The sequence below is a fragment of the Cellulophaga baltica 18 genome (assembly GCF_000468615.2).
GTDB lineage: Bacteria > Bacteroidota > Bacteroidia > Flavobacteriales > Flavobacteriaceae > Cellulophaga > Cellulophaga baltica.
This window is the reverse complement of record NZ_CP009976.1, coordinates 922,743-980,413: the sequence shown is the minus strand read 5'-3', so window position 1 is coordinate 980,413 and position 57,671 is coordinate 922,743. Positions and strand designations below refer to the sequence as shown.

The 57,671-nt window shown below is 35.3% G+C and carries 55 protein-coding genes and 1 riboswitch (2 of these 56 cut by a window edge); of the genes, 19 read left to right on the top strand and 36 right to left on the bottom strand.

What is annotated here, in order from left to right; genetic code table 11:
• Positions 1–261: the beginning of a DNA polymerase IV gene (dinB, locus tag M666_RS04050; RefSeq protein ID WP_029447653.1), read on the bottom strand. Its footprint begins 840 nt before the window's first position; only the first 261 of its 1,101 coding nucleotides appear in the window; the start codon lies at positions 259–261; its stop codon lies off the left edge, out of view.
• Between the two features lie 28 nt (positions 262–289).
• Here dinB and M666_RS04045 point away from each other — a divergent pair, with 28 nt between their 5' ends.
• Together M666_RS04045 and M666_RS04040 are read left to right on the top strand one after the other, a co-directional pair.
• Complete coding sequence (locus M666_RS04045) at positions 290–955, top strand: NAD(P)H-binding protein (protein WP_029447654.1); 666 nt, start codon at positions 290–292, stop codon at positions 953–955.
• 1 nt (position 956) lies between these two features.
• Positions 957–1,433 (top strand): CYTH domain-containing protein, encoded by a 477-nt coding sequence (locus tag M666_RS04040; RefSeq protein ID WP_029447655.1) that lies wholly within the window; start codon positions 957–959, stop codon positions 1,431–1,433.
• Between the two features lie 311 nt (positions 1,434–1,744).
• Here M666_RS04040 and M666_RS19910 read toward each other — a convergent pair whose 3' ends face one another.
• The 19 genes from M666_RS19910 to M666_RS03945 all read right to left on the bottom strand — a co-directional run bounded on the left by M666_RS19910 (position 1,745) and on the right by M666_RS03945 (position 22,700).
• Entirely contained in the window at positions 1,745–2,038 is a 294-nt protein-coding gene (locus M666_RS19910) for a TetR/AcrR family transcriptional regulator (protein WP_052206640.1), read from the bottom strand.
• Between the two features lie 18 nt (positions 2,039–2,056).
• A complete protein-coding gene (locus tag M666_RS04030) occupies positions 2,057–3,472 on the bottom strand; it encodes an efflux transporter outer membrane subunit (protein ID WP_029447656.1) in 1,416 nt (471 codons plus the stop codon).
• A 5-nt stretch (positions 3,473–3,477) separates the two neighbouring features.
• Complete coding sequence (locus M666_RS04025; RefSeq protein ID WP_029447657.1) at positions 3,478–6,615, bottom strand: efflux RND transporter permease subunit; 3,138 nt, start codon at positions 6,613–6,615, stop codon at positions 3,478–3,480.
• 22 nt (positions 6,616–6,637) lie between these two features.
• Complete coding sequence (locus M666_RS04020; RefSeq protein ID WP_029447658.1) at positions 6,638–7,771, bottom strand: efflux RND transporter periplasmic adaptor subunit; 1,134 nt, start codon at positions 7,769–7,771, stop codon at positions 6,638–6,640.
• Positions 7,772–7,778: 7 nt separating this feature from the next.
• A complete protein-coding gene (locus M666_RS04015; protein ID WP_024482574.1) occupies positions 7,779–8,303 on the bottom strand; it encodes a GbsR/MarR family transcriptional regulator in 525 nt (174 codons plus the stop codon).
• 136 nt (positions 8,304–8,439) lie between these two features.
• The gene (locus M666_RS04010) at positions 8,440–8,835 is read right to left on the bottom strand and encodes a hypothetical protein (protein WP_029447659.1); all 396 of its coding nucleotides are present in this window, start codon (positions 8,833–8,835) and stop codon (positions 8,440–8,442) included.
• A gap of 50 nt (positions 8,836–8,885) precedes the next feature.
• Complete coding sequence (pheS, locus tag M666_RS04005; protein ID WP_025616450.1) at positions 8,886–9,905, bottom strand: phenylalanine--tRNA ligase subunit alpha; 1,020 nt, start codon at positions 9,903–9,905, stop codon at positions 8,886–8,888.
• Positions 9,906–10,154: 249 nt separating this feature from the next.
• Entirely contained in the window at positions 10,155–10,781 is a 627-nt protein-coding gene (locus M666_RS04000; RefSeq protein ID WP_029447660.1) for a carbonic anhydrase, read from the bottom strand.
• Positions 10,782–10,877: 96 nt separating this feature from the next.
• Positions 10,878–11,504, bottom strand: coding sequence for a carbonic anhydrase family protein (locus M666_RS03995; RefSeq protein WP_024482578.1), 627 nt, complete (start codon positions 11,502–11,504; stop codon positions 10,878–10,880).
• 38 nt (positions 11,505–11,542) lie between these two features.
• Entirely contained in the window at positions 11,543–13,135 is a 1,593-nt protein-coding gene (locus M666_RS03990) for a SulP family inorganic anion transporter (RefSeq protein WP_024482579.1), read from the bottom strand.
• A 70-nt stretch (positions 13,136–13,205) separates the two neighbouring features.
• Complete coding sequence (locus tag M666_RS03985; protein WP_024482580.1) at positions 13,206–13,523, bottom strand: hypothetical protein; 318 nt, start codon at positions 13,521–13,523, stop codon at positions 13,206–13,208.
• A gap of 50 nt (positions 13,524–13,573) precedes the next feature.
• Entirely contained in the window at positions 13,574–14,332 is a 759-nt protein-coding gene (locus tag M666_RS03980) for an SH3 domain-containing protein (protein ID WP_029447661.1), read from the bottom strand.
• Between the two features lie 12 nt (positions 14,333–14,344).
• Entirely contained in the window at positions 14,345–16,126 is a 1,782-nt protein-coding gene (locus M666_RS03975) for an aerotolerance protein BatD (protein ID WP_029447662.1), read from the bottom strand.
• Complete coding sequence (locus M666_RS03970) at positions 16,126–16,986, bottom strand: TPR repeat aerotolerance protein BatC (RefSeq protein ID WP_029447663.1); 861 nt, start codon at positions 16,984–16,986, stop codon at positions 16,126–16,128. Before M666_RS03970 ends, M666_RS03975 begins: the two co-directional genes overlap by 1 nt.
• Position 16,987: 1 nt before the next feature.
• Entirely contained in the window at positions 16,988–18,034 is a 1,047-nt protein-coding gene (locus M666_RS03965) for a VWA domain-containing protein (protein WP_029447664.1), read from the bottom strand.
• Between the two features lie 31 nt (positions 18,035–18,065).
• Entirely contained in the window at positions 18,066–19,064 is a 999-nt protein-coding gene (locus tag M666_RS03960) for a vWA domain-containing protein (RefSeq protein WP_029447665.1), read from the bottom strand.
• 3 nt (positions 19,065–19,067) lie between these two features.
• On the bottom strand, positions 19,068–20,723 hold the full coding sequence (locus M666_RS03955) for a hypothetical protein (protein WP_029447666.1): 1,656 nt from the start codon (positions 20,721–20,723) through the stop codon (positions 19,068–19,070).
• A gap of 2 nt (positions 20,724–20,725) precedes the next feature.
• Entirely contained in the window at positions 20,726–21,592 is an 867-nt protein-coding gene (locus M666_RS03950) for a DUF58 domain-containing protein (protein ID WP_024482587.1), read from the bottom strand.
• A gap of 106 nt (positions 21,593–21,698) precedes the next feature.
• Positions 21,699–22,700 carry an AAA family ATPase gene (locus M666_RS03945; RefSeq protein ID WP_024482588.1) on the bottom strand — a complete coding sequence of 334 codons (1,002 nt, stop codon included), beginning with the start codon at positions 22,698–22,700 and terminating at the stop codon, positions 21,699–21,701.
• A 148-nt stretch (positions 22,701–22,848) separates the two neighbouring features.
• Between M666_RS03945 and M666_RS03940 the strand changes: the two genes are divergently transcribed.
• The 7 genes from M666_RS03940 to M666_RS03910 all read left to right on the top strand — a co-directional run bounded on the left by M666_RS03940 (position 22,849) and on the right by M666_RS03910 (position 29,768).
• Positions 22,849–23,721 carry an aldo/keto reductase gene (locus tag M666_RS03940; protein ID WP_029447667.1) on the top strand — a complete coding sequence of 291 codons (873 nt, stop codon included), beginning with the start codon at positions 22,849–22,851 and terminating at the stop codon, positions 23,719–23,721.
• Between the two features lie 19 nt (positions 23,722–23,740).
• On the top strand, positions 23,741–24,496 hold the full coding sequence (locus M666_RS03935) for an SDR family NAD(P)-dependent oxidoreductase (RefSeq protein WP_029447668.1): 756 nt from the start codon (positions 23,741–23,743) through the stop codon (positions 24,494–24,496).
• Entirely contained in the window at positions 24,493–25,629 is a 1,137-nt protein-coding gene (locus tag M666_RS03930; RefSeq protein WP_029447669.1) for an ATP-binding protein, read from the top strand. The genes M666_RS03935 and M666_RS03930 overlap by 4 nt, the downstream gene beginning before the upstream one ends.
• 69 nt (positions 25,630–25,698) lie before the next feature.
• The gene (locus tag M666_RS03925) at positions 25,699–26,832 is read left to right on the top strand and encodes an SPFH domain-containing protein (RefSeq protein WP_029447670.1); all 1,134 of its coding nucleotides are present in this window, start codon (positions 25,699–25,701) and stop codon (positions 26,830–26,832) included.
• A 64-nt stretch (positions 26,833–26,896) separates the two neighbouring features.
• Complete coding sequence (locus M666_RS03920; RefSeq protein ID WP_024482593.1) at positions 26,897–27,982, top strand: TFIIB-type zinc ribbon-containing protein; 1,086 nt, start codon at positions 26,897–26,899, stop codon at positions 27,980–27,982.
• A complete protein-coding gene (locus tag M666_RS03915; RefSeq protein WP_029447671.1) occupies positions 27,979–28,704 on the top strand; it encodes a metallophosphoesterase family protein in 726 nt (241 codons plus the stop codon). The genes M666_RS03920 and M666_RS03915 overlap by 4 nt, the downstream gene beginning before the upstream one ends.
• Positions 28,705–28,772: 68 nt before the next feature.
• Positions 28,773–29,768 (top strand): acyl-ACP desaturase, encoded by a 996-nt coding sequence (locus M666_RS03910; protein WP_024482595.1) that lies wholly within the window; start codon positions 28,773–28,775, stop codon positions 29,766–29,768.
• A gap of 58 nt (positions 29,769–29,826) precedes the next feature.
• Here M666_RS03910 and M666_RS03905 read toward each other — a convergent pair whose 3' ends face one another.
• The 6 genes from M666_RS03905 to M666_RS03880 form a co-directional block, all read right to left on the bottom strand.
• On the bottom strand, positions 29,827–30,429 hold the full coding sequence (locus tag M666_RS03905) for a helix-hairpin-helix domain-containing protein (RefSeq protein WP_029447672.1): 603 nt from the start codon (positions 30,427–30,429) through the stop codon (positions 29,827–29,829).
• A 31-nt stretch (positions 30,430–30,460) separates the two neighbouring features.
• Complete coding sequence (locus tag M666_RS03900; RefSeq protein WP_029447673.1) at positions 30,461–31,366, bottom strand: OmpA family protein; 906 nt, start codon at positions 31,364–31,366, stop codon at positions 30,461–30,463.
• A gap of 387 nt (positions 31,367–31,753) precedes the next feature.
• Positions 31,754–33,307: an L-piperidine-6-carboxylate dehydrogenase gene (amaB, locus tag M666_RS03895; RefSeq protein ID WP_029447674.1), complete on the bottom strand. Its 1,554-nt coding sequence runs from the start codon at positions 33,305–33,307 to the stop codon at positions 31,754–31,756.
• A gap of 67 nt (positions 33,308–33,374) precedes the next feature.
• Positions 33,375–33,737 carry a DUF1304 domain-containing protein gene (locus M666_RS03890; protein WP_029447675.1) on the bottom strand — a complete coding sequence of 121 codons (363 nt, stop codon included), beginning with the start codon at positions 33,735–33,737 and terminating at the stop codon, positions 33,375–33,377.
• Between the two features lie 3 nt (positions 33,738–33,740).
• Positions 33,741–34,280, bottom strand: coding sequence for a 3-hydroxyanthranilate 3,4-dioxygenase (locus M666_RS03885; protein WP_029447676.1), 540 nt, complete (start codon positions 34,278–34,280; stop codon positions 33,741–33,743).
• A gap of 134 nt (positions 34,281–34,414) precedes the next feature.
• Positions 34,415–34,891 (bottom strand): CAP domain-containing protein, encoded by a 477-nt coding sequence (locus M666_RS03880; protein ID WP_024482601.1) that lies wholly within the window; start codon positions 34,889–34,891, stop codon positions 34,415–34,417.
• A gap of 314 nt (positions 34,892–35,205) precedes the next feature.
• Between M666_RS03880 and M666_RS03875 the strand changes: the two genes are divergently transcribed.
• Positions 35,206–40,725, top strand: a complete 5,520-nt coding sequence (locus tag M666_RS03875) for an alpha-2-macroglobulin family protein (protein ID WP_029447677.1) — start codon at positions 35,206–35,208, stop codon at positions 40,723–40,725.
• A 201-nt stretch (positions 40,726–40,926) separates the two neighbouring features.
• On the opposite strand, the gene M666_RS03870 is transcribed toward M666_RS03875, so the two are convergent.
• Together M666_RS03870 and M666_RS03865 are read right to left on the bottom strand one after the other, a co-directional pair.
• The gene (locus M666_RS03870) at positions 40,927–41,355 is read right to left on the bottom strand and encodes a hypothetical protein (protein ID WP_226989947.1); all 429 of its coding nucleotides are present in this window, start codon (positions 41,353–41,355) and stop codon (positions 40,927–40,929) included.
• A 166-nt stretch (positions 41,356–41,521) separates the two neighbouring features.
• Positions 41,522–42,019, bottom strand: coding sequence for a CvpA family protein (locus M666_RS03865; protein ID WP_025616465.1), 498 nt, complete (start codon positions 42,017–42,019; stop codon positions 41,522–41,524).
• Between the two features lie 141 nt (positions 42,020–42,160).
• Between M666_RS03865 and M666_RS03860 the strand changes: the two genes are divergently transcribed.
• Genes M666_RS03860 through pbpC form a run of 3 tightly spaced genes read left to right on the top strand, consistent with a single transcriptional unit; the run spans position 42,161 to position 45,181 of the window.
• Positions 42,161–42,517, top strand: coding sequence for a hypothetical protein (locus M666_RS03860; protein ID WP_024482605.1), 357 nt, complete (start codon positions 42,161–42,163; stop codon positions 42,515–42,517).
• 7 nt (positions 42,518–42,524) lie between these two features.
• Positions 42,525–42,836: an antibiotic biosynthesis monooxygenase family protein gene (locus tag M666_RS03855; RefSeq protein ID WP_024482606.1), complete on the top strand. Its 312-nt coding sequence runs from the start codon at positions 42,525–42,527 to the stop codon at positions 42,834–42,836.
• Positions 42,833–45,181, top strand: a complete 2,349-nt coding sequence (pbpC, locus tag M666_RS03850; protein ID WP_029447678.1) for a penicillin-binding protein 1C — start codon at positions 42,833–42,835, stop codon at positions 45,179–45,181. The genes M666_RS03855 and pbpC overlap by 4 nt, the downstream gene beginning before the upstream one ends.
• Before the next feature lie 9 nt (positions 45,182–45,190).
• On the opposite strand, the gene M666_RS03845 is transcribed toward pbpC, so the two are convergent.
• The gene (locus tag M666_RS03845) at positions 45,191–46,192 is read right to left on the bottom strand and encodes an NAD(P)H-dependent glycerol-3-phosphate dehydrogenase (protein WP_029447679.1); all 1,002 of its coding nucleotides are present in this window, start codon (positions 46,190–46,192) and stop codon (positions 45,191–45,193) included.
• 171 nt (positions 46,193–46,363) lie between these two features.
• On the opposite strand from M666_RS03845, the gene M666_RS03840 reads away from it, so the two are divergent.
• Positions 46,364–47,284 carry a hypothetical protein gene (locus M666_RS03840; protein ID WP_029447680.1) on the top strand — a complete coding sequence of 307 codons (921 nt, stop codon included), beginning with the start codon at positions 46,364–46,366 and terminating at the stop codon, positions 47,282–47,284.
• A 202-nt stretch (positions 47,285–47,486) separates the two neighbouring features.
• Complete coding sequence (locus M666_RS03835) at positions 47,487–49,115, top strand: SulP family inorganic anion transporter (protein ID WP_034660618.1); 1,629 nt, start codon at positions 47,487–47,489, stop codon at positions 49,113–49,115.
• A 7-nt stretch (positions 49,116–49,122) separates the two neighbouring features.
• On the opposite strand, the gene thiD is transcribed toward M666_RS03835, so the two are convergent.
• From thiD to M666_RS03815, 4 genes are all read right to left on the bottom strand, one after another.
• Positions 49,123–49,935 carry a bifunctional hydroxymethylpyrimidine kinase/phosphomethylpyrimidine kinase gene (gene thiD / locus M666_RS03830; protein WP_034660566.1) on the bottom strand — a complete coding sequence of 271 codons (813 nt, stop codon included), beginning with the start codon at positions 49,933–49,935 and terminating at the stop codon, positions 49,123–49,125.
• 57 nt (positions 49,936–49,992) lie between these two features.
• A riboswitch (TPP riboswitch) is annotated at positions 49,993–50,085 on the bottom strand.
• A 17-nt stretch (positions 50,086–50,102) separates the two neighbouring features.
• Positions 50,103–50,582, bottom strand: coding sequence for a c-type cytochrome (locus M666_RS03825; RefSeq protein WP_029447683.1), 480 nt, complete (start codon positions 50,580–50,582; stop codon positions 50,103–50,105).
• Between the two features lie 50 nt (positions 50,583–50,632).
• Entirely contained in the window at positions 50,633–51,592 is a 960-nt protein-coding gene (locus tag M666_RS03820) for a YheT family hydrolase (protein WP_029447684.1), read from the bottom strand.
• A 6-nt stretch (positions 51,593–51,598) separates the two neighbouring features.
• Positions 51,599–52,573 (bottom strand): NAD(P)H-dependent flavin oxidoreductase, encoded by a 975-nt coding sequence (locus M666_RS03815; RefSeq protein WP_029447685.1) that lies wholly within the window; start codon positions 52,571–52,573, stop codon positions 51,599–51,601.
• Positions 52,574–52,690: 117 nt separating this feature from the next.
• On the opposite strand from M666_RS03815, the gene M666_RS03810 reads away from it, so the two are divergent.
• Positions 52,691–53,167 carry an acyl-CoA thioesterase gene (locus tag M666_RS03810; protein ID WP_025616471.1) on the top strand — a complete coding sequence of 159 codons (477 nt, stop codon included), beginning with the start codon at positions 52,691–52,693 and terminating at the stop codon, positions 53,165–53,167.
• Here the strand turns inward: M666_RS03810 and M666_RS03805 are convergent.
• Together M666_RS03805 and M666_RS03800 are read right to left on the bottom strand one after the other, a co-directional pair.
• Positions 53,151–54,044, bottom strand: a complete 894-nt coding sequence (locus M666_RS03805) for a DMT family transporter (protein ID WP_024482616.1) — start codon at positions 54,042–54,044, stop codon at positions 53,151–53,153. The genes M666_RS03810 and M666_RS03805 overlap by 17 nt on opposite strands.
• Positions 54,041–54,394 carry an arsenate reductase family protein gene (locus M666_RS03800; protein WP_029447686.1) on the bottom strand — a complete coding sequence of 118 codons (354 nt, stop codon included), beginning with the start codon at positions 54,392–54,394 and terminating at the stop codon, positions 54,041–54,043. Before M666_RS03800 ends, M666_RS03805 begins: the two co-directional genes overlap by 4 nt.
• A gap of 96 nt (positions 54,395–54,490) precedes the next feature.
• Here M666_RS03800 and M666_RS03795 point away from each other — a divergent pair, with 96 nt between their 5' ends.
• Positions 54,491–54,949, top strand: a complete 459-nt coding sequence (locus M666_RS03795; RefSeq protein WP_029447687.1) for a DinB family protein — start codon at positions 54,491–54,493, stop codon at positions 54,947–54,949.
• Between the two features lies 1 nt (position 54,950).
• Here M666_RS03795 and M666_RS03790 read toward each other — a convergent pair whose 3' ends face one another.
• Positions 54,951–55,700, bottom strand: coding sequence for a PdaC/RsiV family protein (locus M666_RS03790; RefSeq protein ID WP_029447688.1), 750 nt, complete (start codon positions 55,698–55,700; stop codon positions 54,951–54,953).
• Between the two features lie 81 nt (positions 55,701–55,781).
• On the opposite strand from M666_RS03790, the gene M666_RS03785 reads away from it, so the two are divergent.
• Positions 55,782–56,936: a cystathionine gamma-synthase gene (locus M666_RS03785; RefSeq protein WP_034660569.1), complete on the top strand. Its 1,155-nt coding sequence runs from the start codon at positions 55,782–55,784 to the stop codon at positions 56,934–56,936.
• Between the two features lie 128 nt (positions 56,937–57,064).
• Positions 57,065–57,671 carry the beginning of an NADP-specific glutamate dehydrogenase gene (gene gdhA / locus M666_RS03780; RefSeq protein ID WP_029447690.1) on the top strand. The gene runs 737 nt beyond the window's last position, so 607 of the gene's 1,344 nt are visible here — the first part of the coding sequence; the start codon lies at positions 57,065–57,067; its stop codon lies off the right edge, out of view.

The window sequence follows — 57,671 nt, the reverse complement described above, 5'->3', positions numbered from 1 at the left end:
TATCTCTTTGTAGCGTTCAAACCTAGGTTTTACAAAGGTTAGTTGCGGACAGTTGCGTTTTGCCATTACACCGCTCATTGCACTGCGTACGCCGTATTTTCTTGCCTCATAATTTGCTGCAGAAACAACCCCTCTAATTTCACTACCGCCAACGGCTAATGGCTTCCCTTTTAAATCAGGATTATCCAGTTCTTCTACAGACGCATAAAAGGCATCCATATCTACATGAATAATTTTTCTAATAGGTAAATCAATTGGCATACTGCAAAATTAAACTATATTTAGGTTGATGAAAAGAAAAGATAAGACCGCAATTATACTTGGTGCTACGGGGCTAACAGGAGGACTCTTGCTAGAACGACTGTTGCATGATGAACGTTATGAGAAAATTAAATTATTTTCAAGATCATCGGTAGCAATAAACAATCCTAAAATAGAAGAACATTTAGTAGATCTTTTAGCGCTAGAGGAACATACAGTTAACTTTACAGCAGATGAGGTTTTTTGTTGTATTGGTACCACTAAGAAGAAAACTCCAGATAATGAAACCTATCGAAAGATAGATTATGGCATTCCTGTTGCTGCAGCAAAAGCAGCGAAAAGTAATGGCATTAATACGTTTATTGTAATTTCTGCATTGGGCGCAAGCGCAACAAGCAAAGTGTTTTACAACAAGGTAAAAGGAGAAATGGAAGAAGCGGTGATGGCACAAGGAATGACGAGAACATTTATATTGCAGCCTTCTTTGATTGGAGGAGATAGAACTGAAAAAAGAACAGGAGAATGGCTGTTTAAGCAAGTAATGAAGGTGGTAGATGTCTTACTTGTAGGTCCGTTAAAAAAGTACAGGACTATCGCACCAGATACGCTGGCAGCAGCAATGATTTGGTTGGCAAATAATGAATACAAAGAAGCTACAATAGCATCAGATAGGATTAAGACTTTAGTGCAATAATATGGTTGAAATAGAACGAAAATTTTTAGTGTTATCTGATGCTTATAAGCAAGAGGCAAGCGCTAAAATTAGAATAGTTCAGGGCTTTTTAAATACAGATCCTGAACGTACGGTAAGGGTACGAATTAAAGGAGAACAAGGATTTTTAACCATAAAGGGAAAAGGAAATGATACGGGTGTTTCTCGATTTGAATGGGAAAAAGAGATTGCTATTTCGGAAGCAGAAGCCTTGCTGAAAATTGTAGAACCTGGTGGTATCGAGAAGTTCAGGTACGAAGTACAAGTAGGAAATCATACCTTTGAAGTTGATGAGTTCTTTGGTGAAAATGAAGGCTTGATAGTCGCTGAGGTTGAGTTAAATTCTGAGAACGAAGCTTTTAAAAAGCCAGTATGGTTAGGGGAAGAAGTATCAGGGATCATAAAATATTACAATTCTCAGCTGAGTAAGCACCCTTATAAGTCCTGGGAAACTAGATAAAAGGTACTGAACTAACTTTTGTACGCTTTTAAATAATCTTCCGTAACAATTCCTTTTAGATGAATGATAACGAAGTGTTCTAAAATTTCATCGACGGTATAGGTCTCAAATAAATTAGAGGATCTTGAACTTAGGTTTTCTAAATTACCAAAATACAAATTACAAGTAAGGTCAATGTTTATTCTTGCTTGTATAAGATTGCTTTTTTGGGCTTTTACCAATAATTCTTTAATGTATTTATGTGTAAAACGTACTTTAAAATCAGAATACAGTGTATTGGATTTTGGATAGTATTTTTTTAAGCCGTTGATTTACGCCGGACTAATATTTTTAACAAAAAGAAACCCAATCCTGTAGATCTCTATGATAGACAGGATTGGGTTTGCTTCTTTTTTAGCTGTAATCGCTACAATTTCAAGTTCAGTCTTCTTTAAAAGAAAATCTAAACTATCATTTACTATTGCTTCTTTTGTGTCAAAAGTTTCATAAATCGTTTTTTTAGAAATTCCTAGCTCATGGGCTAAGTCATCTAAGGTGAATCTTTTACATCCAAATCTTGTGAATTTAGCAATAGCTATTTCTAAAAAACGATCTTTATTTATCATGTGCTGGTCACTCTTTCGTTATTTCCATCCACCACCAAGAGCTTCATATAAATCTACAATTGCAACGAGTTGTTGTAGTTTGCTATCTATGATATTAAGTTCTGCACTCAAGGCGCTTTGTCTTGCCGTTAATAAATCTAAATAATTCGCATACCCGTTTTTAAGTAACTCTTCAGAATTTGCTTCTGCTGTGCGTAAAGCTTCCACTTCGTTCTTTCTAAATTCGAATTTTTTAGTTTCGGCCTCGTAGGTGTATAACGCATTTGATACCTCACTACCTGCAACCAATAACGTCTTTTTGAAATTTAATAAAGAGCTTTCTTGATTTGCTAGGGCAACTTCCTTTTGCGTTTTTAACTTCCTTTGATTTAAAAGTGGTTGTGTCAATCCGCCTACTATTGTTGCAAATAAAGAATTGGCATTAAACAATTTATCTAACTCTAAACTTTGCAAGCCACCAGAAGCGGTTAGCGTGAGCGATGGATAAAAGCTACTATTCGCTACATTTGTGAGCTCAAAATCTTTGATTAAAGCATATTCTGCAGCCATAACATCTGGTCTATTTCTCAGTAATGTTGTTGGAACACCAAGTTTCATTTCTTGATCCATACTTTGCGTATCAAGGCTACTTCTTTCGAACTTTTGTGGTGTTTTACCTAAGAGTATACTAAGGGTGTTTTCTGCTTTAAAAATAGCAGCTTCAATATCTACTTGTAATGCTCTGGCGCTATTGTATTGTGCTACGTTTTGATCTACGGCAACTTGTGTAACTTGACCCGCATCTTTTAATGCCTTAATAGTGGCCACGCCACTTTCTCTTGTAGCTATAGTTTCCTTGGTTACTTCTAATTGAGCGTCTAAGGCTAATAAGTTATAATAGGTATTTGCAATGCTTGAAATAAGCTGAGTTTTTACGGCTTGATGCCCTGCAACGTTTTGTAAATAATCTGCTTGTGATGCTCTTCTGTTGCTTCTTATTTTTCCCCAGATATCTGCTTCCCATGACAAATCTGCTGTTACGTCATAGGTATCTAAACCTCCCGTGAATAAAGATCCAAATTGGCTATTTTCTGAAAATTCTTGACGGGTATAATTGGCTCCAACACTTAATGTTGGAAAATAACCAGCTTTACCTTGCTTCGCATAAGCTTGGGCAGCAATCATTTGCTGAAGTGCAATACGGACATCCATGTTGTTTTCAAGTCCTTCTTCTATATATTCACTCAAATAGGGATCAGTGAACATAGTTTTCCAAGAAACATCGGCCATAGAAACACTATCCGTAGGTAAGTTGTCGGTACGGTAAAGTGCTTCAGTTTCTGCTAATTCCGGACGTTTGTAATCTCTTGCAACAAAACAACCTTGAAGGGTTACTAAAACCACACCTAAGAGCATGGTTTTAGTTATATTTTTACGGTTTATAATAGTTTTCATAATTTTTATTCTTCAATAGTTAGTACTTCGGGTTTACTAGAAATTCTTTCCTGTAACCACTGAAATAATATGAATAATATTGGTATTACAAAGACACCTAAAAGGGTTCCTATAAGTAATCCGCCCACGGCCCCTGTTCCAATAGATCTATTTCCTTCAGATCCCACACCTTTAGCTAATACTAATGGCATCAATCCTAAAATAAAGGCAAATGAGGTCATTAAGATAGGACGTAAACGAGATTTTGCACCATCAATAGCTGCTTCAACAATGCTTTCTCCGCTTTTCCGTTTCTGCAAAGCAATTTCGACAATAAGGATGGCATTTTTGGCGAGTAGTCCAATAAGCATAATTAAAGAGATCTGGAAATAGATGTTGTTTTCCAATCCAAACAATTTGGTGCTTATATAGGCTCCAAATACTCCAAAAGGCAATGATAAAATTACAGCAAATGGTAATAAATAACTTTCATATTGCGCACTTAACAAGAAGTATACAAAGAGAATACTCAAACCAAAAATGAAAATCGTTTGGCTTCCTGCACTTACTTCTTCTCGTGTTAAACCAGAATAAGCAATGGTGTAATTATTTGGTAAGTTACTAACTTCCTCTTCAATAACTCTAATAGCATCACCAGTACTAAACCCATCATTGGTAGCACCAGTTATGGCTGTAGAATTAAATAGGTTAAAACGGGTTACGGATTGCGGCCCGTACACACGCTCTAGTTTTACAAACTGCGTAATAGGAGTCATCTCACCAGAATCTGTTCGTACATACATACTATTTAGATCATCAACATCTGCTCTGTCATCTGGTAATGCTTGAATATATACTCTAAATTGCTTCCCAAATCTAGAGAAATCTGAAGCATAAATACCACCGATATACCCTTGTAATGTAGAGAAAATGCTATTAATAGGTACGCCCTTCTCTTTTGCTAAAGGCACATTCACTTCCATTTCGTATTGTGGGTAATTTGTACTGAAAGAAGATTGCGCATATTTTATTTCTGGATGCTTCATTAAAGCCATGGCAAAGTCTTTATTCGCTTGATCTAAATCTTTGAATTCTCCACCAAACTTATCCAATAAATTCACCTCAAAACCTGCCGAGTTACCAAAACCACGGATACTAGGAGGTGAGAAGAATATGATATTAGCTTCTTTTATTCCTGCAGCTACACCAAATAGTTTACCTGTGATGGCTTGTACAGAGGTTGCAGCATCTTCACGGTCTGCCCAATCTGCTAATTTGATAATTCCAAAACCATAGTTACTCCCTTGGCCATTAATTAAACTTCTACCCTTAATAAAGTTTACGGCCACAATACCCTCTATGCCATTTATTTTACTGTACAAATCTCTGGAAACTGCATCTGTTCTATCTAAAGACGCACCTTCTGGCAAGGCAATATTTGCAAAAATAATACCTCTATCTTCGTTAGGTACAAATCCTGTAGGTGTAGTCTGAGAGGCCCAGTAGATACCCGCCAGTGCAATCACTAATAACAATGGTGAAATCCATTTTCTCTTATATAAAAATTGAAGCGATTGTCCGTATCGGTTTATAGTAGCGTTAAATCCACGGTTAAAAAGCGTGTAGAAACGTTTTAATGGACCTTTACTTTTTAGTTCATCGTCATCCTTATGCCCTTTTAATAATAATGCACATAATGCAGGACTTAAAGTCAATGCATTCACGGCTGATATTAAAATAGCTATAATTAAAGTTACTCCAAATTGCTCATAGAATACGCCTGTAGGACCTGTTATAAATGTTACAGGAATAAATACCGCTGCCATTACCAAAGTAATAGAAATAATAGCGCCAGATATCTCATTCATGGCAACTAAGGTGGCTTTTTTAGGGCTCTTCTCTCCTTCATCCAATTTGGCATGCACAGCTTCCACCACCACAATAGCATCATCCACCACAATACCAATGGCAAGGACTAACGCAAATAGTGTTAGAAGGTTAATAGAGTATCCAAAAACATTCAAGAAAAAGAACGTACCTATAATAGAAACAGGTACAGCAATTGCCGGAATTAATGTAGACCTGAAATCTTGTAAGAATAGAAATACCACTAAGAACACCAATAAGAACGCTTCTAGTAATGTACTAATTACCTTTTCTATAGAGGCATTTAAAAACAAACTAGTATCGTAAGGCACAAAAATATCTAAACCTTCTGGTAGGTCTTTTTTTACATCTTCTAGCGTAACTTTAATATTCTCAATAATTTCTCTTGCATTAGAACCTTTAGTTTGAAAAATACCCATAAATACAGCTGGATTGCCCATACTCATCGCATTAGCGGCATAGGATTGTGCATCTAACTCAATGGTTGCTACATCATTCAATCTAAGAAACTCTCCATTGCCTAAAGCTTTAATAACAATATCTGCATATTGTTGCTCGTTTTTGAAACGTCCGCTATAAGTTAATGTATAGGAGAATGCTTCCCCATTATTCTGTCCTAAAGATCCTGCCGCAGCTTCTAAGTTTTGCTCAGCTAAAGCTGCAGTAATATCTGAAGGTATTAAACCGTACGTTGCTAATTTCTCAGGTTTCAACCAAATACGCATTGCATAATCTTGTTGAGAGAACAAACTAACATCTCCTACACCACTAATACGTTGCATGGCAGGTACCACATTTATTTTTAAGTAATTCTGAATGAATGTCGCATCGTAATTCTCATTTTCAGAATACATAGAGATAAACATTAACGCACTCGTTTCTTGCTTTTGAGTTATTACCCCGGTCTGTATAACCTCTTGTGGTAGTAATGCATTTGCTCTAGATACACGGTTTTGGACGTTAACTGCGGCTATATCTGCATCTACTTCTTGATTAAAATAAACGGTAATTTCTGCCGTACCTGTGTTAGAGGCGGTAGAGGTAATGTAACTCATACCTTCTACACCGTTAATTTGTTCTTCGATAGGAATAATTACACTCTCTAAAACGGTTTCTGCATTTGCTCCCGCGTAAGATGCGGTCACCTTAATGGTTGGTGGCGCAATATCTGGATACTCCTCTATTGGTAAACTTGATATACTGATGACACCAAGTATTACGATGATAATAGAGATTACTGTTGAAAGCACTGGTCTTTCAATAAATGTTTTTAACATAACTAAATAAGTTTATAATTTGTTAATTCTTAAATAAAACCTCTATTGGTTTAATAGCCTCATCAAACGGTGTGTCTTGTGGGGTTATAGCCATACCATCTCTTATTTTTCCGACACCAGAGACAATTAGTTTATCACCAGCTTTTAGTCCAGATTCTACCACATATAAATTTCCAACAGTACCTTGTATTTTTAAAATAGTAGATTTTGCTTTGTTATCTTTATCTATGATAAAAGCTACAATATCTTTTTGTTGCTCAAATGTTGATGATTGAGGAAGTACAAGAGCATCTTTATATTCTATTGGAAACCTAATTTTACCACTGTTTCCATTGGTTAAAATTTCATTTGGATTGTCAAAAGCAGCTCTAATTTTAATCGTTCCTGTATTTTCATTAATTTGACCTGTACTTGTTTGGATACGGCCTGTTTCAGAATAAATTTTTCCGTTGGCTAAAACTAAGCTTAGATCTGGAGAATTTTTTATACGTTCTGCTTTTGTTGTTCCTTCAGATCTTTGTAAAAGATCTATATATTGAGCTTCGTTGAAACTGAAAAAAGCATACACTTGACTAATTTCACTAACGGTGGTTAATGGCTTACTGTCACCAGGACTAATTAAAGCGCCTTCTCTAAAGTTAATAGAACCAACATAGCCATCTACAGGGCTCTTAATGGTGGCATAACCAACACTTGCAGAAACACTGCTGTAATTTGCTTGTGCCTGTGCTAAGTTTGCTTTAGCGGTTTCTAATTGTACAGGGCTAATAATGTTTTTCTCTACCAGAGGAATTAACTTATTTACTTCTACCTGAGCTACGTTAATACGTGCTTTTGCTGCACCTGCATCTTGACTAAGTGATTGTGTTTCTAATTTAAATAACACTTGACCTTTACGTACTTTTTGTCCTTCGTCTACTAATACTTTCTGAATATATCCAGATACTTTGGCTCTAACATCACTGTTAACTATACCTTCTATGTTTGCTGGATATTCTTGATACCCAGTTACTGTTTTGGTTTGCATTGTAACAACAGGAAAAGATGGGGCAGGGCCTTCTGGTGCTGCAGCTTTTTGTTCGCCATTGTCTCCACAACTTGAAACGACTAATAGTAGGGTTAATGCTAGTATCGTTAATAATTTATTATGTCTCATTTTGTACTTAGTTTAGATATCGAATTGTTTGTTTGTTGTCTTTAACTTTAATTAATTTTAATCTTAATTCTTCAATAGAAGCAGAAGCCCCATCGATAAATTTTATATAATCGTTGTGAAAATTTAAATCAAATTTTTCTTCTTCATTTTCAATGCTTTTATTGTTTTGATTGTCCTTATAGTTTTTAATTTCTAAGTGTAATTCACGTATTTCTTTCCAATCATTTATCATTTTATCAACATGCTGAATAATGGTGTCTGCATTAATAATAAAATATTTTTTACGATCTCCGGTTTTTGTGAAGTACTCAATTTTTTTTAAGTCCTGTAGATGATTAAGGTGTGTAGAAATAGTGCTTTTACTAGCACAAAGAATAGTTACCATGTCTTCAAACGTAGTCCCTTTTTTACCCGTAAGAATTATATAGGATAGTATGCGTGCTGCAACAGGTGCCAATTGCTCTCTATTTTCTAAATGCACTCCTAGTTTTTCAACTAAGGACATTTTTTCTTTACAAATATTTTTTGCCATTTTTTACCTTATTCTTCACTGCTTTCTGAATACAAAAAATCCATGGACAGTAAAATTCTGTGCAAATATATTTATTAGTTCGGAACAAACCGAACTTAAAGAACTCTAAAATGCTTTTTTATGAAAACTTTAGCAATTACTCGGCAAGTATACCTTCTTTGTCTATTAAAGAGATGGTTCTGAGTGCTTTAGTTTGTATCGTATTTTTTTTGAAGAGGAATTTCTTATCAAATAATTTATTATCGGAAAAGAAGGAAAGAGAGAAAACATTGTCTAAGCCGAAGATTTCTTCTTGCAGGGGCTCAAATTTTTTAAATGATTTAGCCTCCAAAGTACCAAGGCCATGTCTTATGGTAGCGGTTTTATCTGTGCTATTAGATCCGCTAGATACAATAATGGCCATTTCTATGGCGCTATCTTTATTGTTGATGAGATAGGCATTCCATACTTTATTTAGCATTTCATCATCCCATTCATGGATGATGGCTACATAAACATCTTTGACAACGGGTATATCAATATCTTTTTTCAAGAATAGCTTTCTTTAGAAATTTTCACTAAAAATATAATTCGATTTCTAGCTTAAAGCGCAGATTTAAATTGTTCTAAAAAACGAACATCATTCTCACTAAGCAAACGAATATCGGTAATTTGATGTAGTAACATTGCAATACGATCTATACCTACCCCAAATGCAAAACCAGAATATTCATTAGGATCTATGCCGCAATTGGTCAATACATTTGGGTCTACCATTCCGCATCCTCCAATTTCTAACCATCCTGTTCCTTTTGTAATTCTATAATCTGCTTCTGTTTCTAATCCCCAATACACATCTACTTCTGCACTAGGCTCTGTGAATGGAAAATAAGAAGGTCTCAATCTAATTTTAGATTTGCCAAAAAGCTCTGTAGTAAAAAACTGTAAGGTTTGTTTCAAATCAGCAAAGGATACATTTTTATCAATATATAAGCCTTCTATTTGATGGAAAAAACAGTGGGAACGAGCAGAAATAGCTTCGTTTCTATACACTCTACCAGGAGAAATAGTTCTAATAGGTGGTTTGTTATCTTCCATATAACGTACCTGTACCGAAGAGGTGTGCGTACGCAATAAAATATCAGGATTTGTTTGGATAAAAAAGGTGTCTTGCATATCACGAGCTGGGTGATACTCTGGCAGGTTTAATGCGGTGAAGTTATGCCAGTCATCTTCAATTTCCGGACCTTCAGAAACGTTAAAGCCTATTCTAGAGAAGATATCAATAATTTGATTTTTAACGATAGATATTGGATGTCTTGAACCTAATTCTACCGGTTCTCCAGGGCGTGTCAAATCGCCATACCCCCCATTATCATCTACTTTATCTTCAATAGCTTCCTTAAGTTTATTAATTTTTTCGGTAGCAATTGTCTTTAATTGATTGATAGTTTGTCCAAATTCCTTTTTTTGGTCATTAGGGACATTTTTAAATTCCGTAAAGAAATCATTTAAAAGCCCTTTCTTACCTAGGTATTTAATTCTTAAGCTTTCTACAGCCTCTTTAGAGTCTGAAGTAAACTTTTCAATTTCAGCAATATGTTCTTTTATTTTATCAATCATAACAATGGACTAGCCGACAAATTTAAAACTTTTATGGGAGTAGTACAGCTAACTGCTTTAAACTTTTTTAATGAACCGTGAAATTGGACATTTTTTGGGTGTTATTTTAATGAATTGAACAGTTAATCCTTAAAGGTTTTATGAACTGGGGTATAGCTTTCGCTTAAGACGAAACGGCGGTATCCTTAGTTTTTTCCTTCACCTATTTTATAATAAGGTGATTTTCTTAAAACTAACTACTTAACGGTTTTAGTCTAAGTGGTAAATCTCCATAATATTGCCAAGAATTCCTTCGAAATCGATTTTTAAATCGATTAATTTGCCCGTGTGGATATCAAACACCCAGCCATGTACTTTTAAACCATGATCTCTATAGGCTTTTTGTACTGCTGCTGTTTTGATAAGATTCACGCATTGCTCTTCTACATTTAATTCTACTAGGCGTTCATACTTGTCATGCTTATTTTCAATAGCATTAAGTTCTTTCTTATGAATGCGGTAGACATCTCTTATATTTCTAAGCCAAGGATTTAAAATTCCTAAGTCTGCAGATTGCATAGCGGCTTTTACACCACCACAGCCGTAATGACCACAAACGACAATATGGTCTACTTTCAAGTGCATAACTGCATACTCTACGACAGACATGGCATTAAGGTCTGTACCTATAACCATATTGGCAATATTTCTATGTACAAATACTTCGCCAGGACCTAATCCCATTAAGTCTTCTGCACTTACGCGGCTATCAGAGCAACCAATATAAAGCAATTCAGGACTTTGCCCTTTGCCCATTTCATCAAAGTAGTTAGCATTCTCGCTAAGCTTTTCATTGACCCATTTTTTATTGTTTTCGAATACAAAATCAAGATTCATTCGGTGCAAATTTATAGGATGTTAATATACGCTATTATGTAAAATGACTTACCAAAATTGGTAAGCCATTTATTTAATTTAACAAGATTGATGCGTCTAGTAAAAATCTACTGCACCAGTAGAAATATCATACATAGCGCCAATAATTTTTATTTCGCCTTGTTTTTCCATTTCGGCTAAAATTTCACTTCGGTCTCTAACATTTTTGATAGTTTGCAAGACGTTTTCAGTAGAAACCGCATCTACAAATTCTAGGTTTTTAGAATTTCTTAAGCTTTCATCTTTTGGTTCTTTAACAGCGGCTACAGCAGGCTCTATCTTATTGATTAAAGCTGTTAAATTACCCATTCTTGCATGATCGCATGCTCCTTTGATAGCACCACAACTGGTATGACCAAGAACAACTATAAGTTTCGTTCCTGCCAATTTGCTAGCAAACTCCATACTTCCTAGAATATCTTCATTCACGAAATTCCCAGCAATACGGATGCTAAAAACGTCTCCTAGTCCTTGATCAAATACTAATTCTGCAGAAACACGAGAATCAATACAACTAAGAATGGTTGCAAAAGGAAATTGCCCTTCACTTGTGTCATTTACTTGCTCCAGTAAATTACGATTTGCTTTTAAATTATTTTGAAAACGCTGATTTCCTTCTTTTAGAAAATCCAATGCTTTTTGAGGAGTCATTGTAGATTGCGTTTCTCTGGTATGTGCCTTCATATATTTTTAATTTTATTAATTATATTATTTATAGATACCTAGCTTAAACTTAAGTCAGATTTTGGTCGTTCATTAAAGAACTCAATATAACTTGTAGGGTTTTCCACAGTACCACGCTTAGATACTAATTTAATATCTATATTTCTTTCTTTTGCTTTTATAGAAAAATCTTCTAAGATTTCTATAATATCATTATCCAAATATCGTGTATTTAAAAGATCTAATTCTAAATAGGTGTCTTTAGGTAAGCTATCCAATTCTTTTAAAATAGCGCCTTTATTAAAGAAGGTTACTTCTTCCGCTAAGGTCATTTTAATTTTGTGCTTTCCATTACTATTGTCTTCAATATGTAGAAAGTGAGAATTCTGGTAACTTTTTAAAAGAATCACTACGATACCTACGGCTAAACCTAATCCAATTCCTACCAATAGATCTGTAAAAACAATCCCTAAGACCGTTACAAAGAATGGTATAGACTGCTTCCAGCCTAATTGATACATTTTTAAAAACAAGGAAGGTTTTGCTAATTTAAATCCTACAATAAATAGAATAGACGCCAATACAGATAACGGAATCATATTCAAAAATGTTGGGATAAGGATCACAGAAATTAACAATAATAAACCATGAATAATTGCAGATACTTTAGACTTTCCTCCAGATTGGATGTTTGCAGAACTACGAACAATTACTTGTGTTATAGGTAAACCACCAATAAGTCCAGAGATTACGTTTCCTGTTCCTTGTGCTAATAATTCACGGTTGGTAGGGGTTACATTTTTATCAGGGTCTAGTTTATCTGTGGCTTCAACGCACAGTAGTGTTTCTAAACTAGCAACCAAGGCAATTGTAAAACCTGTAATCCAAACTTCTGGATTCGTGATAGCGCTAAAATTCGGAAATTTAAATTGTGCTAAGAATGATGCTGCATCTTCTGGAATAGGAACACTAACTAAGTGCTTCGCAGAGATTGCTAATGTTTCATGGTCTTTTGTTAAAGAGAAATATAAGATACCAAGAACTACAGCAACCAAAGGGCCCTGAATTATCTGGAAAAACTTCCCCATTTTGGAGAATACTTTATCCCATAATAATAGAATAGCTAAACCTATTATAGCAATTAATGTTGCTCCAGGACTAATATTGTTAATTGTTTTAAAAATTTCAGAAAAGGTATTTTCTCCATCAACTTGAAAAAAGGAAAAATCTCCTTCTGGATCTGGATCATAACCAAAAAAGTGTGGAATTTGTTTTAGAATGATAATAATACCAATACCAGTTAGCATTCCTTTTATTACAGATGATGGGAAATAATAACCAATAACTCCCGCCTTTAAAATACCAAATATAATTTGGATAACTCCTCCAATAACAACAGCTACTAAAAAGTTTTGATATCCGCCAAGCGTACCGATGGCAGTTAATACTATTGCCGCTAATCCTGCGGCCGGGCCACTAACTCCAATTTTAGAGCCAGACAGAGCTCCTACGACAACACCTCCAATAATACCAGAAATTATTCCAGCGAATAATGGTGCGCCACTTGCTAAAGCAATTCCTAAACATAAAGGTAAAGCAACGAAAAATACAACGACACTTGCAGGCAAGTCGTTTTTTAATGTTTTAAACATACATAACTAATTAAGCCTTCATTAAGATTTGGTAAAGGCAGATTTATAAACTACTAAAAAATACTCAGGATTAAATAGTAGCGCCCTCGGGAGGAGGAAGTATAATTTTAGCGGTATGTAATGAATTGTTTAAGGTGGTTCTGTCGTTGACAGAAATATTTCTTTGATCAGAAATGTAAAGTCGGAAAGAAAAATCGGAAGCGATGAATTTTTCTACTTCGTTGATTTTTTTACATTGGTGTTGTTCTTGTTGCTCCTCTTCGTTCATGTTATTTACAAGCACAGACGAATCATCGTCAATAAAAGTAACGATGGTAGGAGCCGCTAAGGCAAAAAGCCAAAAAGCGAGCAAGATAAACTGGATTGTATTTTTTGAGATACGTAACATAGAAAAGAGTAAAGATAATAGTATTACTATTAAAAACTGTTAAGAAATGTTTAAATATCTTTTAGGAGTTTAATGTCCTCTGCCGAAATCCATCCCGTTTTTCCGTCGGCAATCTTAATTTTATACCAATCATTAAGTGTCTCGAGTACCATAACTTTGGTGCCTTCGTGTAGTCTGAATGATTCCGAGCTTCTTGCATTGGGTTCGGTTTGTATGACACTCTCTTCTGCAAAAACAATGGCAGGATTATCATTTTTAAACTCCTCATATTTTATATAGGCTAAGGCTATTGATGCTATGGCAACAAATAAAAACACCAAAGAACTTATAAATAAAATTCTTTTTAAAACAGCGCTGGCTAAGAAATAGTATAGGAGGTAAGCAATAACAAAAAGGAAGATTAGAAAAACACTGGTGTAGGCCCACTGTTCAAAAGAAAAGAAAGAGGTAGCATTCTTATATATTTTCTTAAGTCCCGTTTCTGGTAATACTGTAATTGCATCCAAAGTCATGTTTTGGGCATACGCTAGGTTATTCTTGATGTCAGGATCATTGGGTTTTAAAAGCAGCGCTTTCTCATAATAATAGATACTAGGCGCTATATTGTTTTGCTTATAGTAAACATTTCCAAGATTAAAATAGAGCTCAGATGAGGCCTCATCATTAGTTAATATTTTCAGATAGGTTTTTTCTGCTACTTCATATTTACCGTCATTATAAGATTTGTTTGCAGCATCAAATAAGGCTGTGCCTTGTGAAAAACCCAAAGCACTTGAGAATAAAATGAATATGAATAGTATGTTTTTCACTTTTTATATATTTTATAATTGCTTATCCATTGTAGAGATTACTTCGCTTGCAGCATTGTAGTCTTGTTGCATTTGAACATTTGAAAAAGGACTGTACCGTGCCATTTCGCAATTCTTTAACAAGGCAATAAACCCATCAGATGTGGCTTGGCTAACTTGTTTTTCTGCCAATAGTTGGGCAATTTTATCTTTGCTAAATTCTGATGTTTCAATTTTCAACTTCGCTTTCAGGTAATTATGTAGTGCTTTTTCTAGGGCCACATAAAATGCTTCTTTATTTCCTAAGGTTTTCTTTGCTGCCGATAAATATTTTCTAGATAATTTATTGGCCTTTTTGATTTTGTTACCTTGAACATCACCACGTATGGCTTCCCTCTTTTTGCCGAATAGGATGGCTAGAGGAATGAAAATTAAGGGCGCTAGGAGCCATAATAGATACGCTGTAGAGCCAAAGAAATAACTATTTCCTTTTGGTTTTAATTCCGTTTTAAGTTTAATAAATTGAAATTGATTACCCGTGCTGGCTACCTCTTGTTTGTTTGTTGCGCTTACAGTGTTGTTGGAAGCTGATCCGTTAGAAGGGCCTTCTATAACATTTATTAGTATTTGTTCTGATGCTAAACTGATGTACTTTTCTGTTTTGGGATCAAAATAATTAAAGCTAATACTAGGAATGGGGTATTTGCCTTTGTAGCTAGGTACAATCGTGTAATTATTTTTTACGCTGCCCTGCATTCCTGCAATGGTTGTTTTGATACTTTCATCAAACTCTGGCTCATAGACCTCTAGTGCGCTAGGTAAGTTTGGTTCTGGTAATTGAAATAACTTTAGGTTCCCAGAGCCGCTTACTTTTACAGAAGCCTGTAAAGATTCTGATGCGTTTAACGATTTTTTGCTAGTAGTGACAGAGAAATCAAACTTCCCTACAGCTCCACTAAAGTTTTCAGGCTTGCCTTCTAGTGGCAATTCTTTTACGTTTAGTGTTCTTCCCCCTGCAGAAACAGTTTTGTTTGTGGCAGTATACAATGGCCGCCCAAAAAAGTCACGTCTGCTTGTGGGTACTTCTACAGAAACATCTAAAGAAAGAGGTTCAATATCTAATTTTCCAGTTTTCTGAGGATAGAGTACAATACGTTTTAAAATTACATATTGATAAGGCTTACCTTCATAAGTTCCTTGCTGCGCGCTGTACTGTTGTACTGGCATATCTTGGCTCCAGAAATTATTGTATTTGGGGCTATCTATCGGTCTAAAGTTTGTGACCCGGATAGAATTGCTTACATAGAGTTTGTAGACCACGCTAACCGCCTCATTAAGATAAGGATTGCTTTTTGATACTTCTGCTACTAAATGTAAATTATCATCGGCAATAGATTCTGCAGAGGGTGGCGCATTAGGGTCTTCAACAGCAGCACTTACTTCTATTTTTTTTGTGAGTGATTTATAGGCCTTGCCATCTACAATAATGCTTGCTTGGCCAATGGTAAATGTTCCTTTCTCCGTTGGCATTAATGTATAAGAATAACTTTTTGAGTAGGACCTTACACCATTTACCCAAGAGTTTCTAATAGATTGAGCTGGGCCCATCACGACGCGGAAACCTTCAAAATCTGGCGGATTAAAATTATCTCCGTCACGGTTCATTGTGAAGTCTACGCGTAGTCTTTCGTTTAAGCCAAGCTTTTCTTTGCTTACAGCCATTTCAAAAGTTACTTCATCTTCTTGAGCTTTTACTACAAAAGCTAAGAACATTAGGGTAAGTAACGTAATATATTTCTTTAGCGTAAATACCATTACCAGTCTTTTTCGTTTCTTGTTTTAACGCCTTTTACTTTTTGGGCGTCCATCTTTTCTTGTACTTTTTTCTCTTCATTCTGCATGGCTTCTAAGAGATTTTGTACTTGCTGTTTAGATAGTTGACTTGGTCTTTTTTGTTGTTCTCCTTTTTTGTCTTCAGGTTTATCTCCTTTGCTAGGATCCTTTTTTTCATCTTCTTTTTTATCGCCTTCTCCGTCTTTCTTGTCTTCTTCTTGGTCTCCTTTATCGCCTTCGTCTCCCTGGTCTTTATTTTTATCGTCTTTTTGATCTCCTTGATTCTCGTCTTTATTGTCGCCTTCCTTTTTGTCTTCGTCCTGATCTTTTTTATCGTCTTTATCTTGATCTTGGTTTTTCTTGTCTTCTTCCTGTTGCTTTTTAAGCATTTCTTGGGCCAAAGCAAGGTTGTAACGTGTTTCTTCGTCTGTAGGGTTATTACGTAGTGCTTGCTTGTAAGCTTCTACCGCCTTTTCATATTGCTTTTCTTTCATAAATACATTCCCCATGTTGTGGTATGCTTTATGTTTATCTTCTTTACTCGTGGCTGTTTCACCCGCTTGTTTATAGCGCGTAAAAGCTTCTCCAAAACTTTCATTTGAGTAATACGCATTTCCCAAATTATAAGGTGCAGAGCTATTTTCTGTGCTTTTAGCAATCGCCTTTCGGTATTCTGCTTCGGCGTTTATAAAATCTTTTTCCGATAATGCTTTATTAGCATCCCAAGTATAATTTACAGACTCTTGTAAGTTTTTTAGGCGCAGTTTTTCTTTCTCTTCCCTGTCTTCCTGTCCAAAAGAATAAGTGGCAACAAGAAGTAATAGGTATACTAAGTTTTTCATGTTACTCTTTTTTATTTTCATTAAACAAATTTAGTTTTCTTAACCATTTCGTTTTTCGATCCAAAACAAACATATCTAAGAATAGCAATAGGAAAGCGCCGCCAACAAACCATTGAAATTGGTCTTTATACTCTGCAAATTGCTTCGCTTCAAACTCCTTCTTGTCCATTTGGTTTAGTTGTTCCTTGATATATTCTACAGCTTCACTAGTATTATCTCCATTTATATACTCCCCATTACCTTCTGTTGCAATTTCTTGTAATATAGCTTCATTAAGCTTGGTAATTACTACATCACCATTCATATCTTTTTTTAAACTCTCTACAATACCATTTCTTTTGATTGGAATTGGAGCACCTTTGGTTTTACCTACGCCGATGGTGAAAATTCTAATACCCTCTTCCGTTGCTTTTTCTACAGCTTCTTCCGTGGTGCCTTCTGCATGATCTTCCCCATCAGAGATAATGAAAAGTACTCTATTGGTTTGGTTTTCATCATCATAATAAGTAGATGCTAGTTCTATAGCTTCATTAATTGCCGTTCCTTGAGATGAAAGCATATCGGTATTCATACTTTGCAAGAACATTTTAGCCGCACTATAATCGGTTGTAATAGGTAGTTGTGGGTAAGCTTGTGCCGCATAGGCTATAATTCCAATCCGGTCACTACCTAAATGATTGATGATTTCAGATACCAATCGCTTTCCTTTTTCTAGTCTATTCGGAGCAATATCTTCCGCTAACATACTTTTAGATACATCAAGTGCAAAAACAATATCTACTCCTTCTCTTTTAACCGTTTCTAATTTGGTCCCAATTTTAGGATTTACAAGTCCGACAACCAGCAAAGCTAATGCAACTAAGAATAGCACTAATTTTAGGGTAGACTTAAATATAGATTTTGAAGGCGTTAACCTTTTTAATAAGGTAAGATCTCCAAATCTTTTCTGTGCTTTACGTTTCCAAAATTGTAAAAGCACAAAAACCACCACCAATACTGGAATGGTGAACAACAGATAAAAATATATTTTTTCTTCTAATTGAATCATGTTAAAATTCTTGTTGTGCTAAAATTTACACTTATATAAAGCTCTTAAATAGGGTGTGTCTTAATAACCACTCTACGAGTAATAAAATACCTGCTAAAAATAACCAAGGCCTATATTTCTCTTCAAATTGTGTGTATTTAAACTCTTCTATTTCTGTTTTTTCTAATTTGTTTATCTCATCGTAAATAGATGCTAAACTTTTATTATTGGTGGCTCTAAAATAAGCGCCGCCTGTTGTTTCTGCTATCTGCTCTAATAATGCTTCATCTATCTCTACTGGTTTCATACCATATCTAAAAGACCCGTCACTATTAATGGCGATAGGAGATAATGCGTTTCCATTAGTACCTAATCCAATGGTATAGGTTTTTATGTCATATTCTACCGCTAACTCTGCCGCAGTTTGTGGTTCTATAAAACCGGAATTATTGATCCCATCGGTAAGTAGGATAATGACTTTGCTTAAGGCTTTACTTTCTTTTAGCCTATTTACAGAAGTAGCAAGCCCCATACCTATAGCCGTACCATCTTCTAAACTACCATAGGTAATTTCTTTGAGCGCATTTAAGACAATGCCTTTATCACTTGTTATAGGTGTTTTGGTATAGCTTTCTCCAGCATATACTACTAATCCTATACGGTCATTAGGTCTTTTTTTGATAAAATCTGCAGCTACTTTTTTTAAGGATGCCAAACGGTTTGGTTTTAAATCTCTAGCTAGCATACTAGAAGAAACATCAATAGCCATTACAATATCTATACCTTTAGTTGTTTTTGTTTTTGTAGAAATATCTTCTGTTTGTGGTCGTGCCATAGCTACAATAATTGCGGCTAAGGCTAGTACACGAAGTACAAAAAGAAAAGGCTTTAATTTGGGTAGTAAACTATCGGAAGCAAATCCTTTTATCGTCGAAATTTTTAAGGAAGCTGTTTCTTGTCTACGCTTAAAAAAATACCAAAGCACAGCTACTGGAAGTGGTAAAAACAACCAAAAAAATTGTGGATTAGCAAATTCTATATTCTCAAGCATTTATTATTCTGTTTTTACATCTATGGTTGATAAAATACGGGCTACTACATCATTGGCATAAGTGTCTTCTTCTAACCAAGTAAGTATTATTTGCTGTTGAAAACCTTTACCACCAAATGTTATAATCGTATATTTTCCATTAACCAATTCATCAGATCCTGGAACTGAAAACTTCCCAGAACCATATGTTTTTAATCCTTTTACAGCGCTTGCTGTGGTAAATTCTTCAGTTTTGGTTATAATATTTTTTGCTCCTTGTGCTTCAAATTGCTGAATTACAGCATTTACAGAGAGCTCCATATTTGGCTCTACGGGCTTTGTAAAGGTTGTGGAAGATACACCAACGCTAAAGAGTCCAATAGAACTTCTGTACATAAAGACTTGTACCTCTTTTATATCCGCTTTTAATTCTGGGGTAAGCTCAAACTCTTGTCGTATTAAAACTTTAGGAGTTTCTATGGTGATAGGAGGATATCCATAGGTGCTCGAGATCCATTCTGTTTCTAAAAGCTCTTTTGTCGGGTGTCCTAACACCGTATCTTTTACGTAGCTAAATCCAAAATAACTCACCGCACTTACTATAGAAATTATAACCACAGCGGCAGCAATAACTGCTGTAATAATAATTTTATTGCGGTGTTTTTTGCGTGCTAATTCTTCTAGATATTCCTCACGCTGCAACAATTCTTCTTCTGTAGGCGGGGGAATAGCATCTTTAGTCTTTGTAACGATATTTTCAATAGCCTTTCTGTCTTGCTCAGCTACAGAGGTATCTGGCTTAGACTTAGCGAATTTCACTAAATCTGATGTTTGTAGAATATTTTTAAACTGACGAATAGTTTCTTCATCTAATTTTAAGTTTCCAGCATCTTTAAGCATTTCTAGCTTGTTTATCAACTGGTCAGTAGTACTTTCCAATGCAGAAATATGAACGTCTTCTTCAAGATAAGAACGAACAATATCTGTTAGTTCTGAATAGTATTGCTTGTATTCATCCTGAATTAAGTATTTAGAGTTTTCTAACTTTTTAAGTTCAAGCATCGCTCTATCGTAGGGCGGTAATAAAGCAACTTTCTCTTCCTCTGTCAATTTCTTTTTTCTCCAAATGAAGAAATACAGTAATCCTGCAAGGATTAATAGACCTGCTATGATTGCAAAAATCCAAAACCAAGGAAAACTGCTTTTCTTTTCAACATTAATCATATCCTTAATGTCAAAAAGTTGTTGCGCTATGGTGTCTACAGGCACAGTGTTTACGTAAATGTTTACAGAATCTGTAGTAAACATTTTTTCGTTAATGATGATCTTTTGAGGCGGAAGCGTATAAGAACCAGAATCAAATTGTGTTAATGCGTATTTCTTTATTAAAGTAAGCTTCCCATTTTCTGGAATGGTATCTATGGCAAAAGACTCTACCATTTCTAGAGGAGCAAAGGATTGTGCCTCTTCAGGAAATGTTACCTGGTCTACTTTATCTACACTCACATTTACCGTGAAGTTTATTTGCTCTCCAATTTTAATATCTTTTATATCAACAACAGAAGTTACTTTTGAGTCTGACTGTGCAAAGCCAAATGCGCTTACAAAAAGTAGGCACAGTAATATGTATCGCTTGTGTAACGAAAAGTAAGAAATAAGTATGGTATTATGTTTTATCATTTTTATCCTCTTCGCTTAAAATAACCTAATAGTTTTTTGACATAGCTTTCATCTACACGACATGCAAGAACACCGCAACCAGATTTTGAAAATGTAGTCTGAAAATAAGAGATGCGCTCTTGGTAATATTTACCATAATTAAGGCGCACCTTTTTAGATTGTGTGTTTACTAATTGTAACTGGCCAGTTTCTGCATCTTCCATTTGTACCATTCCAATGTTAGGGATGGTTTCTTCGCGTTCATCATAAATGCGAATTCCTGTAACATCATGCTTTTTACCGGTAATACGTAAAGTTTGTAAGTAATCGTCTGTAATAAAATCAGAAAGAACAAAAACAATGGCTTTCTTCTTCATTACATTGGTCAAATACTTCAGAGCAACCGCTAGATCTGTCTTATTGCTTTTAGGTTTAAATTCAATAAGCTCTCTGATAATTCTCAGCACATGACTCTTTCCTTTTTTAGGCGGAATAAACAGTTCTATTTGGTCTGAGAATAATATTAATCCCACTTTATCATTATTCTGTAAAGCAGAAAATGCAAGGGTAGCAGATATTTCTGTAATTATTTCGTTTTTAAATTGATTAGAAGAGCCAAAAAGTTCGGAACCACTCACATCTACCATAAGCATCATGGTGAGTTCTCTTTCTTCTTCAAAAACTTTAATGTAGGGTTCGTTATATCTTGCCGTTACGTTCCAATCAATAGCGCGCACATCATCACCAAATTGGTATTGACGTACCTCGCTAAATGTCATCCCTCTACCTTTAAATGTGGAGTGGTATTCCCCTCCAAAAATATGGTCAGAAAGTCGACGCGTCTTTATCTCGATTTTACGAACTTTTTTTAATAACTCTTTGGTATCCATTTTCCTCTCTCTACCCTTTCTCCAGAGGAGAAAGGTCTTTTAAAAACTTAAATTTTTAGTACCCCTAGTAAAATACTTCCTGATGGGAAGGATTTTAGGATGAGATTTAAGGAACCTCTATTTCATTTACAATTTTGTTAATGATATCTACTGAAGTTATATTTTCTGCTTCCGCTTCGTAAGTAATTCCAATTCTGTGTCTTAAAACATCATGTACCACAGCTCTAACATCTTCAGGAACAACATATCCTCTTCTTTTTATGAAAGCGTAACATTTAGCAGCATTTGCTAAATTGATACTCCCTCTTGGAGAGGCTCCAAAACTGATTAATGGTTTTAAATCTTCTAACTTATATTTTTCTGGGTAACGTGTAGCAAATATGATATCCAAGATATATTTTTCAATCTTTTCATCCATATACACTTCTCTTACCGCTTTTTGAGCGCTAAGAATTTGTTCTGTAGTTACTACCGCATTTACCGTTTCATAGCTTCCTGTTAGATTTTGACGCATAATTAATTGCTCCTCATTCATTTTAGGATAATCAATTACTGTTTTCAACATAAAACGGTCAACTTGGGCTTCTGGTAACGGGTAAGTTCCTTCTTGCTCTACGGGGTTTTGTGTTGCCATTACTAAAAATGGTTTGTCTAATACAAAGGTTTGATCACCAATGGTTACCTGCTTTTCTTGCATCGCTTCTAAAAGAGCCGATTGCACTTTTGCAGGTGCACGGTTAATTTCATCTGCTAAAACAAAGTTGGCGAAAATAGGACCTTTTTTAATAGAAAAATCATTGTCTTTCATATTAAAAATCATAGTACCAACAACATCTGCAGGTAATAAATCTGGTGTAAACTGTATTCTACTAAAACTACCTTTTACTGCTTTCGCTAAGGTGTTAATCGCTAAAGTTTTTGCTAATCCAGGAACACCTTCTAGTAAAATGTGTCCTTGACCTAAAAGCCCAATTAGCAATCTTTCAACCATATACTTTTGACCAACAATAACCTTGTTCATCTCCAGCATTAATAAATCTATAAAAGCACTTTCTTGCGCAATTTTCTCGTTGATAGCACTAATATCGATTGAAGTATTTTCTTCCATATGCATTATATATTTGGACAAGCTAATAAATAGATACGCAAATTGAAAATTTATTTAGATATCCGCTGTTAACAATTGGTTAAAAATTAACAAAAGCCCTAAGTTTTATGAAGGCTTTAAGGTATTTATTTTTTAATTTCACATTCTGATGGGAAATAAGACAAATTATTCGAAAATTATAGCAGGAACCATGACTTGGGGAAGTTGGGGAAAACAACTTTCTACGGAAGAAATGGTGGTATTAATGGAGAAATGTCTGGCGCTGGGAATAACTACATTTGATCACGCAGATATTTATGGGGATTACGGAACGGAAGCAGCTTTTGGAAAAGCATTTAAAGCCAGTACTATTGATAGGTCTAAAGTGCAGTTTATAAGTAAGTGTGGAATTCAAATGACCTCAGGAAGGGAAAATAATGTAAAGCATTATCAATACGATAAAGATTACATTATTTCATCTACAGAAGCATCCTTAAAAAAGCTTAATACAGAATATTTAGATATGTTATTGTTGCATAGGCCAAGTCCGCTTTTACAACAAGAGGAGGTTGCAGAAGCTATATTGAGTCTTAAAGATTCAGGAAAAATTAAAAAATTCGGTGTATCTAATTTTACACCTTCTCAAATAGGCTTGCTAGAATCAGAAATAACCGTGTCTTCAAATCAAATAGAATTCTCTTTAACTCAGAATGATGTTATGGATAACGGTACGCTAGATGATTGCATGTTGCATAAACGGATGACCATGTGTTGGAGTCCTTTAGGGAGTTATTTCAGGGAACATAGCGCAAAATCAGAACGTATAGCCTTAGTGCTTAAAACACTTACGGAAAAATATAATGCCTCAGAGAGTCAGCTACTCTTAGCCTGGTTGTTGAAACATCCAGCATCAGTACTTCCTGTAGTGGGCACTACTAATTTTGAACGCTTGTCTGAATCTGTAGCCGCTGTTGAAATAAATTTAGAATTACAAGATTGGTTCTTACTATTAGAGGCAAGTCAAGGAAAGGAAGTCGCATAATTAATTTTTAAAAATAAGCATGAATAAAACAGTTTTAATTACCGGAGCAACCAGTGGAATAGGAAAATCTACAGCTATTTTATTCGCTGCTAATAAATTTAATTTAGTGTTGTGTGGTAGAAGACAAGAGCGCTTAGATGCCTTGCAGCAAGAGTTAGGTAAAGAAACAAAAGTACATACCTTAAATTTTGATGTGAGGGATAAAGTAGGCGTTTTTGCCGCAATACAATCCTTGCCATCAGACTTTACTGATATTGATATTCTTATCAATAACGCAGGGAATGCTCATGGTTTAGATACTATTGATGATGGAAATACAGAGGATTGGGACGCAATGTTGGATATTAATGTAAAAGGATTACTCTATGTTTCTAAGGCTGTTATTCCTAAGATGATCGCTAGGAAATCTGGACATATAATTAATATAGGTTCTACAGCAGGCAAAGAAGTGTATCCTAAAGGCAATGTGTATTGTGGTAGTAAACATGCTGTTGATGCCATCACGAAGGGAATGTTGATAGACTTAAACCCTTACGGGATTAGGGTAGGTGCTGTTAATCCTGGTTTGGTAGAAACAGAATTTAGTAAGGTTCGGTTCAAGGGTGATGAAGATAAAGCAGAAAACGTCTACAAAGGATTTCAACCTTTAAAACCAGAAGATATAGCAGATATTATTCATTTTGTAGTCACCAGGCCTTACCATGTAAATATTGCTGACTTAATTGTGATGCCAACAGCTCAGGCGAGCTCAACAATTGTAAATAAAAATTTATGATTAATAAACGCTTGCTTGTGAAAAACCTTCTTGCACACAATGACGAGAATAGTTTTTACGATAAAAAGCGTTTTATAAGTATTGGAGAGCGCGAGGGAAAGGCTAAGTTTTTAAAACATGTTTGCGCCCTTGCAAATAGCAATCCTAAAAATAATTCTTTTATAGTTATTGGGGTAGAAGATGAGGATAACAAAATTGTTGGCGTAGATTTTTTCGATGACAGCAAAATTCAAAACCTAGTTAATGCCTATTTAGATCAGCCACCATTAATATCCTATGAAAATATTCCTTTTCCTAATTTGCCAGAAGGAAAAGTAGTTGGTTTGGTGACCATAAAGTCTGCGGGTAAAGTCTGTTCGCTCCGAAAAAATATCTGGAAATATTATGGAGGCTCTGTGTTCTTCAGAGAGGGGAGCATAAGTTTGCCAAAGGCCTACGATATTGAATTAAAAGATATGAATTCTGAGGCTGTAGCTACCATTGAGTTGCATGCAAGAAATAATATCGAATTAACTTTAGATGGTGTTATAGATTTTATAAACCATCGTCATAAGGATTTGAGCAGTAGCTATAAAGTCTTTAAAGAGCAATTTGTAGTTTGCTGGGCGGGCAATAAAAAAAAGGTAGCAAATGAAACCTATTATTCACGTGTAGATATTGAGCTTATAAATGAGCAGGTAAAACTTTTTTATTCTGCCTTAGATGAAATTACTATTCATTATGATGAGGATTCTTTCAATACGGTAGAGTATGTTCAATTGGGGTTAGGAGAACAACAAAAATACTATCCTTTAGAAAAGGTGAAAATTACCTTTCATGAGAATGGCACCTATACCATCCAAAGCCAATTGGTTTTTGAGGCTCCGCAGTATGATAAAAAGGTGTTGCATCATATTTATAATTCCAATGGTGTATTGTTACAGAAGTTAGAGAAAAATATGGCCTTATCACGATCAGAAACTAAAGATCTAGAATTATTGCCAGCAACCTATCTAATTTGCTTTTTAAACGGATTTGAAGAAGCAAAAGATTTCATGGAAAGTGCAAGGCCACTTCTGAAAAAAATAAATGGGAAGGTGTATCAATCTTTAAAAGAATCTTTGCGAATAATGAGAAAAGTAAAATATAATTAATAATTACATCTATTGGTGCTTTTTAAGGAATTAGGTATCTTGATAAAAAATAAATAAACACAAACCGAAATGGGACTATTTGACGAAATAAAGAAAAAACTGAGTCACGAATTTATAGATATTATAGAGTGGCTTGATACTACAGATGATACTATTGTACATAGATTTGAAAGGTATCAAAATGAAATAAAGAATCAGGCAAAATTAATTGTTCGTGAAGGTCAAGTAGCAGTATTTGTCAATGAAGGGCAATTGGCAGATGTTTTTAAACCAGGTACGTATACTTTAGATACTCAAAATTTACCATTGCTTACAACCTTGAAAGGGTGGAAATATGGGTTTGATAGTCCGTTTAAAGCAGAGGTGTATTTTGTAAATACACATTTATTTACAGATGAAAAGTGGGGTACAAAAAATGCGATTATTTTAAATGATGATCGTTTTGGATTAACTGAAATTAGAGCTTTTGGTACATATAGCTTCCGCATACAAGATGCAGGAAAATTTGTAGTAGATGTGGTAGGTACGGATGGTAATTTTACCAATTATGAAGTCAATGAGCATTTAAAGAGCCTAATTGTTACTCGTTTTACAGATACCGTGGGAGAGGCTAATTTACCTATAGAATTGTATGCTGCAAATACCTCAGAATTGTCTGAAACTTGCCAGGAGGTTATGCAGCCAGAATTTGGTCGTGTCGGTATTCTATTAGAGAAATTCTATATCGAGAACGTTTCTATGCCCGAAGAGCTTAAAAAAGAAATCTTCGAATATTCTAGATTGGATAAACTAGATATGGGCAAACTTACACAGTTCAAGACGGCAAAAGCTATAGAGGAAGCTGCTAAAAATGAAGGTGGTACCGCTGGCGCAGGAATGGGCATGGGTATGGGCTTTGCTTTAGCACAACAAATGGGTGGAATGATGAATCCGCAAATGACACAACAGAGTAATCCTAATATGCAGCAAGCAGCTGTTCCACCACCTATGCCAGTACAAGTACTATATCATTACGCTGTAAACGGTGCGCAGATGGGGCCTGTTCCTTTTGAGAAATTAAAAGAGCTTTTTGCAAATAGAACGGTAAATAAAGATTCTTTGGTTTGGAAGCAAGGAATGGCCAATTGGTCTGCTTTGCAAGAAATAGAAGAGCTTAAATCGTTTTTAGGAGGTAATACACCACCACCGCTTCCTGTCTCATAATCCTATTTAAATAAAAATAAGTGTTGGTGTGCCATAAATCCAATGTACAGTTTAATGGTAATTCATGGAAGAAACATTTTTAAGTGAACATAAGAAATCATGTGCCAGCTGCGGTGCGGAGCTTAAATTTAAGCCAGGTTCTGATCAGCTAAAATGTGAATATTGTGGTTATGAAGAATTTATAGAGCAAGCAAAAAGTAGCTTTGAAGAGCTAGAGCTTCAGCATTATCTCAAAGTAGTTGGAGACAATGCGTATACAGAAACAATAGAATTACTTCATTGTAAAAACTGTGGTGCCAATCAGCATGTAGAAGAGAATTACAAATCTTTAGATTGCGTGTATTGTGGGGATCCTTTGATTCGAGAAGATGTTGTAAAAGAAGGGTGGATTTTACCCGGGGCATTAGTGCCTTTTCAAATTGATGCTAAAAAAGCCAAAGCGACTTTTAAAGCATGGGTTAGTGGCCTTTGGTTTGCTCCAAACAAATTAAAAAAAGCGGCCTTAGATGCAGAAGGCTTGCATGGTTTGTATGTGCCTCATTGGACTTTTGATGCCAATTTATATGCTACCTATCAAGGACAAAGAGGGGACTATTACTATGAAACACAACGCTACAAAACAAAAAGCGGAACACAAACCAGACAAGTGCGTAAAACGCGATGGTCAAGTGCATCTGGTTCTGTAAATGGTTTTGTGGATGATATTTTAATAAATGCTTCTCAAAAAAAGAGAAGAGATATTCCTGCCAAAATTGCACATTGGAACCTGAAGGAATTAGTAGGGTTTAATTCAAAATATTTGTCTGGTTTTGTTACCGAAAAATATACTATTTCTTTAAAAGAAGGGCACCATCAATCTTTTCAGGAAGCAAAAAATATTGCCTATAGTTGGATTCGTGGAGATATAGGCGGAGATACACAAAGGGTAGATCATGCAGATATTAAACTGTCTGATGAAACCTTTAAACATATTTTAGTACCTGTTTATATAAGCTCATACAGCTACAATGGTAAAGAATATCAATTTTATGTCAACGGGCAAACAGGTGCCATTAGTGGCGTGAGGCCTTATTCTTTTTGGAAAATATTTTTTTTAGTACTTTTTATCATCATTATTATAGCAGTTATTGCGATTTTTACACAATCATGAGAGTATTAGCCATAGGAGATATCCATTCAGGATTAAAAGCATTAGAGCAAGTTTTAGCAAAAGCAGAAGTGACCACAGAAGATCAATTGATTTTTTTGGGAGACTATGTGGATGGTTGGAGCCAAGCAACGGAAACCATAAATTACTTGATAGGTTTAAAGAAAACACATAATTGTATTTTTATCCGGGGCAACCATGATGAATTGTGTAAATCTTGGTTAACAGAAGGAAAAGATAATCCTACGTGGTACCAACATGGTGGTGAGGCTACCGCAAATTCTTATGCAAAATTAGACAAGCGGTCTAAAGAATTGCATATTGATTTTTTTAATACATTGGAAGACTATTACTTAGATGAAGATAAGCGTTTGTTTCTTCACGCAGGATTCACTAACTTAAAGGGAGTAGATTTTGAATATTTTTCAAAAACTTTTTACTGGGATAGAACATTGTGGGAATTAGTACTTTCGTTAAATCCTAATTTAACGCCAGATCATGAGTATTACCCTCAACGGTTAATTCATTATTCAGAAATTTTCATAGGGCACACACCGGTAACAAGAATAGGTAAAACTACACCACAGAACGCAGCGAATGTGTGGAATGTAGATACTGGAGCGGCATTTAAAGGTCCTCTTTCTGTTATTGATATTGAAACAAAACAAGTATGGCAAAGTGATCCTGTTTATACATTTTACCCCGATGAAAAAGGGAGAAATTGATTGCCTAAAATATAAAAAGATTATAACCTAATTATAAGTATTATTACGAACTTTGAAAAAAACAGAATATGTCAGCACAAAATATTAGAATAGAAGTAATGCGGGCGATTGAGGAAAAAGTTAATGGTTTTATTGATCAGTACTTAATCCCAATTCAAGACATTTGGCAACCAACAGATTTTTTGCCAGATCCGCAAAGCGATGGATTTCTTGATGCTGTAAAGCAAATACAAGAAGAGTCTAAAGAGCTAGGGTACGACTTTTGGGTTACCATGGTTGCAGATACCGTTACAGAAGAAGCGTTGCCAACCTATGAATCTTGGTTGATGGATGTTGAAGGTGTAGATCAGCATGGTGAAAACAAAAATGGTTGGTCTAAATGGGTACGCCATTGGACTGCGGAAGAAAACCGCCATGGAGACGTTTTAAACAAATATTTATATCTATCTGGAAGAGTTAATATGCGTGAGGTAGAGATTACTACACAGCATTTAATTGCAGATGGTTTTGATATAGGTACCGATAGAGATCCTTATAAAAACTTTATATATACTTCTTTTCAAGAGTTAGCTACCAATATTTCGCATAAGCGTGTTGGGCAGATGGCTAAGAAGAAAGGTAATGTTTTATTAGGTAAAATGTGTACGATCATTGCGGGAGATGAGATGCGTCATCACTTGGCTTATAGGGAGTTCGTAAAATCTATTTTTGAGCATGATCCAAATCAAATGATGTTGGCGTTTGCCGATATGATGAAAAAGAAAATTGTAATGCCTGCGCACTTTTTACGTGAGTCTGGTGGTACAATTGGTTCCGCATTTGAGAATTTTTCTAATTGTGCACAACGTTTAGGAGTGTATACGGCATTAGATTATATTGATATTCTTAAGAAATTAAATGCTTACTGGGAGTTAGGTAATATTCGTGCTTTGAATGACGATGGTGAGCGTGCTAGAGATTATTTAATGAAATTACCAGATAGATTGGAACGTATAGCAACGAGAATGAAATTTCCAGAAGATCAGTACCATTTTAAGTGGGTTGATGCTAACGGAAGGTTATAAAAGCAATAAAGGCGATATTTTAATATCGCCTTTATTATTTAAAGTAGTTTGTATAGAATTACAACTTACCATGCTTATGTTCGTCTTGCCATTTGGTTAATTCAGTCCATTTACCCTCATAACACATTTTTGCTTGCATAGGCCATGAGGCAGGATCATGAATTTTATATCTATTACCTCCGCCATCAAGAACTTTTTGACAATCAGCAACAGATGCGTCAGATAATGCTTTCCATGTTTTAATGCCACTTTCTTTAAACATAGATTCAATTTTCGGCCCAATTCCTTCTACTAATTTTAAGTCGTCTTGTTTAATTGTTTTGCCAAAAGCTGCTTTTGCTGCTGCGGCATCAAATGCAATTGCTGGTATTACAGGTGTCACAGGAGTTACTGGGGTTATGGGAGCAACAGCGGCAGGTGGTTCAGGTGCTGCAAAGTTGGAAACAGGAGCAGGTGCTACGGGTTTCGCATTTAATTTCTGCTGACAGGCATATAAATCTGCTTTTAAGCGTGCATTTTTTTCTTCACACATGTTCAAATCTGCAGAATTATCAATGGTAGTATTCCCAGATTTCCCTAGAAGATACCCTAAGATTGCACAAATAATTCCGACTAAAGCTGGGATGATCCAACACCAAATATTTAAGTTTTCAAAATTCATTTTAATATGTATTTATTGTTTAGGTGATTATTTAGTTTAAGGTGATGACCGTTCTTCTGTTTTGACTGCGACCTTCTTCGGTATCATTGGTAGCAATTGGACTATCTGGCCCTTTTGAGGTAGCTATGATTTTTGAAGCCTCAATACCGTTATCACTGAGGTATTGCTTTGCGAAGTCTGCGCGTTCTTGTCCTAAGCCAATATTTGTAATTCTATTTCCTTGACTGTCGGTATGTCCAACAACACTGCAATTGGCTCCTGCTACCTTATCAAGATATTTAGAAATGTCTGCAATTTTTTGACGTTCATCAGCGGTAAGGTTTATAGAGGCTTCGCCAGTATTGAAGTAAAGTACTAATGGGTCTGCTTTAATCTTGTCATAGAGCGCTTTCATCTCGTCTTCTAGGTCTTCGTGCTCATTGGAGAAAGCGTAGCTTACAGGGCCTAGAAATACGTTTTCAGAAGAGCTTATCATGTCTTCTTTCAGTGCTCCTAAAATATTTAAGGAAGATGAAGGTATCCCTTGTGCGACCAAATGATTTTTAATGGCATTTGCTCTGGCGATACCTAGATTTGGAAAAGCAGATTTATTGGCTTCATCGCTAGTATAAAAGCCTGTAATGTCAAATACTTTACTTGCATTTTCTCCTAAATAAGATTTAATTCCGTTAATGCCTTCCGTTACTTTTGCTGATAAAGGCATTAAAATGGAAGAGGAAGATCTGTTGAAATTAAAATTATCATTGGTCTCATAAGAAAAAGACCCATCCGAAAATTTAAAAGGATATGCCGTTGCTTCTGGCAGGCTTTCTTCTGCAACTTTAGTTTCTGTAATTTCTGTGGTTTCTTCACAACAGCTACAACAGGTCATAAAGAAATAGGTGCCTAGTAGAATGGTAATGATTATTCCTAAGAGGTAAAAGGTTTTTTTTGTCATTGTTAATGGTTATTTAGGGTTAACTACACCAAAGTATTAAAAAAAACCTTAAAATGTTAAATTTTTCTATATTAAATATTCATTATCAAACAGATAACTAATTGTGAATGTTAAATTATGTTGCGGAAGTAGGAAGTTAAAAATCATCAAACTATACAGTTTTTCCTACCATCTGTACGAAAATAGGCGTGTTTTTAAACTTAATTTTAGATATTAGAACTGTAAAAAAGAAACCCTTATTTCTCCCGACAAAGTTCCGGCATTGAAATAAGGGTTTTTATAAAAAGAAGCAGTTTTTATAAAAATAAAAATTGCTTTAAACTTTTTTGATTAGTTAGTTGTAAGCCACGTAATATGTAATAAGATATTATGTGGCTTTTTTATAACTTAAAGATCAAATTTGATTCCTTGAGCAAGAGGGAGCTCTGTTGTATAATTTATGGTGTTTGTTTGTCTACGCATATAAACTTTCCAAGCATCTGATCCAGACTCACGTCCTCCGCCAGTTTCTTTTTCTCCTCCAAAAGCACCACCAATTTCGGCACCAGAAGTACCAATGTTTACATTTGCTATACCGCAATCAGATCCTTGTACAGATAAGAAAGCTTCTGCTTCACGTAAATTGTTGGTCATTACCGCAGAAGATAAGCCTTGAGCAACTCCGTTTTGAAGTTTTAAAGCATCATGAATATCTCCGGTGTATTTTAGTAAATATAGAATAGGAGCAAAAGTTTCATGCTGAACAATTTCAAAATTATTTTTAGCTTCTGCAATGGCTGGTTTTACATAGCATCCAGATTCATAACCTTCACCAGAAAGTACGCCACCTTCAACTACAATAGTACCACCCTCTGCTTTTACTTTCGCCAATGCAGCTTCGTACATTTTCACAGCATCCGTATCTATAATGGGGCCCACATGATTGTTTTCATCTAATGGATTACCAATACGTAATTGTCCGTATGCTTTTACTACAGCATCTTTTACGGTATCATAAACAGATTCGTGGATAATTAAACGTCTTGTAGAGGTGCAACGTTGTCCTGCGGTACCTACGGCACCAAAGACCGCGCCAATAACCGTCATTTTAATATCTGCGTCTGGTGTCACAATGATGGCATTGTTTCCGCCTAATTCCAATAAGGACTTTCCTAAACGGCCAGCAACAGTTTGAGCAACAATTTTGCCCATTCTTGTAGATCCTGTAGCCGAAATTAATGGTATTCTAACATCGCTAGTCATATACTCTCCTACCTTATGGTCGCCATTTATCAAGCAAGAAATACCTTCAGGTAAGTTGTTTGCTTTCAGAACTTCGGCCGCAATATTTTGGCAAGCTACACCACATAAGGGTGTTTTTTCTGATGGTTTCCAAACACAAACATCACCACAAATCCATGCTAAAGCAGTATTCCATGCCCAAACAGCAACAGGAAAATTAAAAGCTGAGATAATACCAACTACTCCTAAAGGGTGATACTGCTCATACATTCTATGTCCTGGACGTTCAGAGTGCATGGTAAGTCCGTGTAGTTGTCTTGACAATCCAACAGCAAAATCACAGATATCTATCATTTCTTGAACCTCACCTAGCCCTTCTTGGTATGATTTTCCCATTTCATAAGAAACCAATTTTCCTAAGGCTTCTTTTTTCTCTCTCAATTTATCACCAAATTGTCTTACAATTTCCCCTCTTTGTGGAGCTGGCATCGTTCTCCAAGTTACAAATGCTTTAGTAGTAGCATCCATCACTTTATCGTAATCTGCTTTTGTGGTTGTGGTTACTTTAGCAATTAATAGACCATCAACTGGGGAGTAAGAAGAAATCTCTTCGCCTGAGCTAAAAAATTCTGATCCTGTTGAGGTTCCTAAATTACTATCTGAAATACCTAAGGTCTTCAGGGCAGTATCAATTCCAAAGTTTTCTGCTATTTTTGACATTTTATAACTTTTTATACGTGTTTTGTTACATTTGTTTCAAAGTTACAAATATTATCTTACAAAAATGTTATTGGAGAAACACTAAAATTATACCAATAAGGGCAGGGATAGTTTGTACAAACATAATTTTTTTATCTACGGTTGCGGTGCCATATATTCCAGCGATAGCCACGCAACTTAGGAAAAATAGGGCAATATTATTTTGCCATTCTAGGGTATCTATAAAGAAAGTCCATAGAAGTCCAGCCGCTAAAAAGCCATTGTATAAGCCTTGATTGGCAGCCATGGCTTTAGTGGGTTCAAATAAGTCTTTTGGAAAACTACTAAAGACTTTTCTTCCTTTGGTAGTCCAAGCAAACATTTCAAACCATAGAATATATATGTGTATGAAGGCAATGAATCCAATACAAATTTTGAGTGCGATATTCATAGTTTATTCTTTTGCTATAAAGCGTTCGTCAACAGGCATTACCGTACCACAGTTATCACAAGTTCGTAATGCTTTAGAACTGTAGAAGTGTTTAAAATGTGCTAAAAAATCTTTTTCAATATCATTAAGTGTAAAGTAGGTTTCATATAATTTGTGATTGCAATTATCACAAAACCAAAGTAAGCCATCATCTACATTCATATGGTTTCTTTTTCGTTCAATCACAAGGCCAATAGAATTGTCTTGTCTTGCAGGAGAATGCGGAACTTTGGCTGGGTGCAAATACATGTCTCCAGGACCTAAAGCCATGGTTTTCTTTACACCATCTTCCTGTATGTGTACTTCAATATTACCTTCTAATTGATAAAATAATTCTTCCGTTTCATTGTAATGGTAATCTTTACGTGCATTAGGTCCTGCAACGATCATAACAATATAATCGCCAGCATCTTTATATAAATTTTTATTACCAACCGGTGGTTTTAGAGAAGCTCTGTTTTCTGAAACCCACTTATTCAAATTAAAGGGAGGGGCAATTGCCATAGTATTAGTTTTTTTACGAAAGTTAAAAAAACTAATACTAAAACGGTAGAAAATTAACTGATATTGCTAAATATAATGGGTGTAACTAATGATCAGCGTTTAAGCTTGATCCTTTTAGAGGTGCGATAAACTGTTTACTTATAATAAAGTTGTGTAAAATAATAGGTGCCATCAGTGGCTGTTTTAACACTTACGGCAGAATGTGTAAAATCGCCTTCAATAGCTTTTCTATGTACATTACTGGCCATCCATGCATTAAATGTGCTAAGGGCGTCGGTATAACTTTTCGCTACGTTTTCGGAGATTAAAGTAGCGTTCACTTCAGAGGAAAAATTGGAAGCTCTAGCGCTAAAATTGTCATGACTGGTGCTGCCATTTGAAATCATGTAATCTGTATGTAAATTGGCATATTTGTAAGCGATACTGCTATATTCCAAATTTTTCAGATCGTTCTTAACTCTATAGTTGTTCACTAGAGTCATTAATTCATTTTCTACGGTAATCACATTCTTAGATTCTATTATAACTGTATTGCTTAAAGACTCTGTACTACAAGAGTAAATAACGAATACAAATAAAACTAAGATTGCCGGTTGCATTCTCATTTTCATATAAGTTCTATTTGTAAGTAGTAAGAGGTAGAAATGGGGGGATTTCTAGTGTTCTTTTGGTTCTCGTAAACCGTTCTTCTAAGATTGTGAAAATAAACAGAACAAGCTGTATAATGTGTTGTTTTTTCGATGAAATACATGGTTTTTAATAAATATGACACTTTTTGTCATAAATAGTTGGCATTAATATAATAGAACTCTGATTCTTATGTTTAAGGAATAGTCGGTGCGGTAAATTTTCTAATATTTCACTGTTTTCAGTGATTTAGATCTTTATAAACCCTTTATATTTACAAGTAGTAAAAAACCAACCTATGAAACTAAAATACCTTCAAATTGTCAGTTTACTTTTTCTTGTCCTTGCCGGATGTAAAGACAAAGTAAATACCATGGAAAACCAATCAGACAACCTCAATAAGTATCAGGAGTATGTTAGTGAGGTTACCCACGGAATTATTTCTGCAAGAAGCGAAGTAAGGCTTGTTATGAAACAACCTGTAGCTTCATGGGAAAGTGGCAAAGAATTGAATGATGTTTTAACTGTTTCTCCAAAAGTTAGTGGGAAGGTTGTTGTTTTAGATGACAGGACTATCTCGTTTGTTCCTGAAAAAGCATTTGAGCAGAATACAGAATATGCTTTTACGTTTGATTTAGAACAGGTGATCACAGATGTTCCTGAAGATTTAGAAGAATTAACGTTTGTCATCAAAACTTTGGAACAACAGTTTTCTATATACACGAATCCTATACAGTCTTATTCAAAGGAGAAACAATACATAGAAGGACAATTACGTAGTGCAGATGTGTTGTCTTTGGAGGTAGCAAAACAATTGGTAAACGTTACGCAAAATGGAAAAGAGATAAAAATAAAATTTGATGACACGGTAAAAGAAGGAATGCTTTTTCAATTTAAAATTGATAGTATACAGCGTTTTGAAGAAGATAGTGAGTTGCAGATTTCTTGGGATGGCGCTAAACATGATATAGCTACCAAAGGAGAAAATAAAATAGTAATTCCGGGTAAAAATAACTTTGTTGTTCTTGATGTTGTCGTAAAGAACACAGGAAAGCCGCAAGTGTTGATTAATTTTTCTGATCCTCTTAAGAAAGATCAGAATTTCAAAGGTTTGGTGGTTTTAGAAGGGGATAATTCTTTAAAGTATAGTGTGTCAGGAAACACGCTTAAAGTATATCCTTCTAATGAAATTAACGGCACAGCACAATTAGAGGTGTTTGATGGAATTTCTAGTGCAGATGGTTTTAAACTGAAAACTAAATTTAAAGAGTTGATTGCTTTTGAGCAAATAAAGCCACAAGTAAGATTGCTTTCAAATGGATCTATATTACCTTCTTCCAGTAATCTTAAAATTAATTTTGAGGCCGTAAATTTAAAGTATGTAGATGTTTCTGTGCTTCGGGTGTATGAGAATAATGTACTTCAATTTTTGCAGAATAATAACCTTAATGGTAACTACGGCTTAAAACAAGTAGCGAGACCAATAGCCACTAAGCGTTTAGAATTGGTGAGTAATTTAAGTGTTAATACTGGTAAATGGTCTGCACACGCTTTAGATTTAAAAGAATTAATTACTCCAGAACAAGGAGCTATATACCGTGTAGAATTTTCGTTTAAGCCTTCTTATAGTACCTATAGTTGTGAGGAGACTAATTATGAGGACGAGGAAGATGTTGAAGAAAATTATGATGAAGAATCAGAAGCTAGTTCTTGGGATGGTGTAGAAGAGTATTATGATGATTACTCGTATAACTATGATTGGAGTGAGCGTGAGAATCCTTGTCACACTTCTTATTATTACGATAAAAAAGTAGGAGTAAATGTTTTGGCGAGTGACCTTGGGGTTACCGTGAAAAAAGGATTAAACAAGAGCTATTTTGTTGCGGTTAGTGACATCGTTACAACAAAGCCTGTCTCTGGAGCAAAGGTTACTTTTTACAATTATCAGCAACAAGCCGTAGGAACCGTTACTACAGAAGCAAATGGTACTTCGTTTTTCGATGCAGAAAATAGCCAAGCTTATTTTGTGGTAGCAGAGAATAATGGACAAAAAACATATGTAAAAATAAATGACGGTAATGTATTGTCTGTAAGTAAATTTGATGTTTCTGGAGTTTCTTTACAAAAGGGAATAAAAGGATTTATTTTCGGAGAGCGTGGTGTTTGGAGGCCGGGCGATAATATCTTCTTATCATTTATGTTGAATGATAATGCAAATAAACTACCTGCAAATCATCCCGTAAAATTAGAATTGATGGATCCTTATAATAAAGTGGTTCATCGTGAAGTGAAGACTTATGGTTTGGATAATTTTTATCATTTTAATTTAAAAACAGATGAAAATGCACCTACGGGTAATTGGTTGGCGAAAATATCTGTTGGTGGTGCTTCCTTCACCAAGACGATAAAAATAGAAACCATTAAGCCTAATCGTTTAAAAATTAAAACCGAATTTGATAGTGAGATTTTAGGAGGTTCAAGTCCTATTCACGGAACAATGGAGGTAAAGTGGTTGCATGGCGCGATAGCTAAAAATTTAAATGCGGATATAACTGCAAAATTTAATGCAACAACCACAAGCTTCAAATCGTTCCCGGGGTACATTTTTGATGATCCTACACGTAGCTTTTCATCAGAAGATCAAGTAGTTTTTGATGGTAATGTAGATGGTGAAGGGAAAGCAAGCTTTAGTATAAATCCGCAATTAAATGGTAATGCTCCTGGAATGTTAAATGCTGCGTTTATTACTAAGGTGTATGAAAACGGAGGTGATTTTAGTACTGATGTGTTTACAAAAACCTACGCTCCATTTAAAACCTACGTGGGTATAAATGTTCCTAAAGGCGATAAGTCAAGAGGAATGCTTCTTACTGATGTAAAACATAAGTTTGAGGTGGTTACGGTAGATGAAAAAGGAAAACCTAAAGCAACGAGTAATCTTAAAGTATCTATACATAAAGTAAGCTGGAGATGGTGGTGGGACAATTCTGCTGATAATTTATCATCTTATAGCAGTAGTGAATACCATGAACAAGTTTTTGAAGAAACAATCAGTACTTCTTCTAATGGGAAAGGTTCTTTTACTTTTGAATTAAAGTATCCAGACTGGGGTCGTTATTTAGTGCGCGTAGAAGATCAGTCTGGCGGGCATGCTACTGGAAAAGCTGTATATATAGATTGGCCAGGATGGGCAGGAAAATCACGTAAGAACGATCCTTCTGCAGCTACGATGTTATTGTTTTCAACCGATAAAGAAAAATATAATGTAGGGGACGATGCTACCATTACTTTCCCAAGTTCAGAAGGTGGCAGAGCATTAGTAACTATAGAAAATGGGAGTGAAGTCTTAGAATCTTTATGGGTAGAGACGACTAAAGGTGAAACTAAATTTAAGTTACCAATAAAGGAAATTTATACGCCCAATGTGTATATAAATATTGCCTTGTTACAACCACATGCCTCTACCTTGAATGATTCTCCTATTCGTATGTATGGTGTGGTAGGAATTGGAGTAGAGAATCCTAAAACAAAACTAGAACCTCAGATTATGATGCCAGAAGTACTGCGTCCTGAGGAAAATATTACGGTAAAAATTGGAGAAAAGAATAGCAAGGCCATGACCTATACAATTGCTATTGTAGATGAAGGTCTTTTAGATTTAACGCGCTTTAAAACTCCAGATGCCTGGAGTACTTTTTATGCCAGAGAAGCTTTAGGTGTAAAAACTTGGGATATTTATGACGATGTGATTGGTGCCTTTGGTGGAAAAATTAACCAAGTATTTGCTATTGGTGGTGATGATGAACTAGCAGGAGCAAAAAATAAGAAAGCCAATAGGTTTGAACCAATGGTGGTTCACCTAGGGCCGTTCACACTAAAAGCAGGTGAAACTAAATCGCATAAAATTGCCATTCCTAAATATGTAGGTTCTGTAAGAACAATGGTAATTGCAGGGAATGCAGCCAGTGAAGCTTATGGTCTAGCAGAAAAAACAACTCCAGTAAGAAAGCCTTTAATGATCTTGGCTTCGTTACCTAGAAAAATAACGCCAGGAGAAAAAGTAACATTACCAGTGACTGTATTTGCGATGGAGTCTAAAGTGAAAAATGTTACGGTTAAGATAAAACAAGACAAAGCATTTAAGGTGTCTGGGAGTGCTACGCAAACGCTTACGTTTAGTCAGCCAGATGAGAAAATGGTGTATTTTGATTTAGATGTGGCAGATTTTAAAGGGATAGGAAAAGTAGTTGTAGAAGCTTCGGGAGGAGGAGAAACAGCATCTTTTGAAATACCAATAGACGTCGTGAATCCGAACCCTATGACTTCTGAGATTCAAGATATTGTTCTCGAAGCAAATGCAAGTAAGCAAATAGATTTAGAAACTTTTGGTATTGCCGGTAGCAATTCTGTTCAAGTAGAATTTTCAACTTTGCCACCTATGAGTTTCAATGGGCGCATGCAGTACCTAATAAGGTATCCGCACGGTTGTGTAGAACAAACTACTTCTGCTGCATTTCCGCAATTGTTTTTGAGTGATATCTTTGATTTAAGCTCAGCAAAAAAATCAGAAACACAGAAAAATGTTGAAAACGCTATAAAACGCTTAGGAGGATTCCAGCGACCAGGAGGAGGATTTTCATATTGGCCAGGATTAAGTTCTACAGATGATTGGGGAACAACCTATGCAGGTCACTTTTTGTTAGAAGCAGAGAAGAAGGGGTATGTAATGCCTATCTCCTTTAAATCAAATTGGGTAAAATACCAACAGAATACGGCTAAAAACTGGCGTTCAGGAAGTTCATCTTCAGACCTAGCGCAAGCGTACAGGTTGTACACTTTAGCACTTTCAGGGAATGCAGATATTGCTTCTATGAATCGTTTAAGAGAAACTAGTGGTTTATCTGATGAAAGTAAATTTAGATTGGCAGCTGCTTATGGTTTAATTGGACAAGCAAGTGTGGCACAGCAAATTTTAAAAACAGCGTCATTAACGTTTGAAGCTAGTAAGAATGATTATTATAGTTATGGCTCTTCAGAAAGAAATAGAGCAATGGCTTTGGAGACCTATATTTTACTAAAAGATAAAGCAAAAGCACAAGAGTTGGCTAAGGCTATAGCGGCAAGCTTAAAAGAACAGCGTTGGATGAGTACACAGAGTACTTCGTATAGTCTTCTAGCTATGGGTAAATTTGCCAAAATGGTAGGTGGTAAAGGAATAAAAACGTCGGTAGCTGTAAATGGGAAAACAGAAAGCGTTACAACGAGTAAAACTTTAGCCAGCAGAACATTAGAAATAAAGAAAGGAACCAATAGCCTAAGTTTAAAAAACTTAGAAGGTACTATGGTTTATGTAAGTATCATCAATAACGGAATTTTACCTGTAGGAAGTGAGAAAGAAATTCAACGTAACCTAGTGGTGAAAACAGCTTTTAAAAGCCGTGATGGTTCAAGAATTGATGTCTCTGCTATTACTCAAGGAACAGATTTTGTTGCTGAGGTTACCATAACCAATACTACAGGGAGCGCTGTTAAAAATATGGCTTTATCTGAAATATTCCCTAGTGGATGGGAGATTGTAAATACGCGTTTTACAGATTTTGGAAATTTTGCGCAGAATAACGTAACGCATACCGATTTGAGAGACGATCGTGCTAATTTCTATTTTGATTTTAGACTAGGTGAAACAAAAACATTTAGAATATTGTTAAACGCATCCTACTTAGGAACGTATTACCTTCCAGGAGTTCAGGTAGAGGCTATGTATGATAGTGATTATATTGCTAGAACAAAAGGGCAATGGGTAAAAGTAGTTCAATAGGAACTTACTAATAGCGTCTTTTAGGATGGCTATAAAATGTAATAAAGTGTCTATTAATTTAATAGGCACTTTTTATTTGTTGTAGAATGAAAATCAGTGTGATTTCAAATGACATTCTTAAAGGTATTACAATTAATGTCTTTGATTTGATGAGGTTACAGGCTTAAATAAAGCAATTATTTCTTGGAATACAGTTGTTGTTTAATTGGAAGAAGAAACTAAACATTCTTTTTTAGCCCATTCAATAGCATCTGTTAAACAGGTGTAACGATAGATATTGGCATTCATAAATAGCTTTTCTAATAGGGTATTGGAATACCCTTTTTTAGAATAGGTAACAATAACATAGGCTTTAAGTCTGTAACTACTTTTAAAATATTGTAACCACCCTACAGGATTAACAGAATATTTCTCCACTCTATTGGTAATATAAATTAATCCAGAGCCATTTTCATCGTATAAATTTCCGATATCTTCAGTGACAGTTTTTCCATGATCTTCCCAAGAGAAAACAACACCTTCATTAATCTCAGCAACAACATAACCGGCAAACAGATAAAACGTACCAAACGGGTAGGAAAGTTCGTTGAATGCTTCTTTGTAATAAGGGCTATTTTTTAGCTTTTGCAATATTTATGTTTTAGAAATTATCATATTAATAAAACAAATGTACTTTGGACGCCTATTATTAGAAGAAAACTATCGTTGAATAACAGAAATATATGCCTGAAATCACCAAATCACTAATTTCGCCACTCATAAATGAGGAAAATTCGTACATATAAATTTTAATAACCTAGCTTTCAGTCGGTTCAAATTTTAGAATATTACTAAAAATTAGCGCCCCGATTGCTTTTAAAGGTTCGTAGAGTTTAGATTCTTTCTTGGTTTCTTCGTTGATAAGATTGGTGGTTTCTGCCATCGAACTAAAAAAGAGAAGTAGTGCGCCAATGATAATAGATACTTTCAGCGCTCCAAAAATTCCACCGGCTATTTTATTCAAAAATCCAAGCATGGCAAAATCAGCAATCTTGGTCAACAGTTTTGCTGATAAATGAATTAAAACAACAATTATAATAAAGGTTATAACAAAAGAAGCAATATTCATATACTGTTCATTCCAATCCATATTTTCTGCTAAATACGTTCCAGTAATGTAGGAGAAATGTATTGCGCCATAAATACCAGCAATAAGCGCTATGATAGATGCTATTTCAACAAATAAGCCGTTTTTAAACCCTATATAAAATCCCCAAACAAGGATTAATCCAAAAACTATATCTAAAAAATTCATATTACTTGCTTTAAGACAAATATAAAACTTTGATTTGTACCTTTGAAAAGAATTAAAAATACTGTGTACCTATTAAGATAAGAATTGTCATAGGTAGTATATGAAGTGCTATTTTTATTCGTTGAGATAAATGAAACTATAATGTCAAGAGATATACAATTAAAAGAACGTTGGGATGTGTTGCTAGAAAAATTATCAGCACAATTTGCAGACGGCGATACATTAGAATTAGACGCTATTATTTATTTGGTAGGTGTTCAGGAATTAGGAAAATACCATAGGTCCTACAAAAAGGACGAAAAGCTAGATCTTATGCATATAGCAATTTGTCGATTATTGGAGCCTTATGGTTTTTATACGTTTGATTATTTTGATGAAGAAGGTTGGCCGCATTATATTATGAAAGAAGAATTACCGCCACTTAAGGCAGGAGAACAATCGGTATTAATGAAAGAAGCGATTGTAAATTATTTTATAGAAAAAGAATATATTAAATAGACGCACCATGAAAGAGCCTTACTATGCCGTAATTTTCACATCTACAAGAACAGATGGTGATCATGGATATGGGGAAATGGCTCAGGAGATGGAGGCCCTTGCGGAAAAAGAACAAGGTTTTATAGGTATTGAAAGTGCAAGGGAAGAAGTGGGTATTACGGTAAGTTATTGGACAAGTTTAGCAGCTATTGCAACTTGGAAAAAAAATTTAGACCATAGGTTTGCTCAGAAAAAAGGTCAAAAAGAGTGGTATTCTTGGTATAAAGTTAGGATTTGTTTGGTTGAAAGAGAGTATGAATTCAATACCCTCACTACTTGAAAGAAAGGCTATTTAAGATTCTAAAAAAGCACCCTAAAAAACTGTTAGTCCTAGCAGTGTTTTTAATTGCCTATTATTTTTGTTTGCCCACAGTATTGTTTAATGCACCCACCGCTACAGTCGTAGAAAGTAAGCAAGGAGAATTATTAGGGGCAAAAATTGCAGATGATGGTCAATGGCGCTTTCCTGTAGTAGATAGTGTCCCTTTTAAATTTAAAACATGTCTTCTCAATTTTGAAGATGCTTATTTTTATAAGCATCCTGGTTTTAATCCGGTTTCAATGTCTAAGGCTATTGGAGCAAACGTAGCAGCAGGAAAAACAGTTCGAGGAGGAAGTACACTCACACAACAAGTAATACGCTTATCTAGAGAGAATAAAAGTCGCTCTTACGCTGAAAAATTTGTAGAACTAATACTAGCAACGCGCTTAGAGTTTAGCTATTCTAAAGAGGAGATTTTAAATCTTTATGCTAGCCATGCTCCGTTTGGAGGAAATGTCGTTGGATTAGAAGTGGCTTCTTGGCGTTATTTTGGACTCTTACCACATCAATTATCTTGGGCAGAATCTGCAACCTTAGCAGTATTACCTAATGCTCCAAGTTTAATATATCCAGGAAAAAATCAATCTAAATTATTATTGAAGAGAAATAGGTTGCTGTTGAAACTCTTCAATCAAGGTGTCATAGATGGGACCACGTACAATTTAGCTTTGTTAGAAGACTTGCCTCAAAAACCTTATGCGTTGCCGCGTTATGCATCACATTTTGTGCATTATGTTGCTAAAACCAAAAAAGGACAACGCATTAAAAGCAGTATCAACCAAGAGCTGCAAAGAAATGTAAATGCTATCGTTCGCAAACAGTATAATACTCTAAAACAAAATCTAGTTTATAATACGGCAGTGTTGGTATTAGATGTAAAAACCAGAAAAGTACTGGCTTATGTGGGTAATGCACCAACAGATAAAGATCATGAGAAAGACGTAGATATGGTGCAAGCCAATAGAAGTACGGGAAGTGTGCTAAAACCTTTGCTTTATGCGGCTATGTTAGATGGTGGGGAATTGTTGCCAGATATGTTAGTGCCAGATGTGCCTACGCAAATTGCGGGGTATTCTCCTGAAAATTTTAATGAATCGTATAGTGGCGCTATTGAAGCAAAAAAAGCATTAGCACGGTCGCTGAATATCCCTGCAGTACGTTTATTACAGTCTTATGGTTTAGAAAAATTTAGAGATCAATTAAATGTTTTTGAATTAGGCGGCTTGAATAAAACGGCAGATCATTACGGGTTGACCTTAATCTTAGGGGGGGCAGAAAGTAACCTGTGGGATTTGTGTAAAACCTATGCAAACCTTGCTTCTACCGTAAATCATTATAATAAAAGCTCTAGCGAGTATTTTAAAAATGAATTTACAGAGCCCACCTATTTTCATAATAGTACTTTAGATTTTGGCGCTAAATCTCAAAGCAAAACTGTTTTTGATGCAGGTAGTATTTACCTGACTTTTGAAGCGATGAAAGAAGTAAACAGGCCAGAAGGCAGTGAGTCTTGGGAATTTTATGATTCTAGCAAAGAAATAGCGTGGAAAACAGGAACTAGCTTTGGGAATAAAGATGCTTGGGCAATTGGGGTAACTACAGACTATGTGGTAGGTGTTTGGGTAGGAAATGCAGATGGAGAAGGAAGACCAAATACCACAGGGGTATCTAGTGCCGCGCCTATTTTGTTTGATGTTTTTGACGTGTTACCAAATTCTACTTGGTTTTCTAAGCCTTTAGATGAATTTGTTTCTGTGGTAGTGTGTGCTGAAAGCGGGTATTTGGCTACAGAAGTTTGCCCTAAAAAAACGATTGATATTCCTAAAAAGCAAAACTATGTAAGTGCTTGCACCTATCATGAATTGGTTCATTTAGATCAGCATAGGCAGTTTAGAATCAATTCTTCCTGTGAAGATTTATCAAACACAGTTACAGCGTCTTGGTTTGTACTTCCTCCCTTAATGGAGTATTATTACAAGCGCACACATCCATCGTATAAAACACTGCCTGAATTTAGAAATGATTGCGTTTCTGTTATGATGCCAACTATGGAGTTCATCTATCCTAAAGATAGAAGTCGCATTACTCTAGCTAAAAATTTTGAAGGGAAAAAAAATGAGCTCGTTTTAAAATTGGCACATGCGAAGCCCGAGACAAGAGTATTTTGGTATTTAGATAGTACGTACCTTAAAGAAACTAAGGATTTTCATGAACTTGCTATTTTACCTGATGAAGGTGATCATACGATATCAGTAGTTGATGAACTAGGAAATGAGGCTAGCATCATGATCACCATTCAATAGGAATTGAGCTTAATCTAATTTATCGGTTAGGTCTTTGAATATTTTCTTGGCATTTTTATCATTGTAAAGCACCTGATAAACAGCATCTAAAATGGGCGTTTTAGATTTCTTTTTTCTATCGTTGTTTAGTTTGTAGGCACTTTTTGTTGCGTAGTATCCTTCTGCAACCATTTTCATTTCCATCATGGCACTTTTAACCGTGTAGCCTTTTCCTATCATATTCCCAAACATCCTGTTTCTACTAAAAACAGAATAGCCGGTTACTAATAAGTCGCCCAAATAGGCAGAGTTATTAATATTACGTTTCATGCTATGTACTCTTTTAATGTAACGTTTCATTTCGCGAATAGCATTACTCATAAGGACACTCTGGAAATTATCGCCATATCCTAAGCCATGAGCAATTCCGGCAGCAATAGCATAGATGTTTTTTAGCATTGCAGCGTATTCTGTACCTATGATATCATCAGAAATCTTTGTTTTGATATAATCGCTACTTAAATGTTCTGCTACAATTTCTGCTTTATGTTTGTCACCACATGCAATGGTTAGGTAAGATAAGCGCTCTAAAGCAACCTCTTCTGCGTGACAAGGACCCGTAATTACTCCAATATTTTCATAAGGAATAGTGTATTTTTTATGTAAATGCTCTCCAACAATGAGTCCAGTTTCTGGAACAATACCTTTAATTGCAGAAAACAAGGTCTTTCCTTTTAAAGAAACGGTTAGTTTAGATAGTTCTGCCTCTAAAAAAGCCGAGGGTACTACAAAAATGATAATATCAGCATTGCTTACGGCTGTATTAATATCATTGGTTAATTGTAATTGCGTAGTATCAAACTCTACAGAGCTTAAATAATTAGGATTATGTCCTTGTGTTTCTATATGTTCTATGGCATCCGTATTGCGCATAAACCATTGTAAGGTGTCTACATTTTCTGTTAACATTTTTACAATTGCAGTTGCCCAACTTCCACCGCCCAAAACGGCAAATTTCAAATCTCTATTCATAATTCAATCTTTAAAAAATTAAAGTATTGTCTTTCTCCAAGGCTTAATAAAACCCATCTGTCTTTTGCAAAATTAGTCAAAATCAAGATAATATAAAATGATGATAATCAGCACTATAATATTTTTGGCACGAGAATTGTTTTATACCTAGCAACCATAAAATTTTAGATTATGAAAATAAAATTACTATTCGGATTTGTATTCCTAGGATTATTAGCTTCTTCATGTTATACAGAAGTTATTGTAGCAGATGATTTTATTGAGGAACCAGTGTTTAACGTTAATCAGGTTCTAGCATCAAAAGATTTATGGTACATAGATATTAATGCAACACAAGGAAATGGCGAAGTGCCATTTTTACAAAGAGCATTTACAGTTTCTTTTGTTGGGGGTACATTATATGCAAATAATAACTTAGTAGGTATTGGTAAATCTGGAAACGGCTTTGGTATAGATGTAGGCGTCTATGATGGCGCTCGTGGTCTTTTAGAAATAGATCACGACCTAGATGGCTTTTATGATCTAGAAGTTTTTGTGGTGAATAATGCTACAATAGAACTATACCATAGAAGAACAGATACGTCTTATTTCTTAAGAGGATATCAACGCAGCAATTTTGATTATGATATGGTGTTCTACGAGAATATTCAGTATTTCTTACAAGAATATGATGCATGGGAAAAAGTATTTACTAGTCAGGCAGGAGCAATAAACGATTTTGATAATGAGCATTTCTTACAATTTTTATCCGGAGACAATGGTGACTTTTTTAGATCATCTATAGATGGGCCAGGAACTAGCGTTGGTAATTTACAGTGGGATTTTGAAGGGGATTATCAAGTATATGATATAGCAAATGATGACTCTTTAAAAGCATTAACCTTAAGTTATGATTTTATAGGTGATGATTATTTTGAATTATATGTAATTAATGATGGTACTATAGAATTGTATCATCCGGATAGCGGAACTTCTTATGAATTTAAAGGACGTGGGTATATTCAATACTTAAAATCGGAGGATGCTGCTAATGCCAAAAAGAGGGTAAAAGTTTCTAATCCTACAATGAAGGTAACAAGACAGAAAAAATAGAAGAATTTTTAGTTGGTAGGTTGTTTAAACCGCTGTGAGAGTAAGCTCTTGCAGCGGTTTTTTAGTATAAAATTTTTAATTCTATTTAAGAATTGCTAAAAAGTAAAGGGCTAATCTGTTAATTATGTTATAATTAGTGGTAGGTGGTATTGCGCAGTTGAAAAGTGGTACTTTTGCAACTTCAAAAAAATTAGTACAAGAAATGAATTTTATCAAAAAACTTACTTCCAATCCTAAAAACGATTTTTTCGCAGGAGTTACAGTTTCCCTAGCGATGATTCCTGAGGTAGTTGCTTTTGCTTTTGTGGCAAACATAGACCCCTTAGTTGCCTTGTCAGGTGCATTTATTATTGGATTAATTACGGCCATATTTGGGGGTAGACCAGGGTTAATTTCTGGAGCCGCAGGTGCTGTAGCTGTAATTTTTGTAAACTTAATTAAAGAAGGTCATGTAAGAGGTTTAGAATTTGATATTCCGGTGGAAAATATGGGCTACTATTACCTATTAGGAGCCGTTATTTTAATGGGATTAATTCAAATATTTGCTGGGGTTTTAAAACTGGGTCGCTTTGTGCGTTTAATTCCGCATTCTGTAATGATGGGATTTGTAAACGGTTTAGCTATTGTAATATTCATGGCTCAAGTAAAAATGTTTAGCCATAAAGTGCCTAATACAGATCCTGATGCTGTTGAGAAATATATGAGTGTATTTATGCATGGCCCTGAATTATTTTTAATGATTGGGTTGGTGTTATTTACGATGGCTATCATTCATTTTTTACCAAAGCTTACCACGAAAATTCCTGCTGCGTTAACCGCTATTTTGATTACCACATTTGGAGTTATTCTTTTAGATTTAGATGTAACTACAGTAGGATCTTATATTAGAGAAGGTGGTGGAGATGGTTTAAGTGGTGAATTTCCAACACCAAATAAAGAATTATGGCAATTGTTGCCTTTCAATTTAGATACGTTTACGTTTATCTTGCCTTACGCTTTCTTAGCAGCTAGTGTGGGTTTAATTGAAAGTTTAATGACCTTAAATTTAGTAGATGAATTAACTGATAGCCGCGGTAGAGGTAATAAAGAATGTGTTGCACAAGGTATGGGTAACATTGCTAGTGGTTTACTAGGAGGTACTGGTGGTTGTGGTATGATTGGCCAAACGGTAATTAATATCAATGCTAAAGGTAGAGGTCGTTTATCAGGTATTGTAATGGCATTAACCTTACTTTCATTTATTTTATTTGCAGATACCTATATAGAGCAAGTTCCAATAGCAGCGTTGATTGGAGTGATGTTTATGATGGTAATAGAAACTTTTGCATGGTCTAGTTTTAGAATCTTGAAGAAAATACCTAGATCGGATGCTTTTGTATTAATAGCAGTATCAGCAATCACTGTATTTTTCGATTTAGCAATAGCAGTATTCATTGGTGTTATTATATCAGCTCTTGCGTTTTCTTGGGAAAATGCTAAGCGAATTAGGGCTAGAAAAAGTACGGATGAAAACGGAGTTAAAACCTATGAAATATTTGGTCCATTGTTCTTTGGTTCTACCACTGGTTTTACAGAAAAGTTTGACGTTGCAAATGATCCTGAAGAGGTTGTTATAGATTTTAAAGACAGTCGTATTGCAGATATGTCTGGGATTGAAGCGATTAATAAACTTTCAGAACGCTACAAGAATGCAGGCAAGAAATTGCACTTGAAACACTTGAGTAAGGATTGTATTAAATTATTAGCTACAGCAGATGATATTGTTGATGTGAACGTTTTAGAAGACCCTAAATATAAAGTTGTTGCAGATGGTTTTAATTATGATGATTAAATAAAGATTACCAAAACTTATAAAAATGATGTAGCGGGCCATGACCTTTTCCAAGGGTATGGCTCGTACTATTTATAATCGCTTGTTCTAAATACAACTTACCTTCTTTTACCGCTTCTTCTAGAGAATTTCCTTTCGCTAAAAAAGTAGCAATAGCAGCTGAAAGCGTGCACCCAGTGCCATGCGTATTTTTAGTAACTACTTTCTTAGATGGTAATTCAATCAAGGTATTGTTTTCATTATTGTACAAAACATCTATAAGAAAGTTGTGATTTAAATGTCCAGCTTTTAATAATACAGAGGTGTTGTATAACTTCCCTAGTTTTTTGGCTGATACCTTTAAATCAGAAGTTTCTGTAATGGTTGTGTTGAGTAATAATGCACATTCTGGAATATTGGGAGTAATTAGTCTAGCAAGAGGAAAAAGATTGCTTTTTAAAGCGGTAATAGCGTCCATTCTTAAAAGAGTATCTCCTGAGGTGGCTACCATAACAGGGTCTACGACAATATTTGGTGTTTGGTATTTTGTTAGAGCATCAACTACCGTGTGTATTGTTTCTGCATTGTGCAGCATGCCAATTTTAAGAGCATCCGTTCCAATATCATCCAGAACAGCTTCGATCTGACTTTTTAAATGTTTTGCGGGAATTGGGTGAATGTCAAAAACGCCCAAAGTATTTTGCGCGGTAAGTGCCGTAATTGCTGTGGTTCCATAGCCTCCGCAAGCGCTTATGGTTTTTAAGTCAGCCTGTATGCCGGCTCCAGCTCCAGAGTCGCTACCAGCAATAGCCAATACAGTTTTAAATTTTTTCACAGCCATTTTGTGCTAAACTAAAGTCACAAAAGGAGCGGCTGCATAAATAACAGGTGTGTTGTTATTAAGCAATACTCGTTTCCCTTCGTTGCAATTAAACAAATCAGGTTCAAAGGGTAGTTTCTCAGCCCATACAGAGCACCCCTAACGAACACGTAAAGCTAAATGTACTATTATAAAGTTCTTAGATACTCGGCAATAGCTCTTGTATCTTCGTCAGACAAATTACTATCTAACATGATAGCATTGTTGTATTCTTTAAGTAAAGCTTTTGCGATAGGATCTTCTTTGATCATTTGTGTTGGGTTGCTAATCATATTCATTACCCAAGAAGCATTTCTTCTTTCGTAAACACCAGATAAAGCAGGTCCAATTAAACGTTGATTAGGCATATGGCAAGCCGTACAAACTCCGTTGTATTTAGCTTCGCCTTTCGCTGCTAATTCAGTATCTATATCTTCAGGGAATGAAATGCCTTTAAAAGGGCCAATACCTTCATTGTCCATATCTACAGGAACTTCTGCATTGGTTTCTTCAGCTTTCTTTTCTGTTTTAGTACGGTTCATTTCAAAACCATCTTTTTTCTCTTCCTTTTTCTCACCACAACTAGCTAAAAGGACTGCTAATGCTAAAACGCCAACTATTTTTTTCATTTTTAAACATGAGTTAATTAATGTACTAAGATAAGTATTCTAATTATTTATTAGAGTTCATTCAAAAAATTTAAACATCTTTTCTCTGTGTAGGTGGTATTTTTAACGCCGTAAAAGCCCACATGACCGCCAAAATTTGGGGTTTCAAGAAACAGCTTTTCATTATTTTTTGCTTCGGCGTATGGGTAGCATTCCGGTCCTAAAAAAGAATCGTTCTTGCTATTAATAATCAAGGTTGGTATATTAATGCTAGGTAGAAATTGCCGGCAGCTAGATTGGGTGTAGTAATCAATGGCATCCGTAAAACCATGTGCTCTACTGGTGTAGATATCATCAAAGTCTTTGAGTGTTTTGATGCTGTTAATATCTTGGTCTGATATTTTATCAGGGAAAAGTTTTTGTTTTGATTGTAATTTTTCTACCAAATGTTTCTTAAATCTAGCCGCATACAAGGCATTCTTAGGGCGCAACAATTGCCTTAAGGAACTATGAAGATCGCAAGGAACAGAAACCGCTACGGCACCTTTTATTTCTTTAGGAATTATCCGTTCTTCTCCTAAGTATTTTAAAGTCAAATTTCCACCGAGACTAAAGCCTTTGATAAAAATTTCAGTGTAGGATTTATTTTTTAATAAGTGATCAATTACGGCTTCTAAATCTTCTGTGGCCCCAGAATGATACGATCTAAATAAATAATTTGGGACACCGCTACAGCTTCTTAAATTAATAGCGCAAGCATCATAACCATTTTGATTAAAAACTTTTGCGCTACCTGTGATATACGGCCGCTGAGCGCTGCCTTCTAAACCATGTATAAGAATAATAACTTTATCTGACTTTTGTGTAGCAAAGCTCCAGTCAAGATCTAGAAAATCTGTGTCAGATAAGGTAATTCGTTCTCTTTCTTGTACAACACCGTCTATTTTTCTAAAAATACCAGAATAAATGGTAGATAAATGTCCGTTTTTAAATAAGATTGGAGGGTTGTAGTTAGAGGCTACTAAGGGCATATTTCATTATTTCGGATATACTTCTAGAACTTTAATTTGTTCTTCGATAGCAGATTTGAATTCGGTTTTAAGTTTTGAAACTAAATCAGCTACAGGTTCAATATCATCAATCATGGCAACACCTTGCCCTGCAGACCATATTGTTTTCCATGCTTTGGCTTCTGTGTCTAGTTCCTTTCCAAAATCAATTTTCACATCTTTCTTTAAATCCTCTTCTGTAATCCCAGCGGCTTTTAAACTTGCACCTAAAAAGTTAGCGTGTACACCAGAAATAGATGCGGTATAAACCACATCACTGGCACCCGCATCAATAATCATTTTTCGGTATTCATCCGTAGCTTTGCTTTCTGTAGTGTTGATAAAACGGGTACCCATATAGGCTAAATCTGCTCCCATTTGTAGGGCTGATGCAACATCTCTACCCGTACTAATGCATCCAGAAAGTAAAATGGTTTTGTGAAAAAACTTCTTTATTTCGGCAACTAAAGTCATTGGATTAATAGTTCCTGCATGGCCACCTGCCCCAGCAGACACAAGGATTAAACCGTCTACACCAGCTTCTGTTGCTTTTTCGGCATGTCTCTTTTTGATAATATCATGAAATACAATTCCGCCATAACTATGAATAGCATCTACAACCTGCGATACAGCCCCTAAAGAAGTTATGATTAATGGAACTTTATGTTTTACACATAATTTAACGTCTGCCTCTAATCTTGGATTGGTTGGGTGTACGATAAGATTTACACCAAACGGAGCAGCCTTTTTACCTGTTTCTTTTTCAAAATCTGCTAAAGCGGTCTTTATTTCTATTAACCACGCTTCAAACCCTTCGCTAGTTCTTTGATTTAATGCAGGAAAAGTACCTACAACACCATTTTTACAACATTCGATGACTAATTGCGGTCCAGATATTAAAAACATTGGTGCTGCAACAATTGGTAACGATAAATTTTTGATGAACGACGGCTTTTGATCCATAAGATTAGATTTTGATACTATAAAAATACTACAATTTTTTAGGAATATTTTTCCTTGATTTATCAAAACTATGGTATTTTTACGATTATTATGCATGCATAACAAAAAAATTACAGGATGTATTTAAAAGATTTTGAAATTAGATGGAGTGATGTAGATGCTAATAGGCACCTTGCAAACTCGGCATATTTAAATTTTATGAGTCATACACGTATGGCTTATTTGATGGAATTAGGTTTTACACACCAAACAATGGCAGAGCATGAAATTGGCCCTGTTGTGTTCTATGAGCATATTTATTATTTTAAAGAAGCTTTTTTGGGTAAGCCTGTAAAAGTGTCTATGGAAGTAGTAGGAATGAGTGAAGATGGAAAGTTTTTTGAATTTCATCATAATTTCTACGATAATAAGGGAAGAAATTTTGCGCATTGCGAGATGATGGGAGCTTGGATAGATTTAAAAACAAGAAGCTTAACCGGATTAACAGATGATTTTTTAATGGCTTTTAATAAGGCGGATAAGCCTGATAATTTTAGAGTGCTATCTAAAGAAGATACACGTAAATTTGTAAAAGTACCTAAAGACTTGGTTTAGCTTTTTTGCTAACCAAGTATACCCCCAAGAGCACGAGTAACATGGCTGTTAATTTTAGTAGGTTTAATTGGTCTTTGCCTGATAAAATCGCAAATACGACACCAATTAATGGTTGCAGGTAAGCGAATGCGCCAACGGTAGTTGCTTTTAACTGTGTTAATGCAAATCCATTAAATAAGTAGGTGCAGAATGTAGTTCCTAGAATTACGAAAGCAATGGCTCCTAAAATATTAAAAGGTAGATCAGCCCATTGAATTTCTAAAAAATCAGGTAATGTTAGCGGTAAACTGATTAGTGTGCCGATTAAAAACAACCATTTTAGTACACCAAATGGGTGATATTTGGTGATCAGTTTTTTTACGAGAATAAGATATATTCCGTAGGAAAGAGAGTTTATAATAAATAAGAAATTACCTAAGGGGATATTTGCAGCATCGGTTCTGTTTTCCGCACCAAAAAGCACTAAAGTCAGTGCGCCGATAAGTCCAATAAAAATCCCTACTCCTTTTTGCCACGTTATTTTCTCTTTAATAAATAAGGCAGATAATACCACAACAATAATGGGCGTCACTGTAATTAATACGGCGCTATTTATAGGGGTAGATAGTTCTAGGCCTTTGAAGAAAGAGAGCATATTAATACCCATTCCTGCAATGGCACAAATAAGAAACCGACCCCAATCACGTCGTTCAATTTTCTCATTTGGAATAAAAGGCGTCATGCACCAAAATAAAACGGTAGCACCCATCAACCTTAAAAAAATAAACCCAAAAGGTTGTACATAAGTAGGCATTACTTCTTTTGCAATCGTATGATTAATGCCATAGATAAAAGTAGCGCCAAAAGCGGCTAGTAATGCTAGTGTTCTTTTGCTCAATGGTGTATGTATTCAGAGGCAGCGGCTACTACTTTTTTACTGTTACCAACGAAAATTTTATCCTGTACAATAATTACGGGGCGTTTTAGAAAAGTATACTGTTCCAAGATTAAATCTCTGTAGTCTGTTTCAGTTAAAGCTTTTTCGTTTAATCCTCTTTCTCGGTATAAGCGAGCTCTTTTACTGAATAGGGCTTCATAGCTCTGCGTTAAAGCATGCATTTCTTCAAGTTGTTCTGGCGTAATGGTTTCTGTTTTGATATCTTGAAGCGTAAAGCCTTCTAAAGGTTGAAGTTCTTTTATAATTCTTTGACAAGTATCGCAGGTGCTTAAGTGGTATATTTTCTTCATCGCCTTCTAAACAATTAAATTGATGTTAATCTTACTGCAAAGAAACCCAATTCTATAGAAATGTTCTATTTTTAAAACATAATTAAACAGAACATTTTGGAAAAGCTTTTTAATATCACACTTCAGAACAGAAAAATCTTATATAAATTTTTAAAAGATACTCCTAGAGAGCAATTACTAAAAATTCCCGAGGGTTTTCGTAATAATATATGGTGGAATATTGCGCACGTGGTGGTTACGCAGCAAGTATTAATTTATAAGTTAAGTGGTGTGCCAATGCGTGTTTCTGATGAGCTTGTAGAGAAATTTAGAAAAGGCAGTGTTCCTGATGGGAATGCTTCAGATGAAGAAATAGATTTAATTTCAGGTTTTCTTTTTTCTACCGTAGAATGGATGCAAGAAGATTATGATAAAGGTGTTTTTAATTCGTTTGCAGCCTATACCACTAGTGTAAATATTACATTGAGCAAAGTAGAAGATGCCATTGCTTTTAATGTATACCACGAAGGTTTACATATGGGGGCAATTCTAGCTTTATTAAAAGTACAGCTATAATCTACTTTTCTTTTTTTATTTTAACAGTGATGTAGTTTTTAATTTCATCATAAGGGAGAACAAGCTTTATTGGGCCATCGGCATAGGATGCAACTTCATATTGGTTGTAGATTAATAAGAGTCCTTTTTCAGTGAAGCCTATGTTGTTAGGAAGGTAGAAAATGTCGTTTTCAAACATAAAACCAGTACTGTTAATATACCCGTTTTGAGGAATGTCTTCTTGAATCTTAAATTTTATTTCAGCCAAATGTATAAAACGATCTTTGTCTTTTATAAGCTGCCAGTTTTCTAATTGATCTCCTTTTTTCTTATCAAAATTTAGAAGTCTAGTAGCGCTATATCCGTGTGCTCCTCCTGTAAAAATATAGGTTTCTAATTTGATAGTGAGAATATCTTTGTTTTCAAAAATAATGTCACCTTTAATAGAAGCCTCCCAGCTAAGGGTTTCTTCAGGATACATTTTTTTAAGATCTAGATAGCCCTCTTTAAAGGAGCTAATAGCTTCCTCAACAGTGGCAACCTTAACTTCATCATCATATAGTAATTCATTGATGACTTCTTTTTTAAGGCTCGCATTAATATTTTTAGAAAGATCGGTATCGTCTTTAAATTCAAAAATTTCGATAAGTACCTCAGGGCAATCTGCGCAATTTTCGCTTTTATAGTTTAAAGGAGCAAGGGTTAATTCATCTTTTTTTTTGCATCCTAAAACAACTAGGGAAAAGATTAAAATGGTTAACTTTAGTTTCATATTTCTAAGAATTTTTTCTAAATCTGTACTGTAAATGCTGCGGCAAAGATAACAGTACATTTGTAAGTACAATCATGTGTTATGAATGAAAATAAAATAAAATTTAATACTAAGGTTATTCACGGAGGTCAAGAGCCAGATAAAGCATATGGGGCCGTGATGCCTCCTATCTATCAGACATCTACATATGCGCAAGCTAGTCCTGGCGAACATCAAAGTTTTGCCTACTCTCGAAGTGCTAATCCTACCCGCTCTGCTCTTGAAAAATCATTGGCGAGTATAGAAAACGGAAACTATGGTATGGCATTTGGAAGCGGTTTGGCTGCCATTGATGCGGTCTTAAAATTGTTGAGTCCTGGTGATGAAGTTATTTCTACTGACGATCTGTACGGTGGTAGCTATCGTTTATTTAAAAAGATTTTTGAAAAATACGGAATTGTATTTCATTTTGTGGGGATGCAAGAACCTGCTGCTATAGAAGCCTACATCACAGCCAATACTAAACTTATTTGGGTGGAAACACCAACCAATCCAATGATGAATATTTTAGATATTAAGGAAATTGGGGTGCTCGCGAAAAAGCATAAGCTGTTGTTGGCAGTAGATAATACCTTTGCAAGTCCTTTTTTACAGCAACCGTTAGATTTAGGAGCAGACATTGTAATGCATTCTGCTACTAAGTATTTAAGTGGACATAGTGATGTGGTTTTAGGAGGTTTAGTGGTCAAGGATAAAGAATTGGCAGAACAGCTATATTTTATTCAGAATGCGAGTGGTGCCATTTGTGGTCCTATGGATAGTTTTTTGGTACTTAGAGGTATAAAAACGCTACACGTAAGAATGCAAAGACACTGTGAAAATGGAGAAGCTATTGCTCGTTTTTTAGCACAGCATCCGAAAATAGAAAAAGTATTTTGGCCAGGTTTTGAAAACCATCCCAACCATAATATTGCTAAAGCGCAAATGAATGGTTTTGGAGGCATGATTTCTTTTGTTCCAAAAGGGAGTAATAAGGACGATGCGATGAAAATTATCGAGCAGCTTAAAATATTTACCATAGCAGAGTCGTTAGGAGGAGTAGAGAGCCTAGTGGGGCATCCTGCAAGTATGACGCATGCAAGTATTCCAAAAGAGGCCCGTGAAAAGGTGGGTATTGTCGATGCATTAATCCGATTAAGTGTTGGTATTGAGGATGTAAATGATCTAATTGCTGATTTGGAGTACGCTTTGCGATAAATATTTATTAAATTTTTAAAAAAAAGGACTTCAAATTACGATAATAGTATAATTTTGCCGTTATATTTTAAATTCAATAATAAGGACCTTTAACGAGTCGAAGTTAGCAACAGAATCTATTTAAAGATATGGACGAAAAAATTAGAGTATTTATGGAGGAGGTAAAGACCAGAAACGGTCATGAGCCAGAATTCATTCAAGCAGTGCAAGAAGTAGCGGAAACTGTAATCCCGTACATTGCAAAAAATAAAATCTACAATGGCAAGAATATATTGCTACGTATGGTGGAGCCAGAGCGCTTAATTTCTTTTAGAGTTGCCTGGGTAGATGACAAAGGAGAAATACATGTAAACAGAGGTTATAGAATTCAGATGAATTCTGCCATAGGCCCTTATAAAGGTGGCTTACGTTTTCATCCATCTGTAAATGCAAGTATCCTTAAATTCTTAGCTTTTGAGCAAGTATTTAAAAACAGTTTAACCACATTGCCAATGGGTGGTGGTAAAGGAGGGTCAGATTTTGATCCTAAAGGAAAATCGGATGACGAAGTGATGCGTTTTTGCCATGCCTTTATGTTAGAATTAAACCGTCATATTGGGCCAAATACAGATGTGCCTGCGGGTGACATTGGTGTTGGTGCAAGAGAGATTGGTTTCTTATTCGGAATGTACAAGAAGATTAGAAATGAATTTACCGGAGTATTAACGGGTAAAGGACGTTCTTGGGGTGGTTCAT

Bases quoted from the DNA above. Each gene is read 5' to 3' on its own strand.
- M666_RS03820 (WP_029447684.1), bottom strand. From the start codon at position 51,592: ATGCCCTTAGTAGCCTCTAACTACAACCCTCCAATCTTATTTAAAAAC.
- M666_RS03995 (WP_024482578.1), bottom strand. From the start codon at position 11,504: ATGAAGGCACATACCAGAGAAACGCAATCTACAATGACTCCTCAAAAA.
- M666_RS03815 (WP_029447685.1), bottom strand. From the start codon at position 52,573: ATGGATCAAAAGCCGTCGTTCATCAAAAATTTATCGTTACCAATTGTT.
- M666_RS03965 (WP_029447664.1), bottom strand. From the start codon at position 18,034: ATGATTCAATTAGAAGAAAAAATATATTTTTATCTGTTGTTCACCATT.
- M666_RS03920 (WP_024482593.1), top strand. From the start codon at position 26,897: ATGGAAGAAACATTTTTAAGTGAACATAAGAAATCATGTGCCAGCTGC.
- M666_RS04040 (WP_029447655.1), top strand. From the start codon at position 957: ATGGTTGAAATAGAACGAAAATTTTTAGTGTTATCTGATGCTTATAAG.
- M666_RS03970 (WP_029447663.1), bottom strand. From the start codon at position 16,986: ATGAAAAACTTAGTATACCTATTACTTCTTGTTGCCACTTATTCTTTT.
- M666_RS03855 (WP_024482606.1), top strand. From the start codon at position 42,525: ATGAAAGAGCCTTACTATGCCGTAATTTTCACATCTACAAGAACAGAT.
- M666_RS03790 (WP_029447688.1), bottom strand. From the start codon at position 55,700: ATGAAACTAAAGTTAACCATTTTAATCTTTTCCCTAGTTGTTTTAGGA.
- M666_RS03985 (WP_024482580.1), bottom strand. From the start codon at position 13,523: ATGTTACGTATCTCAAAAAATACAATCCAGTTTATCTTGCTCGCTTTT.
- M666_RS03865 (WP_025616465.1), bottom strand. From the start codon at position 42,019: ATGAATTTTTTAGATATAGTTTTTGGATTAATCCTTGTTTGGGGATTT.
- M666_RS03825 (WP_029447683.1), bottom strand. From the start codon at position 50,582: ATGAAAAAAATAGTTGGCGTTTTAGCATTAGCAGTCCTTTTAGCTAGT.
- thiD (WP_034660566.1), bottom strand. From the start codon at position 49,935: ATGGCTGTGAAAAAATTTAAAACTGTATTGGCTATTGCTGGTAGCGAC.
- M666_RS03930 (WP_029447669.1), top strand. From the start codon at position 24,493: ATGATTAATAAACGCTTGCTTGTGAAAAACCTTCTTGCACACAATGAC.
- M666_RS03990 (WP_024482579.1), bottom strand. From the start codon at position 13,135: ATGTTTAAAACATTAAAAAACGACTTGCCTGCAAGTGTCGTTGTATTT.
- M666_RS04020 (WP_029447658.1), bottom strand. From the start codon at position 7,771: ATGAGACATAATAAATTATTAACGATACTAGCATTAACCCTACTATTA.
- M666_RS04030 (WP_029447656.1), bottom strand. From the start codon at position 3,472: ATGAAAACTATTATAAACCGTAAAAATATAACTAAAACCATGCTCTTA.
- M666_RS03860 (WP_024482605.1), top strand. From the start codon at position 42,161: ATGTCAAGAGATATACAATTAAAAGAACGTTGGGATGTGTTGCTAGAA.
- amaB (WP_029447674.1), bottom strand. From the start codon at position 33,307: ATGTCAAAAATAGCAGAAAACTTTGGAATTGATACTGCCCTGAAGACC.
- M666_RS03925 (WP_029447670.1), top strand. From the start codon at position 25,699: ATGGGACTATTTGACGAAATAAAGAAAAAACTGAGTCACGAATTTATA.
- M666_RS03975 (WP_029447662.1), bottom strand. From the start codon at position 16,126: ATGGTATTTACGCTAAAGAAATATATTACGTTACTTACCCTAATGTTC.
- M666_RS03915 (WP_029447671.1), top strand. From the start codon at position 27,979: ATGAGAGTATTAGCCATAGGAGATATCCATTCAGGATTAAAAGCATTA.
- M666_RS03880 (WP_024482601.1), bottom strand. From the start codon at position 34,891: ATGAAAATGAGAATGCAACCGGCAATCTTAGTTTTATTTGTATTCGTT.
- M666_RS03900 (WP_029447673.1), bottom strand. From the start codon at position 31,366: ATGACAAAAAAAACCTTTTACCTCTTAGGAATAATCATTACCATTCTA.
- M666_RS03890 (WP_029447675.1), bottom strand. From the start codon at position 33,737: ATGAATATCGCACTCAAAATTTGTATTGGATTCATTGCCTTCATACAC.
- M666_RS03935 (WP_029447668.1), top strand. From the start codon at position 23,741: ATGAATAAAACAGTTTTAATTACCGGAGCAACCAGTGGAATAGGAAAA.
- M666_RS03875 (WP_029447677.1), top strand. From the start codon at position 35,206: ATGAAACTAAAATACCTTCAAATTGTCAGTTTACTTTTTCTTGTCCTT.
- M666_RS03835 (WP_034660618.1), top strand. From the start codon at position 47,487: ATGAATTTTATCAAAAAACTTACTTCCAATCCTAAAAACGATTTTTTC.
- M666_RS03950 (WP_024482587.1), bottom strand. From the start codon at position 21,592: ATGGATACCAAAGAGTTATTAAAAAAAGTTCGTAAAATCGAGATAAAG.
- M666_RS04015 (WP_024482574.1), bottom strand. From the start codon at position 8,303: ATGGCAAAAAATATTTGTAAAGAAAAAATGTCCTTAGTTGAAAAACTA.
- M666_RS03960 (WP_029447665.1), bottom strand. From the start codon at position 19,064: ATGCTTGAGAATATAGAATTTGCTAATCCACAATTTTTTTGGTTGTTT.
- M666_RS04045 (WP_029447654.1), top strand. From the start codon at position 290: ATGAAAAGAAAAGATAAGACCGCAATTATACTTGGTGCTACGGGGCTA.
- M666_RS03785 (WP_034660569.1), top strand. From the start codon at position 55,782: ATGAATGAAAATAAAATAAAATTTAATACTAAGGTTATTCACGGAGGT.
- M666_RS04000 (WP_029447660.1), bottom strand. From the start codon at position 10,781: ATGAATCTTGATTTTGTATTCGAAAACAATAAAAAATGGGTCAATGAA.
- M666_RS03910 (WP_024482595.1), top strand. From the start codon at position 28,773: ATGTCAGCACAAAATATTAGAATAGAAGTAATGCGGGCGATTGAGGAA.
- M666_RS03945 (WP_024482588.1), bottom strand. From the start codon at position 22,700: ATGGAAGAAAATACTTCAATCGATATTAGTGCTATCAACGAGAAAATT.
- M666_RS03800 (WP_029447686.1), bottom strand. From the start codon at position 54,394: ATGAAGAAAATATACCACTTAAGCACCTGCGATACTTGTCAAAGAATT.
- M666_RS03940 (WP_029447667.1), top strand. From the start codon at position 22,849: ATGGGAAATAAGACAAATTATTCGAAAATTATAGCAGGAACCATGACT.
- M666_RS19910 (WP_052206640.1), bottom strand. From the start codon at position 2,038: ATGATAAATAAAGATCGTTTTTTAGAAATAGCTATTGCTAAATTCACA.
- M666_RS03885 (WP_029447676.1), bottom strand. From the start codon at position 34,280: ATGGCAATTGCCCCTCCCTTTAATTTGAATAAGTGGGTTTCAGAAAAC.
- M666_RS03905 (WP_029447672.1), bottom strand. From the start codon at position 30,429: ATGAATTTTGAAAACTTAAATATTTGGTGTTGGATCATCCCAGCTTTA.
- M666_RS03840 (WP_029447680.1), top strand. From the start codon at position 46,364: ATGAAAATAAAATTACTATTCGGATTTGTATTCCTAGGATTATTAGCT.
- M666_RS03810 (WP_025616471.1), top strand. From the start codon at position 52,691: ATGTATTTAAAAGATTTTGAAATTAGATGGAGTGATGTAGATGCTAAT.
- M666_RS03845 (WP_029447679.1), bottom strand. From the start codon at position 46,192: ATGAATAGAGATTTGAAATTTGCCGTTTTGGGCGGTGGAAGTTGGGCA.
- M666_RS03955 (WP_029447666.1), bottom strand. From the start codon at position 20,723: ATGATAAAACATAATACCATACTTATTTCTTACTTTTCGTTACACAAG.
- M666_RS04025 (WP_029447657.1), bottom strand. From the start codon at position 6,615: ATGTTAAAAACATTTATTGAAAGACCAGTGCTTTCAACAGTAATCTCT.
- pheS (WP_025616450.1), bottom strand. From the start codon at position 9,905: ATGATTGATAAAATAAAAGAACATATTGCTGAAATTGAAAAGTTTACT.